61 protein-coding genes, 1 tRNA gene and 1 pseudogene (2 of these 63 only partly in view) are annotated in these 57,671 nt (G+C 53.2%); 60 read left to right on the top strand and 3 right to left on the bottom strand.

The window, feature by feature from the left end; all coding sequences use genetic code 11:
• The 5 genes from VXK30_RS14850 to VXK30_RS14830 form a co-directional block, all read left to right on the top strand.
• Positions 1-1,266 carry the 3' portion of a methyl-accepting chemotaxis protein gene (locus tag VXK30_RS14850; RefSeq protein ID WP_275713512.1) on the top strand. Its footprint begins 420 nt before the window's first position, so only the last 1,266 of its 1,686 coding nucleotides appear in the window; its start codon lies beyond the left edge, outside the window; its stop codon occupies positions 1,264-1,266.
• 541 nt (positions 1,267-1,807) lie between these two features.
• Positions 1,808-1,884: transfer RNA gene (locus VXK30_RS14845), tRNA-Met, on the top strand.
• Positions 1,885-2,236: 352 nt separating this feature from the next.
• A complete protein-coding gene (locus VXK30_RS14840; RefSeq protein WP_275713514.1) occupies positions 2,237-2,920 on the top strand; it encodes a hypothetical protein in 684 nt (227 codons plus the stop codon).
• 16 nt (positions 2,921-2,936) lie between these two features.
• On the top strand, positions 2,937-3,308 hold the full coding sequence (locus VXK30_RS14835) for a hypothetical protein (protein WP_275713516.1): 372 nt from the start codon (positions 2,937-2,939) through the stop codon (positions 3,306-3,308).
• 12 nt (positions 3,309-3,320) lie between these two features.
• Positions 3,321-4,502 (top strand): antirestriction protein ArdA, encoded by a 1,182-nt coding sequence (locus VXK30_RS14830; RefSeq protein WP_275713518.1) that lies wholly within the window; start codon positions 3,321-3,323, stop codon positions 4,500-4,502.
• Positions 4,503-4,527: 25 nt separating this feature from the next.
• On the opposite strand, the gene VXK30_RS14825 is transcribed toward VXK30_RS14830, so the two are convergent.
• Together VXK30_RS14825 and VXK30_RS14820 are read right to left on the bottom strand one after the other, a co-directional pair.
• Positions 4,528-4,701, bottom strand: coding sequence for a hypothetical protein (locus VXK30_RS14825; RefSeq protein WP_275713519.1), 174 nt, complete (start codon positions 4,699-4,701; stop codon positions 4,528-4,530).
• 49 nt (positions 4,702-4,750) lie between these two features.
• Positions 4,751-5,038: a hypothetical protein gene (locus VXK30_RS14820; RefSeq protein WP_275713521.1), complete on the bottom strand. Its 288-nt coding sequence runs from the start codon at positions 5,036-5,038 to the stop codon at positions 4,751-4,753.
• Between the two features lie 191 nt (positions 5,039-5,229).
• Here VXK30_RS14820 and VXK30_RS14815 point away from each other — a divergent pair, with 191 nt between their 5' ends.
• From VXK30_RS14815 to VXK30_RS14800, 4 genes are read left to right on the top strand one after another with little or no spacing between them, the layout of a single operon-like run.
• A complete protein-coding gene (locus tag VXK30_RS14815; protein WP_275713523.1) occupies positions 5,230-6,573 on the top strand; it encodes an LPD28 domain-containing protein in 1,344 nt (447 codons plus the stop codon).
• A gap of 1 nt (position 6,574) precedes the next feature.
• Entirely contained in the window at positions 6,575-7,558 is a 984-nt protein-coding gene (locus VXK30_RS14810; RefSeq protein ID WP_275713525.1) for a DUF4314 domain-containing protein, read from the top strand.
• A complete protein-coding gene (locus VXK30_RS14805) occupies positions 7,551-8,666 on the top strand; it encodes an antirestriction protein ArdA (RefSeq protein ID WP_275713526.1) in 1,116 nt (371 codons plus the stop codon). The genes VXK30_RS14810 and VXK30_RS14805 overlap by 8 nt, the downstream gene beginning before the upstream one ends.
• A complete protein-coding gene (locus VXK30_RS14800; protein ID WP_275713528.1) occupies positions 8,667-9,659 on the top strand; it encodes a hypothetical protein in 993 nt (330 codons plus the stop codon).
• A 27-nt stretch (positions 9,660-9,686) separates the two neighbouring features.
• Here the strand turns inward: VXK30_RS14800 and VXK30_RS14795 are convergent, their stop codons facing one another.
• Positions 9,687-9,929 carry a helix-turn-helix domain-containing protein gene (locus tag VXK30_RS14795; protein ID WP_275713530.1) on the bottom strand — a complete coding sequence of 81 codons (243 nt, stop codon included), beginning with the start codon at positions 9,927-9,929 and terminating at the stop codon, positions 9,687-9,689.
• Positions 9,930-10,076: 147 nt separating this feature from the next.
• Here VXK30_RS14795 and VXK30_RS14790 point away from each other — a divergent pair, with 147 nt between their 5' ends.
• The 51 genes and pseudogenes from VXK30_RS14790 to brxL all read left to right on the top strand — a co-directional run.
• Complete coding sequence (locus tag VXK30_RS14790) at positions 10,077-10,295, top strand: hypothetical protein (RefSeq protein ID WP_275713532.1); 219 nt, start codon at positions 10,077-10,079, stop codon at positions 10,293-10,295.
• 54 nt (positions 10,296-10,349) lie between these two features.
• Positions 10,350-10,532: a hypothetical protein gene (locus VXK30_RS14785; protein ID WP_275713534.1), complete on the top strand. Its 183-nt coding sequence runs from the start codon at positions 10,350-10,352 to the stop codon at positions 10,530-10,532.
• A 101-nt stretch (positions 10,533-10,633) separates the two neighbouring features.
• Complete coding sequence (locus VXK30_RS14780) at positions 10,634-10,966, top strand: hypothetical protein (RefSeq protein ID WP_275713536.1); 333 nt, start codon at positions 10,634-10,636, stop codon at positions 10,964-10,966.
• 8 nt (positions 10,967-10,974) lie between these two features.
• On the top strand, positions 10,975-11,829 hold the full coding sequence (locus VXK30_RS14775; RefSeq protein WP_275713537.1) for a DNA adenine methylase: 855 nt from the start codon (positions 10,975-10,977) through the stop codon (positions 11,827-11,829).
• Positions 11,826-12,335, top strand: coding sequence for a hypothetical protein (locus VXK30_RS14770; protein WP_275713539.1), 510 nt, complete (start codon positions 11,826-11,828; stop codon positions 12,333-12,335). The genes VXK30_RS14775 and VXK30_RS14770 overlap by 4 nt, the downstream gene beginning before the upstream one ends.
• On the top strand, positions 12,325-13,056 hold the full coding sequence (locus VXK30_RS14765; protein WP_275713540.1) for a DUF3849 domain-containing protein: 732 nt from the start codon (positions 12,325-12,327) through the stop codon (positions 13,054-13,056). The genes VXK30_RS14770 and VXK30_RS14765 overlap by 11 nt, the downstream gene beginning before the upstream one ends.
• A 13-nt stretch (positions 13,057-13,069) precedes the next feature.
• Positions 13,070-13,621, top strand: coding sequence for a YodL domain-containing protein (locus tag VXK30_RS14760; RefSeq protein ID WP_275713542.1), 552 nt, complete (start codon positions 13,070-13,072; stop codon positions 13,619-13,621).
• Positions 13,622-13,678: 57 nt separating this feature from the next.
• Complete coding sequence (locus VXK30_RS14755) at positions 13,679-14,062, top strand: SpoVG family protein (protein ID WP_275713544.1); 384 nt, start codon at positions 13,679-13,681, stop codon at positions 14,060-14,062.
• A gap of 36 nt (positions 14,063-14,098) precedes the next feature.
• The gene (locus tag VXK30_RS14750; protein WP_275713546.1) at positions 14,099-14,269 is read left to right on the top strand and encodes a hypothetical protein; all 171 of its coding nucleotides are present in this window, start codon (positions 14,099-14,101) and stop codon (positions 14,267-14,269) included.
• A gap of 143 nt (positions 14,270-14,412) precedes the next feature.
• The gene (locus VXK30_RS14745) at positions 14,413-14,643 is read left to right on the top strand and encodes a DUF6133 family protein (protein WP_066643549.1); all 231 of its coding nucleotides are present in this window, start codon (positions 14,413-14,415) and stop codon (positions 14,641-14,643) included.
• An 85-nt stretch (positions 14,644-14,728) separates the two neighbouring features.
• Positions 14,729-15,874: a tyrosine-type recombinase/integrase gene (locus tag VXK30_RS14740; RefSeq protein WP_275713549.1), complete on the top strand. Its 1,146-nt coding sequence runs from the start codon at positions 14,729-14,731 to the stop codon at positions 15,872-15,874.
• Positions 15,867-18,116 (top strand): site-specific integrase, encoded by a 2,250-nt coding sequence (locus VXK30_RS14735; RefSeq protein WP_275713550.1) that lies wholly within the window; start codon positions 15,867-15,869, stop codon positions 18,114-18,116. The genes VXK30_RS14740 and VXK30_RS14735 overlap by 8 nt, the downstream gene beginning before the upstream one ends.
• Complete coding sequence (locus VXK30_RS14730; RefSeq protein ID WP_275713551.1) at positions 18,116-19,642, top strand: tyrosine-type recombinase/integrase; 1,527 nt, start codon at positions 18,116-18,118, stop codon at positions 19,640-19,642. The genes VXK30_RS14735 and VXK30_RS14730 overlap by 1 nt, the downstream gene beginning before the upstream one ends.
• On the top strand, positions 19,635-20,039 hold the full coding sequence (locus VXK30_RS14725; protein ID WP_275713553.1) for a DUF6262 family protein: 405 nt from the start codon (positions 19,635-19,637) through the stop codon (positions 20,037-20,039). Before VXK30_RS14730 ends, VXK30_RS14725 begins: the two co-directional genes overlap by 8 nt.
• A 173-nt stretch (positions 20,040-20,212) precedes the next feature.
• Entirely contained in the window at positions 20,213-20,392 is a 180-nt protein-coding gene (locus VXK30_RS14720) for a DUF6133 family protein (protein WP_442867953.1), read from the top strand.
• Between the two features lie 3 nt (positions 20,393-20,395).
• Positions 20,396-20,809 carry a prepilin peptidase gene (locus VXK30_RS14715; protein WP_275713557.1) on the top strand — a complete coding sequence of 138 codons (414 nt, stop codon included), beginning with the start codon at positions 20,396-20,398 and terminating at the stop codon, positions 20,807-20,809.
• A gap of 13 nt (positions 20,810-20,822) precedes the next feature.
• Positions 20,823-21,635, top strand: a complete 813-nt coding sequence (gene cpaB, locus VXK30_RS14710) for a Flp pilus assembly protein CpaB (protein WP_275713559.1) — start codon at positions 20,823-20,825, stop codon at positions 21,633-21,635.
• Entirely contained in the window at positions 21,632-22,444 is an 813-nt protein-coding gene (locus VXK30_RS14705) for a nucleotide-binding protein (protein ID WP_275713561.1), read from the top strand. The genes cpaB and VXK30_RS14705 overlap by 4 nt, the downstream gene beginning before the upstream one ends.
• Positions 22,438-23,961 carry a CpaF/VirB11 family protein gene (locus tag VXK30_RS14700; RefSeq protein WP_275713563.1) on the top strand — a complete coding sequence of 508 codons (1,524 nt, stop codon included), beginning with the start codon at positions 22,438-22,440 and terminating at the stop codon, positions 23,959-23,961. Before VXK30_RS14705 ends, VXK30_RS14700 begins: the two co-directional genes overlap by 7 nt.
• On the top strand, positions 23,958-24,887 hold the full coding sequence (locus VXK30_RS14695) for a type II secretion system F family protein (RefSeq protein WP_275713565.1): 930 nt from the start codon (positions 23,958-23,960) through the stop codon (positions 24,885-24,887). Before VXK30_RS14700 ends, VXK30_RS14695 begins: the two co-directional genes overlap by 4 nt.
• 5 nt (positions 24,888-24,892) lie before the next feature.
• Positions 24,893-25,765: a secretion protein F gene (locus tag VXK30_RS14690; protein ID WP_275713567.1), complete on the top strand. Its 873-nt coding sequence runs from the start codon at positions 24,893-24,895 to the stop codon at positions 25,763-25,765.
• 13 nt (positions 25,766-25,778) lie between these two features.
• Complete coding sequence (locus VXK30_RS14685; protein WP_275713569.1) at positions 25,779-26,174, top strand: DUF4320 family protein; 396 nt, start codon at positions 25,779-25,781, stop codon at positions 26,172-26,174.
• Positions 26,171-26,800, top strand: coding sequence for a hypothetical protein (locus tag VXK30_RS14680; protein ID WP_275713571.1), 630 nt, complete (start codon positions 26,171-26,173; stop codon positions 26,798-26,800). The genes VXK30_RS14685 and VXK30_RS14680 overlap by 4 nt, the downstream gene beginning before the upstream one ends.
• 96 nt (positions 26,801-26,896) lie before the next feature.
• Positions 26,897-27,442, top strand: a complete 546-nt coding sequence (locus tag VXK30_RS14675; RefSeq protein ID WP_275713572.1) for a DUF6550 family protein — start codon at positions 26,897-26,899, stop codon at positions 27,440-27,442.
• 60 nt (positions 27,443-27,502) lie between these two features.
• Complete coding sequence (locus VXK30_RS14670) at positions 27,503-29,260, top strand: hypothetical protein (RefSeq protein ID WP_275713573.1); 1,758 nt, start codon at positions 27,503-27,505, stop codon at positions 29,258-29,260.
• A gap of 63 nt (positions 29,261-29,323) precedes the next feature.
• Positions 29,324-29,656 (top strand): DUF3852 domain-containing protein, encoded by a 333-nt coding sequence (locus tag VXK30_RS14665; RefSeq protein ID WP_275713574.1) that lies wholly within the window; start codon positions 29,324-29,326, stop codon positions 29,654-29,656.
• Between the two features lie 14 nt (positions 29,657-29,670).
• The gene (locus VXK30_RS14660; RefSeq protein WP_275713575.1) at positions 29,671-30,570 is read left to right on the top strand and encodes a hypothetical protein; all 900 of its coding nucleotides are present in this window, start codon (positions 29,671-29,673) and stop codon (positions 30,568-30,570) included.
• Between the two features lie 36 nt (positions 30,571-30,606).
• Entirely contained in the window at positions 30,607-31,509 is a 903-nt protein-coding gene (locus tag VXK30_RS14655; protein WP_275713662.1) for a conjugal transfer protein TrbL family protein, read from the top strand.
• Positions 31,510-31,520: 11 nt separating this feature from the next.
• Entirely contained in the window at positions 31,521-31,889 is a 369-nt protein-coding gene (locus VXK30_RS14650; RefSeq protein WP_275713576.1) for a DUF7768 domain-containing protein, read from the top strand.
• Between the two features lie 3 nt (positions 31,890-31,892).
• A pseudogene (locus tag VXK30_RS14645) lies at positions 31,893-33,414 on the top strand (DNA cytosine methyltransferase).
• A gap of 101 nt (positions 33,415-33,515) precedes the next feature.
• On the top strand, positions 33,516-33,827 hold the full coding sequence (locus VXK30_RS14640) for a 4-oxalocrotonate tautomerase (protein WP_275713577.1): 312 nt from the start codon (positions 33,516-33,518) through the stop codon (positions 33,825-33,827).
• Between the two features lie 60 nt (positions 33,828-33,887).
• On the top strand, positions 33,888-34,151 hold the full coding sequence (locus VXK30_RS14635) for a hypothetical protein (protein WP_275713578.1): 264 nt from the start codon (positions 33,888-33,890) through the stop codon (positions 34,149-34,151).
• A complete protein-coding gene (locus tag VXK30_RS14630) occupies positions 34,148-34,735 on the top strand; it encodes a hypothetical protein (protein ID WP_275713579.1) in 588 nt (195 codons plus the stop codon). Before VXK30_RS14635 ends, VXK30_RS14630 begins: the two co-directional genes overlap by 4 nt.
• An 85-nt stretch (positions 34,736-34,820) precedes the next feature.
• Positions 34,821-36,584, top strand: a complete 1,764-nt coding sequence (locus VXK30_RS14625) for a VirB4 family type IV secretion system protein (protein WP_275713663.1) — start codon at positions 34,821-34,823, stop codon at positions 36,582-36,584.
• A complete protein-coding gene (locus tag VXK30_RS14620) occupies positions 36,584-37,783 on the top strand; it encodes a hypothetical protein (RefSeq protein ID WP_275713580.1) in 1,200 nt (399 codons plus the stop codon). The genes VXK30_RS14625 and VXK30_RS14620 overlap by 1 nt, the downstream gene beginning before the upstream one ends.
• On the top strand, positions 37,780-38,157 hold the full coding sequence (locus tag VXK30_RS14615; RefSeq protein WP_275713581.1) for a DUF3846 domain-containing protein: 378 nt from the start codon (positions 37,780-37,782) through the stop codon (positions 38,155-38,157). The genes VXK30_RS14620 and VXK30_RS14615 overlap by 4 nt, the downstream gene beginning before the upstream one ends.
• 15 nt (positions 38,158-38,172) lie before the next feature.
• Complete coding sequence (locus VXK30_RS14610; protein WP_275713582.1) at positions 38,173-38,469, top strand: DUF6103 family protein; 297 nt, start codon at positions 38,173-38,175, stop codon at positions 38,467-38,469.
• 362 nt (positions 38,470-38,831) lie between these two features.
• Positions 38,832-39,272, top strand: coding sequence for a hypothetical protein (locus VXK30_RS14605; protein ID WP_275713583.1), 441 nt, complete (start codon positions 38,832-38,834; stop codon positions 39,270-39,272).
• 2 nt (positions 39,273-39,274) lie between these two features.
• The gene (mobP3, locus tag VXK30_RS14600; RefSeq protein WP_275713584.1) at positions 39,275-41,008 is read left to right on the top strand and encodes a MobP3 family relaxase; all 1,734 of its coding nucleotides are present in this window, start codon (positions 39,275-39,277) and stop codon (positions 41,006-41,008) included.
• 2 nt (positions 41,009-41,010) lie between these two features.
• The gene (locus tag VXK30_RS14595; protein WP_275713585.1) at positions 41,011-41,970 is read left to right on the top strand and encodes a DUF3991 and toprim domain-containing protein; all 960 of its coding nucleotides are present in this window, start codon (positions 41,011-41,013) and stop codon (positions 41,968-41,970) included.
• 4 nt (positions 41,971-41,974) lie between these two features.
• Positions 41,975-43,804, top strand: coding sequence for a VirD4-like conjugal transfer protein, CD1115 family (locus VXK30_RS14590; RefSeq protein ID WP_275713586.1), 1,830 nt, complete (start codon positions 41,975-41,977; stop codon positions 43,802-43,804).
• Positions 43,801-44,067, top strand: coding sequence for a helix-turn-helix domain-containing protein (locus VXK30_RS14585; protein WP_275713587.1), 267 nt, complete (start codon positions 43,801-43,803; stop codon positions 44,065-44,067). Before VXK30_RS14590 ends, VXK30_RS14585 begins: the two co-directional genes overlap by 4 nt.
• 360 nt (positions 44,068-44,427) lie before the next feature.
• The gene (locus VXK30_RS14580) at positions 44,428-44,664 is read left to right on the top strand and encodes a helix-turn-helix domain-containing protein (protein ID WP_275713588.1); all 237 of its coding nucleotides are present in this window, start codon (positions 44,428-44,430) and stop codon (positions 44,662-44,664) included.
• On the top strand, positions 44,661-45,272 hold the full coding sequence (locus VXK30_RS14575; RefSeq protein WP_275713589.1) for a DUF1819 family protein: 612 nt from the start codon (positions 44,661-44,663) through the stop codon (positions 45,270-45,272). Before VXK30_RS14580 ends, VXK30_RS14575 begins: the two co-directional genes overlap by 4 nt.
• A gap of 92 nt (positions 45,273-45,364) precedes the next feature.
• A complete protein-coding gene (locus VXK30_RS14570) occupies positions 45,365-45,850 on the top strand; it encodes a DUF1788 domain-containing protein (RefSeq protein WP_442867954.1) in 486 nt (161 codons plus the stop codon).
• Between the two features lie 14 nt (positions 45,851-45,864).
• Positions 45,865-49,392, top strand: a complete 3,528-nt coding sequence (gene brxC / locus VXK30_RS14565; RefSeq protein ID WP_275713591.1) for a BREX system P-loop protein BrxC — start codon at positions 45,865-45,867, stop codon at positions 49,390-49,392.
• A gap of 11 nt (positions 49,393-49,403) precedes the next feature.
• Positions 49,404-49,988, top strand: a complete 585-nt coding sequence (locus VXK30_RS14560; RefSeq protein ID WP_275713592.1) for a hypothetical protein — start codon at positions 49,404-49,406, stop codon at positions 49,986-49,988.
• A gap of 18 nt (positions 49,989-50,006) precedes the next feature.
• Positions 50,007-53,621: a BREX-1 system adenine-specific DNA-methyltransferase PglX gene (gene pglX, locus VXK30_RS14555; RefSeq protein ID WP_275713593.1), complete on the top strand. Its 3,615-nt coding sequence runs from the start codon at positions 50,007-50,009 to the stop codon at positions 53,619-53,621.
• Positions 53,622-53,633: 12 nt separating this feature from the next.
• A complete protein-coding gene (locus VXK30_RS14550) occupies positions 53,634-54,872 on the top strand; it encodes an AlbA family DNA-binding domain-containing protein (protein ID WP_275713594.1) in 1,239 nt (412 codons plus the stop codon).
• A 26-nt stretch (positions 54,873-54,898) separates the two neighbouring features.
• Positions 54,899-57,508 (top strand): BREX-1 system phosphatase PglZ type A, encoded by a 2,610-nt coding sequence (gene pglZ, locus VXK30_RS14545; protein WP_442867955.1) that lies wholly within the window; start codon positions 54,899-54,901, stop codon positions 57,506-57,508.
• A gap of 21 nt (positions 57,509-57,529) precedes the next feature.
• Positions 57,530-57,671, top strand: partial view of a protease Lon-related BREX system protein BrxL gene (gene brxL / locus VXK30_RS14540; RefSeq protein WP_275713595.1) — the beginning only. 1,922 nt of this gene lie beyond the right edge of the window; 142 of the gene's 2,064 nt are visible here — the first part of the coding sequence; the start codon lies at positions 57,530-57,532; its stop codon lies off the right edge, out of view.

The raw sequence follows: 57,671 nt of genomic DNA, 5'->3' as shown, positions 1-57,671 counted from the left end.
ACAGGCGCGGAGAAACTGCTTACGGATCAGTTGGGTCCCGTCGCGGAGAAGATCCAGGCGTCAACGGCCGCCCTTTTAACGGAAAAAAGCACGGCGGGAAAACAGATTTCGCAGGAGCTTGAGGAAGAAGGGTTCAGAACGAGTCTGCTGATGATCCTGATCATCCTGGGTTCTCTTGTCTTTTCCCTTCTGATCGCCCGCAGCACTTCCCGAAAGATCAGCAGACCGGTCAATGAAATGTCAGGTGCTTCTTTGAAGATGGCGAAGGGAAGCCTGGATGTCCGGGTAAACGGAAGCTCAATCAAGGAAATCAAACAGCTCGGCGATTCCATCAATCAGTCTGCGGAGTCGATTCGCGCATACATAGCGGATATAACCAACCTTCTTGATGAAGTGAAAGACGGGAATTTATGTGCGGATTCCAGTCTGGAATATATCGGAGATTACGCAGAACTGAAAAATGCCTATGAGGGCATCGTGTTTTCGCTGAACGACGCTCTGAGCCGGATCAACCGGGCTTCGGAGCAGGTTTCAACCGGAGCCGGCCGCGTCTCGCGCGGTTCGCAGATCCTTTCGCAGGGGGCCGCTCAGCAGGCGGGCTCCATTGAAGAACTTTCAGCCGCCGTTTCGGATATCTCGGAACATGCGAAAGATAATGCGTCCTATGCGGCGGAGGCCGGCAGTAAAGTCAGGAGCGTTCAGTCGGATTTGGAGCTGAGCGACAGAAGCATGGGTGAAATGGTCGCCGCGATGTCCCAGATCAACGGTTCCTCGCTGGAGATTGGGAAGATCAATAAAACGATCGATGAGATTGCGTTTCAGACCAACATTCTGGCGCTCAACGCAGCCGTCGAAGCGGCGCGGGCGGGATCGGCCGGAAAAGGCTTCGCCGTTGTGGCGGATGAAGTGAGAAATCTGGCCGGAAAGAGCGCTCAGGCGGCGAAAGATACAAGCAAGCTCATCGAAAATTCTCTGGAACAGGTGAGAAACGGTGCGAAAATCGCTGATGAAACTGCCGGTGCCCTTCGGAAGGTTGTCACCAGCACGCAGAGCGTTTTGAATGCGGTCGGTCGAATTTCCAAAGCGTCGGACCACCAGTCGGAGGCCATCAATCAGGTTCGGATGGGATTGGATCAAATCACGGGTGTGGTTCAGACAAATTCTTCAACAGCTGCGGAGAGTGCCGCGGCCAGCCGGGAACTTTTTCTGCAGTCCCAAAACCTGAAAGAACTTGTCGACCGATTTAAGCTTAAACCACTTAAATGAAGAATTAACAGCGGAAACGGAAGCCAGATTATAGAAACCGTTCCCGACAAAATGATCCCATTTGTGCAATTAGTCCCACAAGAGATTCGGGCGACTATCATCGCTAACTAAAAAAGCGCTGCGCAGCCCGAAAATACCAGTCAGGGCACCGATTACAATCGGTCCACGCGGTCATGACGGCCGCGTGGACCGACTGATAGAACCCATCACAGCCGAATCCTTTTTTCTGGGAATGTTTGTCATCGGCTCGGAGGGACCGGAAGAACTTTTCCTTTTATCCGTTCATATTTAAATGAAAATGACATATACTTGATAGGAATGTTTTGTTGGCCTATAAAAAGCTTAATGTAATTCAGGCACATGGGAGAAAACAAAGAATAGCTCCTTCTATGTGACCATGTGCCGATTGAGTTACACTTATCATATGAATAGCAACCTTTTATAAAAAGGTCTTGACATTCGCTATTTGGAATGGTATTATAGTTAAGCGCTCTAAACAAGGCATCACCGCTGAGTTTAGAGAAGATGCACAAATAGATATCGCGGAGTGGAGCAGTCCGGTAGCTCGTCGGGCTCATAACCCGAAGGTCGTAGGTTCAAATCCTGCCTCCGCAACCATATTGTGCAAGTAAAAAAGATAACTTGCCGGAAAGCCCAGAAACCGCAACGGTTTCTGGGCTTTTTCGTGTCCGCTTTTTCAAGTGCAAAAAAAAGATAACTCTGGCTATTCTCCCCTGTTGGTAGGGACTTGAACTAAATTCTGTGCTCTTTTGCCCCTTTGCAGAGGCTGAAATCCGTAACGCAGCCCCATATTCGCAAAAATAATTTGTTAACTTTTTGTGTCTAAAAAGGTCTGTATCACAAAATGATACAGACCAAAACATAGTGACTATATTTTCATTGAGGCCGGTATTCAGAAATGGATACCGGCCTTTTTTACGTTCTGTGAGAAAACGACTGGAGGTACATTATGAAATCAACCGACAACACAATACAAGGCAAATACTTTCAGGAAGCGAGCATCCTTCTCGCACACGAGGGTTTCGATACGCACGCCGGTGATGGCGAGTTGCTCCAAGTCTCCTTCCACGGCAACCCCCTCTGTGAGATCACCAAGAATGGAGGAACTCGGTATCGGCACGAGGATGTTTCCACAGATGTAATGTCCGACGCTCTTGAAAAAGCGACATCAGTTGCCGCAACCGCAGCCGAATACATGAAACTTATGGAAAACGCGCCTCCGTTGAAAGCGTCAAGCCTTGACGCGCCGTATAAGCTGCTGGCGGACTTCAACGGATATGTCCTCGGCGGCATGGAGAGCGGTCACGGCGTCCAGTTAACAACCTGGCAGTGGACATATGACAAGGACGGTCTTACCCTCGGACACTATTTCGGAAATGACTACGCTGCGGCAAAACACGATTTTGCGCTTCGCTCCGGGCTTGTGCAGGAGCAAGAGCAGTTCACGCCGGAGCAGCTCATCGAGATCTACCGCTGCTGTGCCGATACGATGACATCGGACATACCGCTCACCTGTGATCAAGAGGAGCGGATCGATGAAATCCAAACGCAGATCATGGAGATGGTGCCTGACTATGCTGAACGGATGAAGGCGGCCATGGAGCAGGGCGCCTCTCAGCAGCAGATGATGTGATAAGGATTGGTGAAACATGGATCAGCATGAATTTGAGTATTGGAAAGCTATCACCACCAACAACGCCCGCCGCTGGGTCGAGGACAGCATTACCCGACTCAATGGAAACGGTGCCTTGTACTACACGGGCGGCGAGGACGGTGTCTATATGAGACTGTCCCCGGTCGGCAAGTTGACGGTCGGCACATACGAGGGCGCATTTCCGCATATCGGCGAGGCAGTTTTCTCGCCCAAAATGGAGCGTCAATACGATGACATCAACGGGGCTTTTAAGGCGGCTTGTCAGATTGGCGGGAAGCAGCTTCTTGATATGCTCTCACTGGATGCCGTACCGCAGACAGAGGTTCACGATGATGAACCCGGAATAACCTTTGGAATGATGATGTAAGGAGGCACACATATGCAGTATCAAGCGGTTTTAAGCAATGCCCAGCACCCAGAATACGGCGTTCTTACCGTACCTTTCCCCATCCCGGCGGAGCAGTACGATGAGATCATCGAAATGCTGGAGGCGTTGGAGATTGGCGATCCATTAAAGCGTGACTGTCGAGTTGATGAGATTTCCGACCACTGGCCGGTTCTCAAGAACACGGAAAGGACAGTAACCAATATTGATGAGCTGGACTATCTCGCCAAACGGCTGGACAGTTTCGATAAATATGAGAAAACGCAGTTTCAGGGCATGGCCTCCCGGCTGGATCTCCACGGTATCGATGAGTTCATCAACCTGACCTTCTGTTGTCAGGAGGTCACCGTGGTCACGGACTTTAACAATCTGGAATCTCTTGGACGCAGGCACTACCTGACGCTGGGCGGCGGGGCGACCATAGAGGAAATGCAGGGCAAGGACTTCCGCTCGGTGGCGCTGGCATTGCTCGACGGCGAGGTCGGACGGGTCACACCTTACGGCTTGGTCTATGACAACGGATTTGAAATGTCGCAGCTCTATGACGGCCGTATTTTCCCGGAATATTGCTACGAAGATTGCATTATGGAGGTGGAGATGAGTTCACGATATACGTCGGCAGACAGTCCGGCAACTTATCTCTACCTGCCGATCACACAGATACAGCAGGCGCGTGCCTTAGCTCGAGCAGGGGGCAACTTTTATGAAGATATGTGCCTGCGTTTTTTGGAAAGCGAGCTTCCGGAAGAAGTTGACGCGGCGCTGAATTTTGACAACGAAAGGCTGACCGATCTCAATGAGATGTGCCGTGCCATCCAGCCGCTGAATCAGGCCGAGCGAGAGAAGCTGGGCGCGGTCGTCCTGTTCACCAGGCCGGAACAGGCCAGCCAAATCACCAATCTGGCGAAGGAGTTGGAGCAGTTCGACTACGTTCCCAAGGTACATACGCCGGAGGAATACGGCAAGTACATGATCATGGATTCCGGCCATTATGAGTACGATGAAAATCTCGCCGGTTACATCGACTTCGCCAAATACGGCAAGGAGTGCATGGAAAACGAGCAGGGACAATTCAATGATCGGGGCTATGTGGCCTATCAGGGCACGCTCCGTTTGGACGAGCTGATGCAGGGCGACCCTGCCGAGAATATGGGGCAGCAGATGAATATGGAGTAATACGGGCAAAGAAACAGCCGAAGGATCATTTCTTCGGCTGTAAATGCATTTTTCGAGTTAAGCCATCGGCACTGGTGCGGTACTGCTCCAGCGAGATGGCTCCGTGTTCGAGAAAGCTCTTTAGCATGGCCATCTGACGGCGATATAAGTCCCCGTTGGTCAGCGGCGCTTGTTTTATGGATTCTGGATCAGAATTCAAGGCGTATTTCCTCCCTTGGTGATCTGCTCGCAAAACGGGAATCTATACATTATGGGATATACGGAACATTGTCTTCATCAAATAATCCGTCATATATTATCTGATAATATTGTTTTCCGTATAGGTCACTGCAATATTGTGAACCCTGATATTCATGTGCAGTATAAGGATATTCGTTGTTATTTTTTTGTGTGTATTTAGTAACACTTACAAACAAGCCCATAATGTCACTTTGACTAAATTCATCTGCTGGAAATACAAAATAGTCATATGTTCCATCACCCAGATCACTTTCATACCCGAAATTTTTGGCACTAATAACATGGTATTGTTTCATTGGTATCATCTCCAATTTTAGTAAGTAGTCGGTACTATACCTATAACATTCAACTTTCTGTTCATCAAATCCCGATAAGTCTGTGGGTTCAGTATAACATCTGAGCCCTCCCCACGCAAGAAACAATAGCTATCGCCGCCACACTGTGGTATGTTGTATAGCTATAAAAAACATACAAGGAGATGAAGTCTATGCGCGTAAATGCCAGAAAAGAAGAATACGAACACATTGAGCTGTTCGGTAAACCTGCGCTGTTTACCAGCGCCCGCATTCAGACTAACAGCGTCCCGGACGGCTGGTACTGCTACGACCTGCGCGGCAGCGACGACGAACCGGGCGAGCCGGTCACCATTGAGCCGTATGTGGTGATTAACCACGCCGGCTCCGTCCTGACCCATGAAAAAATCAACATCCCCGGCGAGGGCTTCCTGCGACTGGGAAACAGTCTGGATTTCCTTGACGAGCACCTGACCTTTCAGGCGTTCTGTGAGGAACATGATATCCCTTACCCGGCGGACAATCAAACATTCAAGCTTCGACCCGCTTCTGTATCAGAGGCGGGCCTTTTTTATGCCATGACGCCGGAGAAGGACGCAGAGCTGGGCTGTATTGGCCATGTCCGAATGGATTTTGGCCATGGCGGCAAAGAATTCTGGCACACCTGGTGGCCGCGCGGCGACGAGGCGTTAAACTCCCCGGAGTTCAAAGTGGAGCTGAATGGCGTGGTGGATGAATTCCGGAAAACCGTGTTGAAGGACCTGCCCTCCATGTCCAACTACTGCTACGACAACGGCGGGGAGTTAAGCAAGAATTCCGGCCAGTACGGCTATGTGGCGGAAACCGAGAACTACCGCTACTGCCTGCGCTGCAATCCCAAGCCCGGAGACTATCAGGCGTACCTGACCTGCTTTGATAAGCGCCAGCAGGAGCTGCGGCAGGAGCCGCACGTCATCGGCAAGGTCAACTTTGCCAGCGGTGAAACGCTGGCCTACACCGATCCGGCCATCTTTTTGCAGGTCATCCGCGACGAGCTGCCATACAAGCCCACCTCCGGCTTTCAGTACGAGGTGCTGACGGACGATCCCGCCGTCCGAAAAGGCGCGGACGATATCCTCTACGATCTGTTCGGCGAGGAAAACCCGCGTCCGCTGGAGGATTACGGCCTGACGCAGCGTGGCCGCGAGACGCTTAAAAACGCGGAGAATCCGAATCTGCCCCACAGTTACCGCTGGTTTGTGGTGGAGAACTTCGCCTGCGAGGGTGAAACACGGCATGACACCGATTCCCTCACCGGGGCAATTGACCGCTTCAACGGCCTTGCCTGCGACAGTAAGCGCCTGTGCGTCACTAAGAATGACGTCGCCACCGTCTATCTGGCAATCGCCCAGGACGGGGAAACGCATCTGGACGAGGGTTGGCGGGACAATCCCCGATTCGCCGCAGACAGCACCGTACAGGAAGCGGACGCGCGATTGCAGCTCAGCATCGCGGGGCTGGAACCGATCGGTTCAGAAATGACTTTTGGAGGTATGTAAAATGGCGATTTCGAATGAATGGCTGTCATTCCTGCGGGATCAGTTCCCCGTAGGCAGCCGCATTAAACTTCGGGAAATGAAAGACCCGTACCACCCCATGGAGCCGGGGACGATGGGGACGCTGGACTGCATTGACGACGTCGGAACATTCCATGTGAAGTGGGACAACGGCAGCAGCCTTGGGCTGGTCATCGGCGAGGACAGCTTCACCGTCCTGCCGCCCGAAACGCATCTCCTCAAGCTGTATATGCCCATGACCGTGGATTGCTACGAGAAAAATGAATGGGGCGACACCGAGGACGAACCCACGGAGCTGGACAACCACACGGCGGCAGGCTATGTGGACCACATTGTCGCCGCGCTGATGCGGGAGCGGCTGTCCACCGAAACGGAACGCGGCCTCATGCACTATTACGATAAAAACGACAGCGTGGAGCAGAAGGTCAAGTCCTGTGATTTCACCGCCGAGGTGCGGGACGGCAGTCTCTGGGGTGTGGCGGAATGTCAGGTGACCGGCGAGCTGACGCCGAAGGAGCTGTACACGCTGAAGGAGTACATCTCTGGGCAGGCCAGCGATGGCTTCGGCGAGGGCTTTGAGCAAAGAGAAATCAAAGTCGGCGACCGCGAGCTCTACGCCCATTTCTGGAGCAGCGAGGGCAGCTGGAACATCCGAACCGAGCAGGAATGCTTCGTCCCAAAACTGGCGGAAGGGCTGCCGGAGCTGTGCTTCTCCACGCTGCCCGACACCGGCGCTCTCATCTGCATCAAGCGCGGTGAGAGCGGCTACTACAAAAGCGACTGGAGCACTGACAGCAGAGAGAAAAATAAGGAACTGGCCGACTACAACAACGAACGCCTCGGCGTGACGGCGGCCCAGCGGCAGGCTATGGAGTGCGGCAGCATGGCAGGCTGGTCAGTCCCCGGCGCGGACCCGAAAGCCTATGAACCGGAAGAACCGAAGATGGGAGGAATGACCCTTGCGTAAAATTCTTAATGTGTACCTTGCCAGAACCAACACGCCGTATAGCGAGGCGTATGCGGATCTGGATCTGCCCGCTTCGCCCTATGAGCTGCTGGACGCGCTGGACAAGCTGCGGCTGGACGAGGGCGAAGCGCCCTATCTGCAGATCAATGAATACTATGATTTCGAGGATCTGGCACCGCTGCTCTCTGGGAACGCCGGTCTCTACGAGCTCAACGCCCTGGCGCAGAAGCTCTCGGAGCTGGACGAGCGGCAGCAGGTTTCCTTCAAGGGCCTTGTGCAGATGGAGGTCAATAAAAAGCAGGGGCTCATTCCCATATTGCGGCTCATCGACCTTGCCTACAGCACGGACTGCTGTCATGTGGCGGATGCGCTGAACGACGCCCAGCTTGGCAGATTCTATGCCAAGAACGGCTTTGTGCCGGAGGTGGAGCAGCTCCCGGACAAGGTGTTCGAGCTGCTGGATTTTGAAAAGATTGGACGGGAGGCCCGCATTGGTGAGGGCGGCGTTTTCACGGAAAAGGGCTATGTGGTGCAGCACACAGAGCTGAACGAGGCGTTTTTCGCGCTTGACCTCACGCCCAACCAGCCGGACTATCAGATCCTGCTGGAGTCGGAGGATGGCAGTATGCTCAAATTGCCGCAGGCAAAGCTGCCCGATACGACGCTGTGCCGCTGTCTGGACTGCCGGATTCCGCAGCTGATGGGGTCAATCGAGGCATCCGGCAGCATTGCAGTCGTCAATGAATTCGCCGGGCGGCTGTCCGGCATGACGGACAGAGAGATGCTCCGCTATAAGGCGGTGCTGGCCGCAACGAAATGCAATAGCCTACAAAGCTCTGTCGCTCTGCTGGACAATCTGGATCATTACATGCTGGACGCCAAAATCTCCAGCCCGGAGGATGCCGCACTTTCAGAACTGAACTTTATCGCCGGTGACAACGATATGGAACGGCTTCAGCAGTATGTGAACCTGCCCGCATACGGTCGGGATCTGTTGGAGCGTGACAACGCCGTCATTACGCCCTACGGGCACATGGCACGTGACGATTTTCGGCCCATACTGGCACCCTTTGAAGAACCAACTCTGGACGGAATGGAGATGCTGTAAATGAAAACATTTGAAGCGTTGAACCGGCTTCCCTCTACGCCGCAGGAAATGATGTGGCTGCGGGAGCGGATGGAAACGCTATCGGTCAAGGAATCGCTCATTCTCAGCGCGGCTCTGATGGGTAAACCCGCTTGCGACGCCAGAGATGTCATCAACATTTTTCAGACCATGTCCGATTACGAGGTATGCTACCCGGCCGGAAGTTATGAGGCCTTGGGACGGTTCTGTCTCTATTATGACGCGCAGCTCCCACAGGAGCTTGGCGATTACATTGATCTGGAACAGCTGGGCAAGAATTATGAGGACGAGCATCCCGGCGTTTTTATCGGCAACTGCTATGTAGAGTATTCCTATCAGGGACCCGCAACCCGCTACGACGGCACAAATCTTGCCGCTTGCGTGGACGACGGCTGGAGTGTAAAGGTGAAACTGGCGTCGGAACGCTGTCCCGACGGCGTGTGGCTCCGGCTGCCGGACTATGAGGACGCAAACGATGGCAGGCCGGACGAAATGCGAATAACGCTGGACGAGTTGGGTGTCAAGGGCGTGGACGAATGCACGCTGCTGGAGGCACGGTGTATTTTGCCGGATGCCGGCGACCTGACGGAGCAGTATGACCGCGCTTCCGACCTCGTCTACGACGGGCAAAATCTGGGCTTTGTCTTGGACGAGCGTGGCCAGGGCATGCAGAATTTTATGGAGCTGTACGCCGGCGCGCTGGAGTACGAGGATTGCCGCACGCTGGCGGAGGCGCTGGACATCGCCGAAAGCCTAAATCGCTATGAGATCATCCCCGACGTTTCCCTGCGGGAATATGCGGAGCAGGAGCTAAAAAAGCAGGGCGTTGCCCTGCCTGAATCCGTTGCGGCCAGCTTTCACTATGAGGAATATGCCGCAGCTCTGCTGGAGCGGCGCGGTTTCCTGCTGACCCGCGATGACAGCGCCTATGTTGGAAAGGTGGGACAGACTTTTTTCGGAATGACTATGACATAAGAAAAGAGCCGTCTGACGGCAAGCTCTTTAGTCCAGTTCAACATCCATGCTATTAAATTCGGGCGTATCAAAAAACTCAGAAAGTGTAATGCCGAGTGCATCGCATAGCTTTTTAAGTGTGAAAACACGCGGATTCTTCGTTACCCCGGCCACAATATCATGGACAGTCGACGCCGTGGTCCCCGCTGTGCTGCACAACTTTCCAACCGTTATATTCCTCTCGCGGCACAGTTCCAAGATGCGCTGCGAGATCAGTGTGCTGTTATCCATGTTTTCACCTCCACCTACGGTATTCCGAATTTATTATCTGCTATACGCGCAAAAATTACATTCGGAATTCCGTAGACATTGCAAGAAAAGTGTGGTAGCATGTCGTTAATACGGTATTCCGTATTAACGACAGAGGTGTATCCAATAATGAATAACGATTTTGAAAAGGCGTTCAGTGATTTCATTGACCGTCGGGAATACGATCAGGCGGAAAACGCGCTGTTCGCCATGGTGCGCATCGCCTTTCTTGCCGGGTGGAAAGCGGCAGGCGGCAATCCGCCCCAGCCGCAAAAGATATTTCAGATCGTACACAAGAAGGACATCAGCGAGAGCGCCATTGAAACAGATATAAGCCTGAAAAAATAATGACTGCTGCCGTCTCTGTAAGCGGCATCAATCCGAAGGAAGAGTAATTGAACCATGAAAACGTTGAATGAATATCTTAACGCCATCTCCAAGCGCGGGGACCGTTACGGCAGCAATGGGGGCATCCTTGACCTGCTTCTCTGGTGTAATAAGCAAAATACGCAGCAGGTCACCATTGAGGAGGCACGCCAATTCTATGAACACCCAGATTCACCATATCAGAAAACGCATAAGTAAATAGTGTAATTACATAGCAGGGGCCGTTTTTCCGAAAGGGACAAAGGCCCCTGCTTTTTTATGCCCTTTTTCGGAAAAGCGCGCCGGAAAAGGAGGCAAAAATGCTCAAAAGTGAGCTCGCAGGGTACATGGAAATTTTTCATTGCGGCGAGCAATATGCGGCCGTCAGTCGGGAGCTTGAAATGGCGTTTGGCATCAAAGGAGCAGAACTGCGCGCACTTATCAATGCCTTGCGCAGGGACGGTGTTCCGATCTGCAGTAATGAAAAGGGTTATTTTTACGCGGAAACAGATGCGGAGCTGCTCCGAACCATCAGACACATGTCCAGCCGCATCGCCGGCATCAGCGGCGCGATCCGCGGGCTGAAAAAAGCGCGTACACGGTTCGATCCCGGTCAGACCTCCCTGCCCATGGGCGGAGGTGATGACCTCTGAACAGCTTCATGAGCTGGATCGGCGGGAAAAAAGCCCTGCGCGACACAATTCTCCCCATGTTCCCGCTGTACTATGAACGCTACATCGAGGTGTTCGGCGGCGGGGGCTGGATACTCTTCGCAAAACCGCCCGGCAACGATTTCGAGGTCTACAACGACTTCAACGGTCTGCTCGTCAACCTCTATCGCTGTGTGCGGGACAAACCGCGGGAGCTGATGGAAAAGCTCCAATACGTTCTGAATTCCAGAGAAGATTTTGAACTGGTCAGGGATAGTCTCGCCCGAGACAGCCCCGCGTCCGATGTGCAGAAAGCGGCGTGGTTTTACCAGCTTATCCGCTTTAGTTACGCCTCCAGTCTTGACAGCTTCGGTAGTCAGCCCCATGATATGCGGGCAAACTTCCCCCTCATCGAGCAGGCACATCGACGGCTGGCAAAGGTCGTGGTGGAGAATAAGGATTTTGAGAAGCTCATCCGGCAGTATGATCGCCCGGTGAGCTTTTTTTATTGCGACCCGCCCTATCACGCCACTGAAAGCTATTACAAAAACGTCGGAGAAGCAGGTTTCACCGAAGAAGACCATGTTCGTCTCCGGGACTTGCTTCTCGGCATACAGGGCAAGTTCCTGCTCTCCTATAACGACGACGAGTTCATCCGCGAGTTGTATGACGCGCCTGAAATTCAGATCCTCTCCACCACCCGCATCAACAATATCAAGCAGAGATATGACCCCAACAGCCAGTTCGCGGAGCTGCTCATCGGCAATTACGACCTCGGGGAACGGGCCCGCTGCGAACCGAGTCAGATGACCCTTTTCGATTATGGGCAGAAAACAGAAAATGATTATACGGAGGATGCACTATGAAAAACACTCAGAACACCACGAAAAGAACTGATCTCAGCATGACCATTCCTTCTCCGATTCTGGAGGGTTCTGGCATCGCGGAGGCAAAATGCGCGGAGCTGCACCAGCTCCGGCACTGCGTCGCCGTCCTGCAGGGAAAAATGACCACCTATGAACTGATCGAAGCCATCGAATCAATCTCAGGACTGGCGGAGTCCCTGACGACGCACCTTGCCGACGTCTGCGGCATCTGCGGTGGCTGCGACGCCTGCAATGAGACGCTGGAGGGCGAACAGGAGATCAAGATCCCGCCCGAGCTGCTGGACGAGTTGAATATTCCCCGCAGCGCCAAGCTGGAGGCTTACGCCGACCCGGACGAGGGTCTGATCCTCGTAGGTCGCGCCAATTATGAGCATGACATCTCCGACGTCCCCGACGACCTGCTCGAGATGCTGGTAACGGCGGGCGTCTGCGTCTGCGAACTGGAGGAACATCTGATGGAGGACGATGTCATCTATGGTGAATAACACCGGTCTCTACCCCTACTCTCTCGAGGAAGCGCGGCGGCAGAAGGAAATAAAGCTGTGGCGGGAGAGCAGAAAAGCCAACGCCGACTGCCGCGCGGTCATCGAAGAAACCATCAGCCGTGACTTAAATGGCAAGAATCTGAATCCGGGATGCGTGCAGAGCGTGCTTGCCGAGTTCGGATATAAGCGCGTCAACTGGGTGCTGGTCACAACCCTGCTGGTCAATGGCGCTGACGGCCGCTATTCTCCGGAAAACATGGCATGGGCGCGGCGGACTCCTGTTCGGGATCTCGGCTGGGAGAAAAAGCCGGAGACTATCTGCGTGGATGTCCGCCCTGAACTTCTGGAACAGTTCGTCAATCAATACCGTGAGGCGGTTCAGGACCTGGGTCTGTTCGATAGTACGAGTTGCGAGCAGGACACCAGTAAGCTGGATTTTACCGGCAAGGTGCTGGTACTCTCGCCGGATATTCTGAAGGAGGAATGCTGGAGGTCGGAGGATCAGCTCTGGTATGCCCACGACGGTTTCGGCTGCAGGCCAAACGACATTGGCCGTTCCGTCCGCTGCACCTGCCTTGGGGACGGAGAGGAAACCCGTTGGAACCGTCATGACTTTATCGGCGTACTCCGGGATGAATGTCTGCCGGATTGGGCGTGGGAAAGGCTGGCGGAGCTGACCGGGCAGACAGCGCCTGAGATCGGAGGAATGACCATGAACTAAGGAGGTGGATGCCGTGTCAGGCATTGAACAGAGAAGCGGCTGCGTCTGGTACTACGGCAACCCGGCCGGATATATCGACCGGGATACTGCCGTGGTGGACACCATGTTTCAAAACGATGAGCTGAATCGCTGGCTGTCAAAAAACAGCCTGTCGCCTCGTTGGACGGACGGCGTATACGAGCGGCTCTCCAGCGGTCATTCACCGTCTGTTGCGGAGGACGCCATGCCCGCCATCCTGAAAAGCTGCCGCATCTGGCAGCTCAAGCCCGGCGCGGCGGCATGGAAAGACATCGTCACCTTCGGAAGACCCCTACCAAAGCCGAAGATAGAGGATTACACCGTTGTCTACGACGGGCAGCTCGACACCAACGATCTGGAGGCAATCTATGACAAGTTTACCGAGCGCAGGCCACCCGGCTTTTCAGGCCGTCCGATGTCGGTCTCCGACCTCGTGGAACTCTACGACGGCGGCGGCAGCGATTTCTATTATCTCGACCGCACCTGCTTTCGGCCTGTTGAGTTTCCCGGCCTGGAGCAGGATTTCGGGATGAAGATGACCTTGTGACCCAGCGCCCGGACGGGCGCTTTTTGTTATCCAAAATTAAAAAGGAGGACATTTTCAATGGCAAAAACACAGACTCAAGCGGCGGAGCAGACCGCCCCGGAGAAAACCGCAGAGCAGACCCCCGTCAACTATGACGTCCGGATCTTCGGCGCAAAAAGCAGCGGCACGCAGAGAGCAACAGCCAGCGTCAACATCAACGGTGCCTTCGCCGTTCGCGGCGTGAAGGTGCTGGAGAGCAACAAGGGACTTTTCGTGGCGATGCCTCAGTACAAGGTCGGAAGCGAATACAAGGATATCTGTTTCCCCTGCACAAAGGAGTCCCGCGAACAGTTCAACGCCGCCGTCATGAAAGCTTATGAGCAGACGATTTCCCAGGCACACACGCAGGCGGAAGCATCCGCGCCCCAGCGGACCCAGGCCATGTCCTGCCAGTCCATGTAAGCCACGCACCATCGAATTATAGGAGGAAAACGATTTATGAAAAAGACCATCAATGCCATCATAACCACCGTTGAGAACGTCGCTTTCACCATCCGCACAAAGGCACAGAACGCCCTGTCCCGCAGCCGCGCGTTTACCTGCCGGGCCCTTTCCGGCAATTCCGGCGAGGGCTATATCGACACTGCCATCTTTTCTTTACTTCGTTGACACGATAGGAATTCACACGATTAAATCCGTTCCACAACTTTGAAAACGGGAGAGTGTCTGAGAGGGAGAAGCCTTTTTAAGGGGTTCTCCCTTGCTTGTTTAGAAGTAACTAAAATTTTTATCTTTACAGGAGGAATCAGTCCATGAAAAAGATCCGTAATTTTCTCAGGCGGAAGTCCACTGCCTTTGCAGTAAGGGCAAAACAGGTTCTGACCGACAGGAGAGGCCAAGGAGCGCTCGATACGGCGATAGCCATACTCATCAGTGTAGTTTTGGGCGCATTGCTTCTCGCCGGGCTCTACGCTCTGTTCGGCAATACGATCCTGCCTACCGTAACCCAGCGCATCAAGGACATGTTCAACTACAAGGGCTAATGCGGCTTACCCATTCCATGCAGCCGGGCATGGTATACTCTTTTCGCCCGTAAATGAAATATCACCGGGCGGAAAGAGGTTTGGCATGGAAACAAACAGCAAACGTTTTCGATTGGTCAGGTTCGCCTTTGAAACGGACGCGGGAGGGACGGTCTTCCGGCATTTTATCACGGATCGGCTCCTGCCCGCACCCGTTCTGAATGAGTGGCTTGAAACCAACTACATGAGGTCGGCGCGGACCGGCGAGGAATACGGCAAAAAAATTGTCACGTTTCTGAATTATCTCGATGACAGGGGGATTGAGTACGACGCGGCCACAAACAGGGACGTGAAAGCTTTCTTTCATCGGATGATCTATGGCGATCTCTCGAACCTAAAACTTTACTCCCCGCAGCGCCCCGTATCCTATTCAACCCTATCACAGTACCTCACGGTTATCACCGCGCTGTACCGATGGCTGGACGACAATTACGAAACCGGAATGTGCTTCAGAACCGACAGCAAAAAAGCAAGGGCTTCAAAATCCTTTCTGTACGGACAGATTTACAGCTACGACTACAAACATCTCGTCGGCATAAATCTTCCAAGGCTTGGCGGCCGGCGCGAATATGTCAAATGGTACACCGACAGTGAAATCAAGGCCCTGTCCGGTAATTTTCTCACACTGAGGGATGAGGTCGTTTTCAGAATCACACTGGAGGGTTTCCGCATTGACGAGGTGCTGAGCATGCGGCTCGAAGACTATGACCTGGCAGAACGCTGTATCCGTTCTTCCCGTTCCAAAGGACGGGAAGACGCCATATACGGAAGAGAAAACCCGCATCGGGTTATCGCCTTGCCTATCACAACCTGTGCGCTTTTGAACAGATATTTGCAGACCGAACGCATGCTGGCGGAGAATCAAAGCGGCAGAATTTCGGAGTACATCTTTATCAATCTGAACCGTGGCAGAAATCAGGGAGAGCCCTTACGGTATTTGAATTACTACAAGGTTTTTAAAGCCTGCGCCCGGCGGGCTGGGCTTGATCCAGTAAAAATCCGCACCCATAGCGGAAGAAGTACAAAAGTCATGCGGATGCTGGAGTGCGGTTCCTCCGATACGGATATCCTGCACCAGACCGGTTGGCGGCGTATCGACTCCATCACTTCCTACCGTGACGAGAACAATCCCATTGTCGCGCACCGGATTCTGCGGAAACTTCACCCGGAGGAGGGATTCTCTGATGATTGAACGGCTTTGGATCAAACGAGCGTCCGCCATGTGGAGCATCGACGGCGTCCGGCTCACCATGAGGCACCTAAAAGACATCAGCGATGATGAGATGATTTTGGCAATTGAAAAGTACCGGAATCTTTTGAAGCGTCAGTCCTACCGGGAAGAAAACGCCGGGCTTTGCGAGAGTTTCCGCTTCTTTGGCGGGATATCCTTTGTGAAGCTCGGAAGCATGGCCTTTACGGATGATTTCAATGAGATGTTCCGGTATTACGCGAGAGCTGCGGTAATCCGTTGGGCTGAAAGTGAATACATCATCCGTTCCAAGGAGCTCGGTGCTCATTTCGTCTTTGAGGAAATGCTGCGATGCGAAAACGATCCCATTCATTACGATTATACGTATATTTTTGACGAGGTGCCCGGCAGCCGCAGGTATCAGGAAATCCTGGAATCCGAGTTTTCGGCTTTCTGGTCTGAGAGAATCGAAAAACAAATGCTCGGAGGGTTAGACCTTAAGGACATCACTCGAAAAATCGGCCTGCTCCGATGTGCTGAATATGCGGCGCTTACAGACAGGCAAACGATGGAAGCTTATCTGCGCGGGATTGCACACACTTTCACAGACCGGCGCGAGCAAATCAGCCTGTCGAAACTGTTTGGAAATGTGTATGGCGGAACAAGGACCTCATCGAAACTGATTCCATGCAGTTTTGACCAAATGATGAGACGGGTTGCCAACGAAGAATTCCAGCTGCAGTATGAAAAATTTCCGGCTGAAAACCATTTGCAGCTGGATGTTCACAGCGATCAATGGGTATTGTACGCCCAACACGGCCCGACCCTGCGGTTTAACAAAATGGATTTTACCGTCATTCGCTCCGCGTCCCTGCGTATGGAGGTCAAATATTACCTGAAGCAGCGTTTTTCGGGTTTCATTCAGATCAAAGACAGGTTTTTGACTGCCGTGGCGTACGGCGTCAATTTCCTCAGCAGCCACAACAGACGGATTCATTTCTTTTCCGACATCTCCGAATGCGACGTGAAAGCCCTCCACATCGCGCTGGAAAACAGGAGTGACGAGCCGGGTGAGAAACAGTGGGCTTTCAGCAACACAATGAGCATTTTCAGCGCCATGCAAACTGTCACGGATTACCTGATGGGCGGCCTTCGGGATGAGAACATCAAAAGCCCGGTTCCCCAAAGCAACCCTTTCCGGGCATTCGTTTTTCACAATTCCAAGGACTATATCAAGAACACTCTCATTATTCCCGAGTCTGTAATGAACGAGATGGACCGGCACATGTATGAGCTCTGCGGCGAATACCGGCTCTTGTACCAGATTCTGTCCCAGACGGGTATACGGACGAAAGAGGCCGTTTTTCTGGAGGATAATTGCCTTGAAAAGACAAGTTATGACGGCATTTTTAATTTGCGCTACATTCCATACAAGGTAATCGCGGCCCGGAGGCGTCACGGCAGGGAGGATCATCGCCGGATCATGATCACCGGCGAACTTGCCGGTGAAATCGCTGCACAGGCCGCAAAGACGGAAGCGCTACGCAAGGAGTACGGCCTTCCTTATATTTTTATTGACAAGCGAAAAAACTTCAAGGCATCCATGATCAATCCAGAGTATTTTCTCGTAAAGCTGGATCAAATTGCAAAGCGCTACGACTTGAGGGATGAGAACGGTGCACTCTGGCATTTCACCGCGAGGCAATATCGGAAGACTTTGGCCGTGACGTTAATTGAAAACGGCGGCACAATGGAAGAACTCGCTTATCTTCTTGGGCATCTGTCCCCATCAACCTCCGCCGCCTATTACGCCGACGTCCGAAAGAAAAAGCTGGCTGAAATGAACACGGCGTTCTTCAAGACAAAGTTTGAACTGATGCTGTCGGACAAGCAGCTTTCACGGTTTTCCGAGGAGGAGCGCCGTGCCCTCTATGTGGACTTCTATCTTGAAAGCCGCAGGGTGGAGTTCGGGCATTGCCTTAAAAAGCTGAGCGAGGGCGGATGCACCAGCCGAAACAGTTTGGTAAACTGCGTCAATTGCAAAAATCTGTGCACAGGCGTCAGGTATCTGCCTTATTGGCGCCAGCTTCACACGGAACAGGCAGAACGGCTGAACGCTCTTCTCTCCGTTTACCATGCAAACGGCATTTCCGAATATGAGAATTTTCCAGAGTACAAACAGGAAAAGGCTCTGGCCACGGGATACGCGGGTATTGTCAGGGCGCTGGAAGGCGGTGAAGCCTGATGGGAATTCCAGTGACATCACTGCTCAGGTTTGACGCTGACGAAAAGGCACGCTACATCGGCTTCCTGCAGGAGCTTGGAAGCCGTATCCGTTTCGAGAATGACATCTGGATCTGCGACAACCGAACCCGCTACCCATACGGGGACAAGCACATGATTACCATTTATTTTGCACACATCCTGGAAGAGTTCCGGGATATCATGAAATACTATGTGATTCTGCGGCTGCTCAATGGTATCACGGTCAGGACGGTCAAAACCGATCTATTCGGACTTGCCGTCTTCTGCGCGTTTCTGTCGGGGCGCGGTATCCTGGAACTGTCAATGGTTAACACACATCTGGTCTACCTCTTCCGGCAGGAGCTTGACGGTCGCGGCTATACAAGCGGCTGCAAAAACCGCATCTGGGGCAACGTAAGCACTTTGTATGAAATTATGAAAGACTTTGATGGAGAAACACTGAAAAATCCCTTCCGAAAGAATCCCTATCCGGCTCATGAAAAAAGAGAAGAAAAATTTATTCCCGATTTTGTAACGGAGCAGCTTGACCGGGCATTCTACAAAGGTGAAATCCCGCTTGAAATCCGCGTGGTCTATTGGATTTTGCGCCTCATCCCATCCCGCATCAACGAAGTTTTATCCATGAAGATCGACTGCATGAAACGGTATATGGGCGATTACGTGCTGTTTATCCCCACATGGAAGCAGAACGGCGGTCACAAAGCACCGATTCTGCGCTCCATCCATATTCGGAACGAGGGTATGGGCGCGTTCCTCATTGATCTGATCCAGCAACAGCAAAGGGCCGCAGAAGCGTTACAGGAATTTATGCCGGAGAGTAAGCGCGGGGCGCTGCTTGCTTATCGGGAAAAGCTTGTCCAAAAGGACGGATCAGTTTACTGGCGAAACAATTATCCTGTGCTGCAATGGTACAGCGTCAGCTACCGCCTAAAAGAAATCTGTGAACGTTATGACATTCGGGACGAAAGCGGCGGGCGATATGTATTTACAAGCCATCAGCTGCGTCACAACGGAATCACCGACCGGCTTTTGGCGGGCTTTACCATTGAACAGGTTGCCGAAATGACCGGCCATCACGGGGATGCCATGCTTTGGGGCTCTTATGCCCACTTGGATCAAAATCCGGAACAGACGCTAAACAGGCAGCGCCAAGTCTTCAACGAACCTGCGGGAAACCCCTATGTCCTGTTTGGCGGCCGGATTCTCCACATGGATGAACAGAGTGAAGTACGGCTTCTGAAAAATCTGCGCGCCCATCGGGTACGCGGCGGGATCTGCTGCGACATCACCCACTGCAAAAGCGATATGTGGAACTGCCTGAGCTGTGAAAAATTTGTTCCCGACACGGAGCAGCTCCCGCTTTTTGAAGAGCAGGCTGCGGCATGGGATGAAAAAGCAGAACGTTTCGCACAGTTTCCGCTGCTTCGCCAAAACGCGCTCAGAAATGCCGACCTGTTTCGGAAGGTGATCGGCAAGGTCAGAATGGAGGTGGTGGAAAATGAATAGCCGACTGCCCGAAACACTGTCCGCGAAACAGGAACAGACAAGGCAGGAAACCATTAACAAGGTCCTGCACGCTCTTTCCGAATTACAGGCGCAGGGCTGCCGCCTCAGCATCAAAAATTTAATGGAGTACACGGGTTTGTCCCGTTCCGTATTTGCAAAGCCCCACGTCCGGGCTGTACTCACGGAGTATGTTGCCGCTTTTACCCGCCCGGAGACCCCAACCACGGATGAAAAGGTTCCAGTTCATCAGACGAAGGAGCAAAAACTTCGGGCGGAAATCAGGGAAAAGGACACGCAAATCAAACGGCTGCGGGAAGAAAAAGTTGCGCTGAAGGAGGAATGCGAATTGCTCAGGGGCAGGCTGTATCTGCTGATGCAGAGACAAAATCTGGAGTAGTCTTTCGGGGTATGCCGACTGGATTATACCCCAAAAACACATGCAAAAAATTGACACGATTGAACCCTGCGGTTTGATCGTGCCTTTTTGCTGCCAAATTTTCAGGAAAGGCGGAAAAATCAATGGTTTTATCAATGAAAAGATACGGATTTTTAAATCTCCTAGAGAGGTCGGTGCTCAATCGTGTAAATGAAAACGGAAGAAAAGCCATCAAAATTCTGATTGCCGTCGTTCTGGGCGCTCTGCTGCTGTTCACCCTGTATAAGCTGTTCGGCGACACCGTTCTCCCCAAACTGGAACAGTCCATCAACGACATGTTCGGTTATGGCGGCGCGGTCGACCAGCTCGGCTGATCTATGCCGCAACTGATCAGCGGCCTGCTGTTTGTTGGGCCACTGGTTTTCGCCGGTGTGTCCGACCTGCGCAGCAGGACGATCCCTTACAGCGCGTGCATCCTTCTCACTCTGGCGGGGCTGATTTCTTTCAGCCCCGCCAATCTTTTTGGACTACTCCTTGCGGTCCCGTTTTTCTTTGCGGCGGGCCGAGGCAGAGGCGGCGCAGGAGACACCATGCTCATCGCCGCCGCGGGCTTCGTGCTGGGACTTGGGCCGGGGCTGGCAGGTCTAACTCTCGCGCTTTTCATCTTCCTGCTGTTTGCCCTCGGCGATAAGCTCATCCGCCGAATTCGAAAACAAGGGGCCGCGCCGGAAAGCTACCCGTTGGCCCCGTTTCTCGCTGTCGGCTTTACCGCCGCATATTTCATGATTTAGGAGGCTCTATTTTATGAGTATTTTCAAAAACCGGACGGTCGTCGGCGTCATCTGCATCCTTGCGGCGCTGGTGATCTGTTTCGGCATCACGCCGCTTTTTAACAGAAGCATCAGCCAGAAAGAAGAAATCGTCCGCGTGACCAAGGCAATTGACGCTGGGGAGCAGGTCACAGCGGACATGGTGCAGACCGTGGAGGTCGGCGCGTACAACCTGCCGGACAACGTCCTGCACGACACTGCGTCCGTCGTGGGCAAGTACGCCGCGGCAGACCTTGCCGCGGGCGATTATATCCTGCCGTCCAAGCTCTCCGACGCGCCTGCCGCCGAAAACTCCTACCTTTACAATCTGGACGGGACCAAGCAGGCCATGAGTGTTACGATCAAGAGCTTCGCCACCGGCCTTTCCGGCAAGCTCAAATCCGGCGATATTGTCTCGATCCTTGTTGCGGATTATCAGGAGAGCGGTAAAACCGTCGTGCCGCCCGAATTGCAGTACGTGGAGGTTATCAGCGTGACCGCTTCCACCGGTTATGACGCCAACACTGGCGAAGCGACAAACGAGGATGAAAAAGATCTTCCCTCGACCGTGACCTTCCTCGTCCGTCCAGAGCAGGCGAAGGTGCTGGCCGAGCTGGAACAGGACGCGAAGATCCACCTGACGCTCGTCTATCGCGGCACGCAGGACGTCGCCAATGCGTTCATCACGGCCCAGGACGAGCTGATTGAAAAGCTCTATCCCACTCAGGAGGAAAAAACAGATGAAAGCGAGGTTACTGATCCAGCCGCTGAGAACTCGCTGGAAAGCGAGGCGGCTTCAAACCGATGAACTTTAAGAAAAGAAGCATATTTCACCGCGGCGCAAACGATGAACCGGAACAGGAGGTACAGGCCGAAAGCGGCGGAATGCTTGCGGTCTGGGGCAGCCCCGGCAGCGGGAAGACCGTTGCGGCTGTAAAGTTAGCGAAGGCTCTCGCCGACAAAAAGAAAAATGTTGCGCTTCTCCTGTGCGACATGACCGCGCCCATGCTGCCCTGCATCTGCCCGCCCTCGGAGCTGGAGTGTGAGCGCTCCCTCGGCGGCATCCTCGCCGTGCCCCATATGAGCGACGCGCTCATCAAAAACAACTGCGTTACCCATAAGCGGATGCCCTATCTGACGATACTCGGAATGAAAAAAGGAGAAAACGAATACACCTATCCTCCCTATACGGAGCAGCAGGCCATAGAACTGCTGGATGGGCTGCGGAAGCTTGCACCCTATGTCGTTGTGGACTGCGGCAGTTATATTTCCAACGACATCCTCTCTGCCGTGGCGCTGATGGAGGCGGACAGCGTCCTGAGACTCGCCAACTGCGACCTCAAATCCGTTGGATATTTCTCCAGCCAGCTCCCGCTCCTCAAGGATACCAAGTGGGACGCGGACAAGCAGTACAAGGTGGCGTCGAACGTGAAGCCCCAGCAGGCCGCCGAGCACATCGGAAAGGTGCTGGGCACGGTGGCCTTTAAGCTGCCTTATTCGCAGGAACTGGAGGAACAGTACCTTTCCGGGAATCTCCTCGCCGACCTCACCATGAAGGATAGCCGTCTGTTCCGAAAGGAACTGGATCGAATTCTGAAGGAGGTGTTAGGATGTTAGGGAAAAAACGAAGCGCCTCCGTATTCGTACCGGCAGCGCCGGCGACGCCTGTGCCAAATCTGGAGGAAAAGCACACGCAAAAAGCGGTGGAAACCATTGCCGCACCAGCAGCCCTCACCGCAATCCCCAGCGAAGAAGCACCCCCTGCCGAGGGTAAGCCTGTGTTGACCGGACGGGTGCATTCTCTTTTCTTCACGCCGGAGGATGACTCCCGCGAGTTCCCCGACGTGTGCCGTGAGGTACAGGGCTATATCGTGGCCAATTATTCCACCCTGATGACGGGAGAATCCGACAGCCGGGAACAAATCAAGCGATACGCGGCAAAATACATTCAGGACAAGCGCATCGCCGTCAAAGGCATGACTATGGACGAGCTGGTAGACACCATCTACTCCGAAATGGCGGAATACGGCTTCCTTACGAAATACATCTTCGGTTCCGGCATCGAAGAAATCGACGTCAACTCCTGGCGGGACGTGGAGATCCAGTATTCCAACGGCCTGTCGGAAAAGCTCAAAGAACACTTCGACTCTCCGGATCATGCGATCAACGTCATCCGGCGCATGCTGCACACTTCCGGCGTCATACTGGACAACGCCAGCCCCGTAGTCACCGGCACGCTCAGCCAGAATATCCGCATCGCCGCCCTGAAAACGCCGATAGTGGACGCGGACGTGGGCGTGGCCGCCTCCATCCGTATCGTCAATCCGCAGAACATGACCAAGGCCGACTTTGTGGACGGCGGGACGGCCACGGATGAAATGCTGGATTTTCTTGCCGCCTGCCTGCGTTACGGTATCTCCATCTGTGTGGCGGGAGCCACCAGCTCCGGCAAAACCACCATGGCAGGCTGGCTTCTGACCACCATACCGGATAACAAGCGTATTTTCACCATCGAGAACGGCTCCCGTGAGATAGAGCTGGTGCGGGAGAAGGATGGCCAAGTGGTCAACTCCGTCGTTCACACGCTCACCCGCGACAGCGAAAACGACCGTCAGCGCATCACGCAGATCAGCCTGCTGGACATTGCTCTCCGATTCAACCCCGACCTGATCTTTGTGGGTGAGATGCGCGGCGAGGAAGCAAACGCGGCACAGGAGGCGGCCCGAACCGGCGTGGGCGTGCTCACCACCATCCACTCCAGCTCCTGCGAGGCCACCTATCGCCGCATGGTCTCCCTGTGCAAGCGCGCCGTAGATATGTCCGACGCGACCCTCATGGACAACGTAACCGAGGCTTATCCGCTGGTGGTTTTTTGTAAACAGCTTGAGAACAAACAGCGCCGCCTCATGGAGATCATGGAGTGTGAGATCCTGCCAGATGGGACGCGGCGATACAATCCCATTTACCGCTATCACATCACCAAAAACTACTATGAAAATGGCAATTACACCATTGAGGGATACCATGAACGGGACATGGACATCTCACAGAGCCTGCAAAGACGGCTGGTCGACAACGGCATGCCGGATACGCAGCTGCAATCATTTCTAAGAAAGGAGGCGGCAACCGCTTGACCACATTACTCTTAGTCGCCTGTGCCGGCATGATCGCCGGCGCTTTTCTCACTTTCCGCATTTCGCCCATGGACTTCACCGAGGGCGTATTCAAGCGCCTGACCTCCGCGCCAAAGAGTATCCGCACAGAGATCAACGAGAGCACGCACCGCAGGAAAAAATCCTTTCTGCGTCGGGAAATTGAGGATACGCAAGTCATCCTGAAAGCCACCGGTAAAGAAACCCGGTTCCCGGTGATCTGCGCCGCATCCCTGCTGCTGTTCACAATCGGTGCGGCGGTTGCCATCATTATTGGCAATTTTTTCCTTGTGCCGGTGCTGGCGGTGGGCATGATGTTCGTCCCATTCTGGTATATCGAGCTGACCGCAGGACATTTCAAGAAGGACGTCGCCTCGGAGCTGGAAACGGCGCTTTCCATCATCACCACGGCATATCTCCGCAGCGAGGACTTTCTCACCGCCGTGGAGGAAAACATCAACTATCTCAACCAGCCGGTCCGCGGCGTGTTCCGGAACTTTCTGAACAGAGTCGAGCGCGTCGACCCGGATGTGGACGCCGCGCTCATGGAGCTTCGCGGCTCCATCGACAACGAGGTGTTCCGGGAATGGTGCGACGCGGTGATGGCCTGCCAGTACGACCGGGGGCTCAAGATCACGCTAACGCCTATCGTCGCAAAGCTCTCAGATATGCGGATCGTCAACGGCGAGCTGGAAAACCTCGTATTCGGTCCACGGAAGGAATTCATCACCATGGCGGCGCTGGTGGTATTGAACGTCCCGCTGCTCAAGTTCATCAATGCGGATTGGTACGCCGCGTTGATGCATACCGTCCCCGGCCAGATCGTCCTCGCCGTCTGCGCTGGCGCAATCTTCGTTTCCTTTGCTTTTGTTGTAAAGCTGACGCAACCCATCGAGTATAGGAGGTGACGGGCGTGACATTCTTATTGTTTTTATTCGGATGCGCCCTCGCCGCCGGTCTGTTCTTTATCGCAGCGGATATTCTGAAACTGCCCCGGCTCTCCACCGAGAAGGCCCTGCTGTCGGCAGGCAAGGCGGAGCATAAGCGGATGAAGTCGCTGGACGCGCTGTTTCTTGGCTGGGCTATCAAGCTCTCGAAGCATATCCGCATGGACGAGTATAAACGGGCGCATATGGCGCGGATACTGAACGCGGCGAGTATGGACATGACGCCGGAGGTCTACACGGCTTACACCATCGTCAAGCCCTGCGCCCTGCTCCTGCTGACGATCCCGTGCCTGCTCATCTTTCCTCTGCTGGCGCTGGTGGTCGTCGTGCTCACCATCCTCACGTATTTTAAGGAATCCCGCAAAGCGGACGAAAAGGTGGCGGAACGGAGGGACAAGATCGATTCGGAGCTGCCGCGCTTTGTGGCCACCATCGAGCAGGAGCTGGCTTCCAGCCGCGATGTGTTGACCATTCTGGAGAATTACAAGAACCACGCCGGGCCGGAGTTCACCGCGGAGCTCGACGTTCTCACGGCGGATATGCGCTCGTCCTCCTATGAGGCTGCGCTGGTGCGCTTCGAGGGAAGAATCGCTTCGCCCATGCTCTCGGATATCACGAGAGGACTCATCGGCGTATTGCGCGGCGACGACGGACGTCTGTATTTCCAAATGCTCAGCCATGACCTCAAGCAGCAGGAGCTCCAGCGACTCAAGGCAAAAGCGGCGAAGATCCCGCCCAAGATCCGCGTGTTCAGCTTTATCATGCTGGCCTGCTTCATGCTGACCTATATTGTTGTGCTTGCCATGGTGATCCTTAATTCCATGGCAATGCTGTTTTAAGGGGGGATCAACTATGTTGAAAAGGCTGAAAGCCGGAAAACCCGGCGAGGGCTACATCGATGTGGTCGTGCTGATCCTCTGCGCCATGCTGGTGATCGGTTTTGCCGTGAAGGTGCTGCCTGTTTTCATCGCCAAGCACAATCTGGATACTTACGCCACTGAGTTGGTGCGGGAAGCCGAGATCACAGGGCAGGTCGGCAACGCCACCAGTACCCGAGCCGAGATCCTGTCGGAGCGCCTGGGCATCTCGCCGAAAGTGAGCTGGTCAAGAACCGGGCAAATCCAGCTCAATGAGGAAGTGACGGTCACGGCAACACTGAAGATGGACATCGGCTTCGGGGGGCTTGGCTCCTTCCCGGTGAATCTGACAGCGCAGGCGACAGGCAAATCGGAGGTGTACTGGAAATGAGCAAGATCACCCCATACCCCCTCCGCATTGTCAAGTGCGCCAAAGATGCGATCCATAAACCGGTAAAAAGGCAGGTAGTTCAGAACGGAAAACGGCATCCTCTGCTGAAGGGCAAGCGCGGCGACGGATTTCCGATGACCATCGCCGTGACGCTCTGCCTGCTGCTCATTTTCTGCGGCATTTCGGAGTATTTCCGTGTGACCATCATCGTCCAGGGCGTCCGGGACGCTGTGCAGCAGTCGGTCATCAGCACGATCAACGACAATTTCGACGACGTCTATCACGCCGTCCGCGAGGGCTATGCGGCGGGATACGCACCGACTGATGATGAATCCTGGGCGGAAAGCCTCGATACCGGCAATATATACGGTCAGTTGGCCGCCACCCTCGGTCTGACCTCCACCGGTACGGATTCCTATTCGAGCTATGCCGGGGATAAACTGGAGTACACGGTTTCAGGCCTTTCCGTGACCCTTTCCAACAACGGTCTGGCCAGCGGCGAGAGCGAAGGTTATCTGGCGGACGCGGCGCTGGTGCTGGAAGTGCCGACAAGCTTCGCGTGGTCCGTACTGCCGCCCCTGCGAATGCAGCTTCGGGTTCAGGCAAAATATATTCCGAAGTTTTGAAAAACTTCGGAATATTAATAGACTTTCGCATTCTTCTATGGTAGGGTGCGAATTAGAGGGATAACCAAAGAGAGCAGAAAAAGGAGGCAAAACTCTATGAAAGATAAGACAAAACGCACATGGTTGATCGTTCTGGGATCGCTGGCCTGCGTGGTACTGGTTGTAGTGATCGCGGGACAATTCGGCAGCAAGTGCGCCGTCGATCCCGCGCCGGGAACGCCGTTGTCTTCTGAAACCTCGCCGCAGATGACCATTGAAACGGAAACGCCCAGCGTCCAGATCTCGGAGAGCTCAGCAAGCGAGACGTCCGATCCCAGCACGGGCGCGGACAGCGAAGGCACGGAGCAGACAATCCAGGCAGACCCCGTGAAGCCGGAAACGCCGGAAAAACCCACAACCGTCGCGGACGACCACACCGGCGAGGATGTGCCGCAGGAGGAACGGAACGCGGAAACGCCGCCAACTTATACAAAGGAACAGACCACGGTGACAGAGCCGTCCGAGCCAGAGGCCGGGAGCACGAATTCAGGCGGGCAGGTTTATGTGCCGGGATTTGGATATGTGGATAATGACGGCGGCAATCAGGTGGTTGAGGACAACAGCATCTATGAAAACGGAAACAAAATCGGAAGCATGGGCTAAAAGCCCCGCTTCTCAGGCGCAGCCGAAAGGCTGCGCTTTTTCTTCGAAAAAGGAGGCGCCATGAAAAGAATCTTCACGATCTTTCTCTCCGTGTTGCTCCTGCTATCCGTCGCTGTACCAGCCTTCGCAACAGGAGATCCGAACATCGACGGCGGAGGTGGCGGCATGGGCGAAGGCAGTTCCTCAAGCTATTGGAACCCAGGTATGGACGGCGTCCGCGTTTCCGTGGTAAACGCGGAGACACACGCTGTCGTCGGAAGCGTTATTGATCTGACCAACCAGAATCCCGGTACTTCTCTTGTCCATTTTGGAAAAGTATGCAAGCTCTCCTATAACGGGGGACGCTCGCTTTCGCCGAAAGTCGGTGGATACAGTTGCATTCACCCCTCGCAATCACTTCCGCGAATTATTTCATCCGGCTCTTTTCCTGCGAGCATCAACGCCATCCGTAGTTATTTCACAGACGAGCAGACGATACGAGGGATCTCCGGATATGTTGGGATTGATTTTGAAACACTTGTTGGCGGCAAGTATAAAATCGTCATTGAGCCAATCGCGTATTTCTTTTTCAACGGCTTGCAATACGCCATGACCGCCACGGAAGCCGCTCTCTACGATCAGCAGGTCAACGGCGGCCTGCGGGCCAAAATGCTCTCGCTGACGCACAAAAACCTTCCGCTGGCTATTTTCCTGGAAAAGGCCGACCTCGGATATCCGGCTTGGAGCGGCAGTACAACGCAGAAGGTCAGTAATTCCGATATCATTTCAGCCCTCGGCATCGGTGTTGTGCGTTTTAACGACATGACGGAGTCACCTGTGACGAATTCCTTTGATTACGAGTATCGCATAGACACCGACGTCATAACTTCGGTGGAGGTCAGCGGCGGGCAGTCCGATCCGGATAATCCCGTCAGTGTCCGGTTCAACATTCAGGGGACGACCTATACTGTGAGCAATGTCTACTATCCGGACGGTGACAGCCAACTGGTTTGGGTGCGGTGGCACACGCCGACCGAACCCTGCGTCATCACAATTGATGTGTCCGTGACGGGAGGCGGTTCGGCGCAGAGCACCGTCGTCTGCAACATCACCGATTTTGCCGGTAAAGATCCGCCTAATCCCATTGCCACGGACAGAAACGACGCCTACGCAGCCAGCCCCGTGCCGACCAACGTGGAAGCAACCTCGGCAAGCTGGGGCATTTGGTCTCCGCGTTGGCACGAAAATTGGGAATGGGTGCCCAACTGGGAAAAATGCTGGCACACGGATCACTGGACCGACGCGGACGGAAAGAGTCATACGGATCATTGGTATCACTGGGTGGATCGCGGTTGGTGGGAAGATCACGGCTGGTGGGAGTTTGACTGGAACAGCTATACGGCAACGCTGACCGCGCAGATGGACGTCACACCGGACGACAAATCGCCCACTGCAGCCAGCAATACCACCAAGAGCGGCTACGGCATTCAGGAAAGCGTGACCGCCCATGTTCGCACCAACCAGTCTGCTGCGGTCACCGCCGCACAAAACGCCGTGACCTATTTCCCGGAGTTTGGCTATCAGACCTACTGGCGGCTGCTGGATCCGACGATCATCGGAAAAGGCTCCTCGTTCGCATTCAGACAGAACCGGTATTCCACCTATAACCGTCGCACCCATTTCACGCCAATCTGGTTCCCGGACGGCGCATATACGCCCTACACCTGGCTCCTCGACTGCTGGACGCCCGCGGGGATGCTCAGCATGAATCTCACGGACAGCATCACGATTCGAGGCAACCTGTGGGAGGAATGGCATATCGCCCCGGCAAATCCGTAAGCAAACACACAAGGCCCCCGAGAATCCTCGGCGGCCATTTTATAACGAAAGGGTTAAAAGTTTATGAAAAAGAAAAGACTGATTGCCATGCTCTGCCTCGTTCTCATCGTCTGCATCCTCATGGCGACGCCCGCCTTCGCCGCCGGAGATGTGGCCGGGGCGATTGAAGGCACCTGGAACGACGCTTCCGGCCAGATCAAACAGGTGGTCAACAATGTCGTGTTCCCCGCGATTGATCTCATCCTGGCCGTGTTCTTCTTTGCGAAGCTGGGTATGGCGTATTTCGACTATCGGAAGCACGGCCAGTTCGAATGGAGCGGCCCCGCGATCCTGTTTGTGTGCCTCGTGTTCACGCTGACTGCACCGCTCTACGTTTGGAGCATCCTTGGAATGTGAGAAAGGACGCGTTTATGCTTAATCTGACATTGACCACCCAGAGCGGCAAAACGCAGGGCTTGATTTTGCCTATCCGTGTGGAGGACATCGTGCAGAGGCCGATGCCGTATTATCTGGCGTATGGCAAAGTGTCCGTGACCTTCGAGACGCCGGACACCGAATTGAATGAAAAGCTGGGCAGTCTCATGCCGAACGCCGTCGAGGGCGGCGTTCAGGAGTTGAACCTTTTAGTATATATCCTCGATCACATGGACGAAAAGCGGCTGGCTCTGCTGCGGGACAACCTGCCGGACGAACCCTGTGACGTCGAGGAACTGACGCGCCGTGCAAGCTACTTCTGCGACCGCTATCTTGACCGGGACGGCAATCCAGATTCCTATGTCGTACCCTTGGAGAGATACCGCGAAAGCTCCAATTTGAGTGAAAAGCTCCAGCGGGAGTTCCGGATGAATCTTGAAAAGCAGCGAATGACCGGCGGGCAGCTCTTCGACAGGATCATCAAGCAGGCCAGGGAAAATGGCGATCTCGCCCGTTTTGATGCCATCGACGAATACATTCTCGACGATACGAGCGACAAGGGTAAGCTGTGCAGTTATGAATTCGACCTGCTCCCCGCCATGAACTTCGGCGGCTCCGAGGGGATATACATCGACTGCTATCTCAAGGGGAAGTTCGATGAAAGCGGCAGGAATTCGCTCCATATCGGGACGATCAAGACGGTCGACACGAACCTCGACGCCTGCAAGGTCATGGGCGAGCTCTGCGGTGCGCTGATGTACCATGAAAACCGGTTTGTCAATGAAAATCTGTATCTGTTTGACTCCACTGAGTCCATTGAACGCATGATCACAAAAAGCATGGAAATTGAGCAGCAGATCACAGACCCGGAAATGCAGATGGGACAGCAAATGTAAGTGGCCGCGCCGCTGTGAAGGGAGGTGATTTTGCAATTGTTTATATGGGACTTTTTACTCGGCGACGTGATGGATCAGATCATCGACTGGGTGTACGGCCAGGTGGTCGGATTTCTGGGCGACTTTTTCTCTCAAATGGGCAGCATGGGCGTGGAGCTTTTCGATATGCCGTGGGTGCAGTCCATCGTCCTCTTTTTCAACTACCTTGGCTGGACGCTCTTCGCTGTCGGCCTCGTGGTAGCCGCGTTTGAAACCGGCATCGACTATCAGAACGGACGCGGCAGCGTGAAAGAATCATTGCTCAACGCGCTTAAGGGCTTCCTTGCCGTCAGCCTGTTCACGACGGTGCCGGTGGAGCTGTTCAAGCTCTCCGTCAACCTGCAGGCCAGTCTGACCTCTGGAATCACCGGTTACGGCAGCGGCATCGACACGCTGGCGACGCAGATCATTGACGGGCTCAACGCGGCCGGGACGGCGAAGGAAGCGGCCAGTTCCGGCATATTCGGCGGGCTGGGCAGCATCACCAGCCCAATCATGGTGCTGTTCATCATCATTATGATGGGCTACGCCGTAATCAAAGTTTTCTTTTCCAACCTCAAGCGAGGCGGCATCCTGCTCATTCAGATTTCTGTGGGCTCCCTGTATATGTTCAGCGTCCCGCGAGGGTATATGGACGGCTTTGTGCAGTGGTGCAAGCAGATCATCGGTCTGTGCCTGACCACCTTTCTGCAGGCGACCATTCTTGTGGCCGGGCTTATGGTCATTCCGGATCACTGCCTGCTGGGGCTCGGCCTGATGCTGGCGGCCGGAGAGGTGCCGAGAATCTGCGGCGCGTTCGGTCTGGACACCAGCACGCGCGCCAATATCATGAGCGCTGTCTATACGGCGCAGGCGGCAGTCAACACGACGAGGACCATTGTTCAGGCCGCGCCGAAATAAATGGAGGAAACATGAAGCTCATTTATGTAGCGTCCCCCTATGCCGGGGACATTGAACGAAATACGGAATTTGCAAAGGATGCGTGCCGGTTCGTGATGAACGAAGGGCACGCTTTTTTTGCACCTCATTTGCTGTATCCGCAGGTGCTGAACGAACATGACTCCGACGACAGACGGCTCGGTCTCGACATGGGTAAAGAGGCGCTGGCTCACTGTGACGAGCTGTGGGTTTTCAGCGATACGGTATCCCGCGGTATGCAGAGTGAGATCGATGCCGCCCGGAAACTCGGCATACCCATAAAATATGTGGCGGCACAGAAAATGGCAGAAAGAGAAAGGCCGTTTGCGGAAAGGCATCCATTCTGCTCAATGCGGCTGTAAGCCATGCTGAAGATGGGAAGCCTTTTCGATGAAATCGGAGGCTTCCCTCTGGCGGCAGTCCACAATGGCGTCATGCCCGTCTGGGCCAGCGAGATCGAAGCCTTTCCCATCGAGGTAACAAAGCTGCGGTTCCCGGATATGGTCCACGTCGGAGATATCACGAAGCTCAATGGAGCGGCGCTGCCGCCTGTGGACATCATCTGCGGCGGCAGCCCGTGCCAGGATCTCTCCGTGGCCGGAGCGAGAGCCGGGTTGGCCGGCGTCCGTTCCGGCCTTTTTATGGAACAAACCCGTGTCGTAAAGGAGATGAGAGATGCAGACAGATTGCGAGGCCGAACAGCTCACCTTGTTCGGCCCAGATTTATGGTGTGGGAAAATGTCCCCGGAGCCTTCTCCTCGGCAGACGGCGAGGACTTCCGGGCGGTCCTCGAAGAAACCATCCGAATTGCGGACGACAGACTTTCAATTCCTCGACCTGCGTCCGGGCGGTGGGAATCTGCTGGGGCCGTGCTGGGAAACCAATGCTCCCTTGCTTGGCGAGTACTGGACGCTCAATACTGGGGCGTCGCCCAAAGACGCCGTCGAATCTTCCTTGTCGCGGATTTTACAGGCGACAGTGCCCCGTCGATACTATTTGAGCAGGACAGCTTGCCTGGGAATCCTCCGCAGGGCTGAGGAGCGCGGCAAAAATCTGCCGGCACAGCTTGAAGCGGCGCTGGAACGGCAGGCGGGTATAGCAAAAAACGCCACGTCCTCATTGCCAAGTCTAATTGACTCCCATAATGTAGCCGGATTCTGCGCCGGGGCCGGGCCGTCTGCCGGGACCATCGGGTATCAGGAGGAACGCGCGCCCACGCTGAAAGCCTCAGCCAGCGGAAGCATGATGCCGTCCATTTTGTGCCTGAACGACCAGGGCGGGCAGCGCATGGATCTGTCTCTCGATTACACCGGCACGCTCCGTGCCGATGAGAAAGGGCATCAGCCGCTGGTATACGAAAACCACGGAATCGACGCCAGATACTCCGGCCCGCACAAAGTCGCGCCCACCATGTCGGCCCGGTATGGGACCGGCGGCAACAACGTCCCTCTGGTTTCACGCGAACCGGATACCATCTGCATCACTGGCAACGCCATTGACCGGCAGCCGCAAAACGGCGGCAACGGTCTCGGCTGGCAGGCGGATATTTCCTATACCCTTACCGCCACGGATCATCACGCAGTCTTCAATCGGCAGCGCGTGGATCAGTTCGTGGAGCAGGACGTCGCCAGTACGGAAAGCGCGCGCCAGCACAAGGACGCCACCGATCTCATCTGCCAGCCGGATACCGAACAGCGGCAGCTCATCCGCCGCCTGACGCCTCTGGAGTGTGAACGCCTCCAGGGCTTCCCGGACGGCTGGACGGAGATCTCCGGCGCGTCGGACAGCGCCCGTTACAAGTCGCTGGGCAACAGCGTTGCGATCCCGTGCGTAACATTCGTGCTGCACGGCATCGCCGCCGTACTGAGAGCGGCGGGCAGTAGGTAATATGCTTCACTTAGCCCATATTCTTCGTTGGTTCTGGTCATAGCTATTGCGCCGCGCTCCCGCTATACTTGGCTTGCAAATCAGGAAAGGAGCCGAAATCTATGGAGAACTATAAGAACCTGTGCGCGCAGATACCGGCGTCCCTGCACGCCAGAGTACGGACGGAGCAGGAGCAGTCGGGCCAGACGCTCAGCCAATACGTCACCGCGCTCATCACCGAATACTACAATCTGAAAGAAGGACGAAAAATGGAAGGCACCAGAACCATGGCGTTTCAGATCCCAGAGGAACTGTTCCAGCGGATCAAGTGTTACCTCGACAGCGAGTCGGAGCGTACCGGCAAGAAGGTAAGCCAGCGGGAGTTCGTGCTGGGACTGATCCAAAAAGCGCTGGACGACGCGAACATCGCATAATCAAAAATGACCGCGCGGGGTTGCCGGGAGGCGGCCCCAAAACTTTTGGAGGTGAAATATTTGTATCTATACCCTGACAACCTGAAGGCCAAGGCAACGCTGTTCCTGTGGGAACTGCGGGATGTGGGCATCATCGGCGTAGGGCTTCTGCTTTCTGTCTTTGCGCTGGCCCAACTCCGCTTCTTCCTTCCCATTGTGGCAACGGCGGTATATGCTTTTCTCACCATCCGCTTTGACGGGACCAGCATCCGCGATTTTATCGTGAACGCCTTCGCTTTCTTTTTCGGGAAGCAGCAGATCTACTACTGGAGGATAAAAACGTGAGCAGAAAAAAGAAGAACGCCGAGCGTGAGCGGCAGTCCACACGCCAGCTCATCGGCATCGACGGGATCTCCGAATACAGCCTTCTGACCAGTCATGGAGAGCTGGTCTTTTTTTTGATCAAGCCGACCAACATTAGCGTTCTGTCCGACGCCAGTGTGGCGGCGCGGATCTACGCTCTGATGACCGTCCTCAAAGGCCAGACGGAGGTGGAGATGCTCTGCATCAACAGCCGGGAGAACTTCGAGGAAAACAAGACCTTTCTGAAAGAGCGAACGAACGCAGAGAACCTGCCAGCCGTCCGGAAGCTGCTGGAACTGGACGCTGTCAGCCTCGACCGCCTGCAGGTGCAGATGGCGACCGCCCGCGAGTTCCTCATCATCGTGCGCCTGAAAAGAGAAAAGGAAACGGATGTGCACTCTCACCTGATGACGATAGAAAAATCTCTCAAAGATCAGGGATTCACCGTGCGTCTGTGCAAGAGCGAGGGCATCAAACGGCTCCTCGGCGTTTACTACGAGCAGAATGTCACAACGGAAAAATACGAGGACAATGACGGAGATCGCTGGATCATCCTCGGTGAATAAGAATCAGGAGGTAACCCAATTGGGTAAACACAGTAAAAAAAGCGCGACCCCAACGCAGGAAACTCAGATCAAGGAGTTCCTCGACATGATCGCGCCGGGGATCATCAAATTCAATGTGGATCATTTCATCTGCGGAAACACTTATCGGTGCGTGTGGGCGTTGCGAGAGTATCCCACGGCGACGGACGAGCAGGCGATCCTGCGGCATCTGGGTGAGAAGGACGGCGTGACGCTCCGCATCTACACCCGGCAGGTTACGCCGAGTGAGGAAAAAACGATTATTCACAACGCAGCCAACAAAAACCGCATGGCAGGTTCCAACACCAACGACCTCCAGCAGACGGTCACCGCCGAGAGCAATCTGCAGGATGTGACCGCGCTGGTATCTGCCATGCACCGCAACCGCGAGCCACTCCTCCACTGCGCGGTTTATATTGAGCTCATCGCACACGAATATGATGAACTGAAGCTGCTCCAGACCGACGTGCTGACGGAACTGGTACGGAGCAAGCTCAATGTGGACAGGCTCCTGCTCCGTCAGCAGCAGGGCTTCCTCTGCGTCGGCCCCAGTGGATGGAACGTGTTCGGGGCTCAGTTCGAGCGCGTTCTGCCCGCCAGCTCGGTCGCCAACCTCTATCCCTTCAACTACTCCGGCAAGACCGACGCCCATGGCTTCTACATCGGGCGCGATAAGTTCGGCAGTAATATCCTCGTCGACCTTGATAAGCGGGACGACGACAAGACCAACCCATGCTGCCTCATTCTCGGCAACAGCGGCCAGGGCAAAAGCTATCTGCTCAAATTGCTCCTGTGCAACATCTTGGAAAGCGGCAAGAATGTCCTGTGCCTGGACCCGGAGCATGAATACGTCGATCTCACGGAAAATCTCGGTGGATGCTTCGTCGACCTCATGAGCGGCCAGTACATGATCAATCCGCTGGAAGCCAAGACATGGGACGACGGCAGCGGCGCGGACGATAAGGACGCGCCGCAGACCTTTCGGCAGACCACCAAGCTCTCGCAGCACATCTCTTTCCTCAAGGATTTTTTCAGGTGTTACAAGGATTTCGATGATAAGCATATTGATGTGATCGAACTGATGTTGGGAAAGCTGTATGAAAAATGGGGCATCAGCGATCGAACCGACTTCTCAAAGCTGACGCCGGAGGACTATCCCATCCTCTCCGATCTCTATGAGCTGATCGAGGCGGAATACAAAGCCTACGACGCGCAGAAGTTTCAGCTCTACACAGCGGAATTGCTTCAGGACATCCTGCTGGGGCTCCACTCCATGTGTCAGGGCGCGGAAAGCCAGTTCTTCAACGGCTACACCAACGTAACCAGCTCCCGCTTCGTAGTATTCGGCGTGAAAGGACTCTTGCAGGCCAGTAAAAACGTGAAGAACGCCCTGCTGTTCAACGTGCTGTCCTTCATGTCGGATAAGCTGCTGACCGAGGGCAACACCGCCGCCAGCATCGACGAGCTGTACCTGTTCCTGACGAACCTGACCGCAATTGAGTACATCCGTAATTTCATGAAGCGTGTTCGCAAAAAGGAATCCAGCGTCATCCTCGCCAGCCAGAACCTCGAGGACTTCGCCATCCCCGGCATCGCTGAGCTGACAAAGCCGCTGTTCAGCATCCCGACCCACACCTTCCTGTTCAACGCCGGCAACATCGACAAGAAGTTTTATATGGATACGCTCCAGCTCGAAGAATCCGAGTACAATCTCATCCGCTTCCCCCAGCGGGGCGTCTGCCTCTACAAATGCGGCAACGAGCGGTACAACCTCGTAATTCATGCCCCGGCGTATAAGGAAAAACTGTTCGGCAAGGCAGGTGGTCGCTGATGGCGCTCTCTGCGGCAGCGGCGGCGAAGATCGCCGCCAGCGTCCTCACCAGCGAAAAGCTCCGCAAAACCGTGGGCTGGATCATCGCCGCCATCCTCTCGCCGCTCATTCTCCTGCTGGTCGTTGTGTGCAGCTTTATGTCGGGCGGCGCGGATCACAACGCGGCGGTGCTCGACCTCTGCTACTACGGCGGCATGATCGCAGGCTCCGTTCCGGAAGCATACCGGCAGCACATCACGGATATGCAAAACAGCCTCGCCATCGTGGACAGCAATGTGGCGTCTGTCAACGCCATGGCGGAAGACGGAAGCGGCCTTGACTCCAATCGGGTCAAGGCCGTTTTCTATTCTCTGTATTTCGGCGAGGAAAACCCCGGCACCGTTGGCATTGAGCAGTTCGTGGACTGCTTCGCGAGCTATGAGGAACGAACCCACACCTGGACCGATGACAACGGCACGGAACATTCGGAAACCTATACCGTCGCCGTGCCGGTTTCGCTGGAAACGGCATACGCCAACATCCATTCCAAGATGGGCGTAGAGATTACCGACGCGGTGCGGAGGAATGCGGATGAGGTATACTCCCGGACGCACAGCGGCGGAGATACCTTCTCCGGTGGGTATGCCCGAGGCGACGGCGTGAGCATCGAGTTGGACGTCTCCGCCTTCGCCGATCCCACTATGAAGAACAATCTCGACCTCGTGACCTATGCGGAGAACGCATGGGAAAACGGCTGGGGCTATGTCTGGGGCACCTATGGCTCCGTCCTTACGGATTCGCTCTTCGCGTCCAAACTGGCACAGTATCCTGACGGCGTGGGTAACTATGAGGATTTCATCCGGCAGAACTGGCTGGGACGCAGAACAACCGACTGCGTAGGACTCATCAAGGGCTATGGATGGCTGGACACGTCCACCATGAGCATCAGCTATGGCATCAACGGGATGCCGGATGTTGGCGCGGACGGGATGTACAACAACGCCACAGTCAAGGGAGATATGTCCACCATGCCGGATACGCCGGGCCTCGCCGTATGGCACAGCGGCCATATCGGCGTGTACATCGGGAACGGCGAGGTCATTGAAGCAATGGGCACCAAATACGGCGTGGTCAAGACGCAGCTCTCTGAGAGGAGTTGGACGGCATGGCTGCAGATTCCATACATCAACTACATTTCAGAAGCGGAGGCAACACCATGAAAAAATCAGAAAATAAAACCTTGCACATCCTGCGAGTCGAGCCAGGAAAGGCTCCCGAGGAAATAGATATCGGTTCGGATCTCAACAGCCTGCAGGCAGAGGTGGACGGCCTCATAGAATGCGTTTATATGGATGACGGTTCCATCATCGTAGTAAACGAAGAAGGAAAGCTGAACGGCATGGAAATGAACAGGCGGCTCGGAGATGATATCCTCTGCGGGCCGTTTTTCGTTGTCCGGGACAATGGTGAAGGTGACTTCGCATCCCTCACCAATTCACAGATTGAATATTACAAAAATCGCTTCGCACTGCCCGAGCAGTTTGCAGAACACGAACCCGATGCACAACCATTTATGCGATTCATTACATTTTGATTGGAGGAAACGAATATGAGCAAAACCAATATTACAATTCCTTTTGATGAGGAAAAGCTGTCGGCACTGGATTTCTCTTTACAAAAGGAAAACACCACCGCACAGCAGCGCATGGAAAAAGATCTTGCCGAGCTGTATGAAAAAACAGTACCGGAACCTCTTCGTGAGTATCTCGACAGCAAGAGCACTCCCGCTGTCAAGTCCAAACGTCCAACAAAATCACTCGCTCCAAAAATGCCTGCGGCGAAACCAGTTCACTCGCCTGTTCCGCCCAGCGGAGAAGATACGACGAAAATGGAACCGATCAAGTGACCGCACGTTGCCGCCTGTGTCGCCCTGTGAGCGGCTTTTGGACAGGGTGGCGAGAAAGGATACCCCCGGCAGGGCTTGACCACCCTGTTGGGGCTGTGTTAGGGAGATTCGGGAGCGGGCTCAAGCTCACGATTTTAGTACAGGATAAAGCGGTGACATCATCACCGCCTGTCACACCGTCCCGCAGAGCGGGCCGGGGCGCAGTTTTACAGGGCTTTGCGTGGTGTTGAAAAGAGCGGCCAGACGCACCAGATTTGAGAGTTTGCACCGCATTTCGCACTATGCCGCCCCGTAAACCTGCGTTGCGTCAGGCTTTCCCCATGCACTAAAGCCATCACTACACCCGGTTTCAGGAGGAAAATATGTCAGAAGAAAAATACAGATATACCGTTCGGCTTGGGGCAGATACGGAACGCATTGTCAGAGAGGCGATGCCGAAAGACAACTGCCAGTCGCTCAATGAGTTCACTGAAAACGCCCTGCGGTTCTACGCCGGGTATCTCAATACAAAGGATGCGTCGGAATATCTTGCACCGGTTTTATCGCAGGTACTTCACGGCACACTGGACAGCTTCGGCGCGCATGTCAACCGCAATCTCTTTCGCCTCTCGGTGGAGGAAGCGAAAACATGGAATATCATCGCGGGTATGTTCAAGGTCAGTCCTGAACAGTTGAAATATGTACATGGCAAGGCGGTGGGCGAAGTCAAACAGCTCGGCGACAGGCTCACCTATGAGAAAGTCTACGCCGATCCGTGCCCGCTGGAGTACAGTCTCGATCTGCTCACCGGGGAGGATGAGTAATAATGCCGCGCATTATTTTCATCTCACCGCATTTTAAAAGCGGGCACAGCAGCGCGGCGCACCTCTCGTATCTCATCCGCTACATCGCAACCCGAGAGGGCGTCGCGCCGGTAGTGGATGCCGACAGGCTGAAACCGGCGACGGAAAAGCAGGACCGGCTCATCCGCCAGCTGGTCAAAGATTTTCCTTCAGCGAAAAAGCGGTTCGAGTATGAGGATTACCTCGCCCGACCGACGCGGGAAAACGCTTCGGACTTTATCCAGACCGCGCTGGAACAGAATCTCAATCAGATCGGCAAACGTGAAAACTATGTGGACTACATCGGTATGCGCCCCGGCGTTGCCAAGCTGGATGCCAACGGCCTCTTCGACGGTACGGGTAAAAAGCTGGTAATCTCCCAGGTGCAGAAGGAGATCGCGGAGCATCCCGGCGTTGTATGGACGCCGGTGATTTCGCTGCGGCGCGAGGACGCACACGCTATGGGCTTCGAGTCGCCGGAGAGCTGGCGCGCCATGCTCTGCTCCTGCACCGCCGAGCTTGCGAAGGGATACAAGATAAGGCCCGAGCATCTGCGCTGGTACGCGGCCTTCCACGACAAGAGCCACCATCCGCATATCCATATGATCATTTATTCCACCGATCCGACCGAAGGTTTCCTCACCGAGCATGGCATCACGCAGATCAAATCCTCGCTGGCACAGAATATCTTCCCGGAGCAGCTCCGGGAGCTGTATGCTGCCGACACCCAGCGCCGCGACGCGCTCAAGACAAACGCGCGAAAGCTGTATCAGGAGCTCATCGCGCAGATGGCGAGCGGCACGATCCGAAGCGAGCGCATCGAGAAGCTGACGGGGCAACTCGCCGCAAAGCTGTCCGCACACAAGGGTAAGATGCAGTATGGCTATCTGCAGGCACCGGTCAGGGCCATGGTGGATGAGATCGTGGACGAACTGGCGCGGGACGCGCGCGTAGCGGAAGCCTACCGGCTCTGGTATGACATCCGCACGGATATCGTCAGCACCTATCAGGACGAGATGCCGGAACTGCCGCCGCTTTCGCGGCAGAAGGAATTCAAGCCCATCAGCAATATGGTTGTCACGGAAGCAGCAAAGCTGCTCGGCCACGAGTCCACCTTCGAGGAAGCCCCATCGGACAAGCAAAAAGCCCCAGAGAATGTACGGAAGCTGGTCAAAATTATTCACGCGCGCGAGTCAACGCCGGATGCGGTTCGTGATGCGGCGGCGATGCTGCTTCGGCTCGCCAACAGTGGAAACCAAGATGCGGAATATGCCTTCGGCAAACTGCTCCTTCAAGGGGATATCGTGAGGAAAGACATCCCGGAGGCGGTTCGGTATTTCACCGACGCGGCAGAATCGGGAAATGCAAACGCCATGTATACGCTCGGCAAGCTGTATCTCGTCGGCGAAGATGTACCGCAGGACAAGAAAGCCGCTCTGAGGTGGTTTACCCAGTCAGCGGAACAGGACAACACGTATGCGCAGTTCTACACAGAGCATTGGGCGGTGGCTGCACAGAACCCGTCTGTTTTTCTTTCCGCCACCAGACTGCTCCATCACATGAGCCGAGTCTTTCAGAATAGTACGCCGCCGCAGCGAGGAGGCGTTGGTTATGGCATCGACAAGAAGCTCCGCAGAAAGATGAAGGAGAAGAAGATTGCCCAGGGTCACAAGGAGGACGATCAGGAGCAGCGGCAGGACTACATCATTCCCTACTGAGATTGGAGGCGAGTATCATCGCACAGTATATTCATTTTACCGAGGAACAAAAGCGCCGGGCCAACTCCGTCGACCTGCCGGAGTTTCTCCGCAGGCGGGGTGAAAAGCTTCTTCCCTCCGGACGGGACAAGCGCCTCGCCTCGGATCACAGCGTCACCGTCCGGGGCAACCAGTGGTTCGATCACGCCACAGAGCAGGGCGGTCTTGCCATCGATTTTGTTCAGAAGTTCTATGGTCTGTCTTTCCCTGACGCAGTGACCGCACTTCTCGGCGGGGAGAGTGGGATCGGGTATCTCCCGGCGAGGAAAGAACCCGCAGAGCAGCGGAAACCTTTCGCACTCCCGCCCGCGCACACGGATATGCGGCGGGTCTACGCCTACCTCCTGCAGAGCCGCTGCATCAACCGGGATGTGCTGACAGAGTTCGCCCGCGCCGGACTCATCTTTGAGAGCGCGGAGCCATCCGCAGATAAAACGAAGATCTACCACAACGCCGTGTTCGTCGGAAATGATGAACACGGCGTTGCCCGTCACGGGCACAAGCGGAGCATCTATACCTCCGGAAAAAGCTATCGCGGCAACATTGAGAGCAGTGATCCGAGGTACAGCTTCCACTGGGTCGGCGTATCCGATCAGCTCTATGTGTTTGAAGCGCCCATCGATCTTCTGTCGTACATCAGCCTTCATCAGGAGGACTGGCGGAAGCACAGCTATGTGTCCCTCTGCGGAACCTCCGAGCATGCCATGCTCTGGATGCTGGAGCAATATACGCTGCTCGGCGAAATCGTTCTGTGTCTTGACAACGACAACGCCGGCGTCAAAGCGTCAAAGCGGCTGACGGGAATTCTCTCTGAATACGGCTATGAAAACATCCGGATCGACCGCTCCGAAGAAAAGGACTGGAACGATGAGCTGGTGCGTGCCTGTGAGACGGAAGAAAAAATGACTATGGAAATGGAGTGAGATCATGCAGGACAAAATCTATATCCTGATTGCCGCAGGCGCGATCATGTTCGCCGTCATCGGCGGACTGTCGCTGCTGGCACATTATTATACTCTCAACGGCATCAAGAGCCGCACGGTGGGCGACGGTCAGCACGGCACCGCACGGTTCGCCACAAAAAAGGAAATTGAGCGCACCTACAAGCGCATCCCGTTTCGCCCAAAGATGTGGCGCAAGGGAGAAGAGCAGCCGAAGGAACAGGGCATCATCCTCGGCAGCGTCGGCAGGAAGAACGAGGTCACGGCGCTGGTGGACACCGACGACGTCCACACGTTGATGATCGGCGCGTCCGGAGTTGGCAAGACTGCATTCTTCCTCTATCCCAACCTGGAATACGCCTGCGCCACCGGCATGAGCTTTCTCTGCACCGACACCAAGGGCGACCTGTTCCGCAACTACGGAGCCGTGGCACGGGACTACTACGGCTACAATATCTCCGTCATTGATCTGCGCAATCCCACCCGCTCGGACGGAAACAACCTTCTGCATCTCGTCAACAAATACATGGACGAATATCGCAAGGATGAGCGCAACCTTGCCGCCAAAGCCAAGGCGGAGAAATATGCCAAAATCATCTCTAAGACCATTATTAACTCCTCCGGCGACAGCGCCAACTACGGACAAAACGCCTTCTTCTATGACGCGGCGGAAGGTCTGCTGACCTCGGTGATCCTGCTTCTGGCGGAGTTCCTGCCGCCCGACGACGAGCACCCGGAGGAACGCCGTCACATCATCTCCGTGTTCAAAATGGTGCAGGAGCTTTTGGAGCCGTCAAATGTCAGAGGCAAAAGCCAGTTCCAGCTTCTGATGGCGAAGCTCCCTCCCGACCACAAGGCAAAATGGTTTGCCGGCGCGGCGCTCAATTCTTCCGATCAGGCGATGGCCTCCGTCATGAGTACGGTGCTGTCGCGCCTGAACGCCTTCCTCGATAGCGAGATGGAGCAGATCCTCTGCTTCGATACCGCCATCGACGCAGAGAAGTTCTGCAATACCAAGAGCGCCATCTTTATCGTACTGCCGGAAGAAGACCTGACGAAATACTTCATGGTGTCCCTCATGATCCAACAACTCTACAGGGAGATTCTTTCGGTAGCCGACGAGCATGGCGGGAAGCTGCCGAACCGCGTGGTGTTCTACTGCGACGAGTTGGGCACCATCCCGACTATCGAATCCCTGCAGCTTATCTTCTCCGCCTCCCGTTCCCGCCGCCTGCTCATGGTGCCGATCATACAGAGCTTCGGGCAGCTCCAGAAAAACTACGGCAAGGAGGGCTCGGAGATCATCGTCGACAACTGTCAATGCACGATCTTCGGCGGCTTCGCGCCCAACAGCCAGACCGCCGAGGTGCTCTCGAAGGCGCTGGGCAGCCGCACCGTCATGAGCGGCAGTATTAGCCGCAGCAAGAATGATCCCAGCCAGTCCCTTCAGATGATGGAGCGTCCCTTGATGATGCCGGACGAACTCAAGAGCCTGCCGAAGGGACAGTTCATCGTGATGAAAACCGGGACCCATCCCATGCAGACGCGCCTGCGGCTATTCCTCGACTGGGGTATCACCTTTGATAATGTGTACGAGGTTCCGGAGAAGGCGGAGCGCAAGGTGGCCTACGCTGACAAGGACGAACTGGAGCGGCGAATCGTGACGCGCTACCATTCTGACAAAGCCGTTGAGAATGTGCCTGTCTCCGACAAGCGCACGCAGGCCAGCATGAGCCAGCAGCAGTCCAACTACAGCCTCCGGGATTCAAAAGCGCGTCAGAGACAGAGGTCACAGTCGCAGGAGGATAAGGTATGAGTTATTTCGGAACCATTTACGCTGAGGACATCCCGCACCGCGCGAAGGCGGTCTACATGTACCTGAAAGACCGAGCGAACCGGAGCGGCACTTGCTGGCCCGGTATCAACACCATCGCCAAAGACCTGCATCTCTCTCGCAGCACGGTCAAGCGGGCGTTGGGCGATCTCACCATGCGCGGCTTCATAAAAAAGGAGCCGTGCTACCGTGAGAACGGCAGCAACAGCTCCAATTTGTATTCAGTACAAAAGATCAAGCCGTAAAACAGTGAAAAAACATGTCCTTCCGCCAGGGGGTCTTTATCGCCATTCTCTGGACCGAGGAGCGGTTCACGATGGCCCCCCTTGAAGGACCAACCTGAAGGAAACGATTATAGGCAGAGAAAGAACAAACCACCTAAACACAGGTATTGTATGCTAAGTTCGTTTAGCACTTTCAACACTAAACCGAAGTATGGTTTCTATGATTGTGAGACGCTTCGGCCCTAAAGCACGAAAAAGTCATCTTTTAAAAAATAAATATTTGCAAACAAAAAGATAAGTTGCTCGTCTACTCGTTTTTATGTGTTATAATATAAATATTTCTACCACTGCTTCTAAACCTGTGACATGGAGGGCATCGAGATGGACGTATGCTACAACAATCTATTCAAAATGTTAATCGATAAGGGACTTAAGAAAACTGAGTTTGCCAAGAAGGTTGGAATCAGTGCAAATACCCTTGCAAAACTGTCGCGCAATGAAACGGTTTCCATGGATGTGATTGTGCGGATTTGCAGAAAGATGAACTGCTCATTCGATGATATTGCAGAGATTCTTCCTGAGCCTTCTCAAAAGGGTGAGGAGGTTCAGGAACAATGAAGTTGGATTCGCCGTATAACGGATCAGGCTCACTCACGCGAGAGCAATTCCTCTTTTATGAAATGAGAACTACTGCGAAGCTCATGTCTGAAGGCATGAGCGACGGAGAAACAATTCAAAAAATAGAGTGTGAAAATCTCTTCCAATATCCTACTGAGAAATCTGTTAAGGGTATGGCGAGGACTTGTATTGCCCGTATCCACGCAATGAAAAACAGTTCTTTAACGCAGGCGCTGGCAACACAGCCTTCCGAAGTTGCAAAGCAAATCTGTCTGTATGCAATTATGAAACAACGCCGTCTTGTTTGGGACTTCATGGTCACGGTCATCGGTGAAAAGTACCGTTTAATGGACACATCCTTTGGTAAAATAGATTTGAATACATTTTTCATGCGGCTTCAGGAGCAGGATGATTCGGTGGCGGCGTGGAGTGCTTCGACTGTAGCCAAGATCAAGCAGGTGCTTGTTAAAATCCTCGTTGAAAATGAGTATCTTGACAGCATAAAGGCGAACCACATCAATCCGGTATGGTTAAACCAGATGCTGGAAAACGAAATCCGAAGCAACGGCGATGAATTAGCGCTGCCTGCTTTTAATTGTTTTAACTAAGGGAGAGATGCAACCTTATGAGCAATATTAAAGAGCGATTAGACAAGCTGCGGAAACTCGTGCAGGATCAAGATTTTCTTGAAGGGAAAGGCTTGAGCAACGAGGTTAATATCCGCATTTTCTGCTATGAAGCAGCGGAAGAAATGATTGCAAGGCACTTTATTGAACAGATTACGACGGATCAGACGCTGGGCTGCCACCTGATCGAATGCAACCTTTATGAGACGTTCCTCGGCATCTGCTCTGATATGGACATTCTGGACACGATTCCTGAGATGGAAAATACCGACGGAAGCGTCTTTCTGCTTGACCAGCTTCATTCGGCGATCAGCGAATCGGAGTTTATAGAAAAGATTCAGGAAAAGGGCTCCTGTAAGAAAGGCGATGTTTTGCTTCTGACTGGAGTTGGAGATGTTTTTCCATTTATGAGAGTTCATAAAATGCTGGAAGCGTTGCAGCCGTATTATTCCGATATTCCAATTCTTGTTATGTATCCGGGAGCCTATGACGGGAATTACATGAAGCTGTTTGACCGGCTTACGCCGAACCCGTATTACCGGGCATTCAATGTCATATAAGGAGGACAAGCACTATGATGATCCGCGATATGTTTCAAGACAACATCAACCGTCCGATAAACGGCGTTATCAAGGTTGATCAGGATGCTGCTAACGTCGTCGAACAAGAGGTGCATGAGTATGTCATTACAAAAGAACTGAAAAAGCACTTCATTACCTTCTTCAATTATTACGATGACGCTTTTAATACACCGACCTTCGATATGGGCGTTTGGATTTCCGGCTTTTTTGGAAGTGGTAAATCTCACTTTCTGAAGATTCTCTCGTATCTTCTTGAAAACCGGCCTGTGGGCAATACCACTACGGTCGAGCTGTTCCGTCAAAAGTTTTCCGATGACCCCGGAACCTTTATGCTGATCGATAAAGCTACGCACGGTCCAACAGAAGCTATCCTTTTCAACATTGACATCGAGGGCTCCATCAACAAGGACAAAACTGCCGTTTTGCGGGTTTTTGCAAAGATGTTCTACAACCATCTCGGATTCTACGGTGAAAATCTGAAGGTGGCTATGCTGGAAAAATATATTGAGCACAGCGGTAAGACCGAGGAATTCCGCCGCGTCTTTGAACAGAAAAAAGGAAAATCATGGATCGACCAACGCAAGGCGTTTGCGTTCAACGGAAAATACATTATCCCCACGCTGATGGAAGTCATGGACATGAGCGAGGAAGATGCCCGGAACTGGTTTAATGACAAAACCTCTGTCGAGTTCAGCATTGCCAGATTGGTCGAGGACATCAAGGAATATACAGACAGCAAGCCCAAGAATTTCAGGCTGCTGTTTATGGTCGATGAAGTCGGCCAGTACGTCGGAACCGATACGGATATGCTGCTGAATCTGCAATCGCTTACGGAAAAGATCGGCAGTGAGTGCGGCGGAAAGGTGTGGGTCGTATGCACCGGTCAGGAAGCGATAGACGAGATCATCAAAGTTCGCTCGGATGAATTTTCCCGCATTCAGGCTCGTTTCAAAACCCGCCTTTCACTGTCTTCTTCATCGGTTGATGAAGTCATTCAGAAACGTATCCTGAAGAAAAAAACCGAGGTCGCTCCCCGACTGGAGACACTTTATAACGAGAATGATTCTGTGCTGCGCAACCTGTTCAGCTTTTCCGATTCAAGACTGGATATTAAAGGGTTCAGCGGTGCAGCGGAATTTGCAACGGATTATCCGTTTGTGCCTTATCAATTTATCATTATCCAAAAGGTTTTTGCGGAGATCCGCAAGCACGGCAATTCCGGCAAGCATCTGTCAGGCGGCGAGCGTTCTATGCTCTCCGGTTTCCAGGAGTGCGCCCAGAAGGTGCAGGAATGTGACGAGTACACGCTTGTCCCGTTCTTCCGTTTCTACGACACTGTACATACCTTTCTTGACGGTTCGATCCGCCGGGTTATTGAGCGTTGCCAGAGAGCAGCCGATTCCGACGCGGGCATCGAGCAGTACGACGTGGACGTTCTCAAACTGCTGTATCTGATTCGCTATGTGGACGACATCCCCGCCAACCTGGATAATATCATCATTCTGATGGCCGACGACATCCGCACCGATAAGATTACGCTGCGGGCAGCCGTAAGCGCGTCTCTGGACAGGCTACACAGCCAGAACTACATTGGCCGCACCGGTGACACATATAATTTCCTCACGGACGAGGAACAGGATATTCAGCGCGAGGTCAAGAACACGCCTGTCGATACCTCCTCCATTGTGGAGCGGATCGCTCAGATGATTTACGGTGATATTTACACAACAAAGAAATTCCGGTTTGGGAAATACGATTTTGACTTTGACAAGATGGTAGACGGCGTGATCGTCGGTGCGGCCACAGGCGGTATGCGCCTGCGGTTCCTGACGGTCGCAACGGACGCCGTTGATAAATCCGAGCTGCGGCTCATGAGCGAATCTTCCGGCCAAGCGATTGTGGTGCTCGGTGAGACCGATTACTACGAAGCGCTGGAAAGCGCCATGAAGATACGCAAATATGTGAAGCAGCGGAACGTCGCGCAGCTTCCGAAATCTGTGCAGGATATTATCCGCGACCAGCAGGACGAGGCGACTGCCTATGAGCAGACTGCCATGGAGGAGCTGCGCAAAGCGATTGATTCCGCCGAATCTTATGTGGACGGAGAACGTCTGACCTTTAAGGGCGGAGATACCAAAGCAAAGATTGACAGTGCGCTCGAATACCTCGTCTCCCATGTTTACAGCGGCCTTGACCTGATAGAAGAAAACGCGGAATCTGATGAAGACATTGTAAAGATATTAACCGGCCAGGTACAGCAGACGATGGGCGTTCCCAAGAACAGCGGAGCTGCCGCGAAAATAGAAGAACATCTGGAAATGCAGTTCCGCAAGAATCTTCCCACTTCCATGGCCGATATTCAGAGCCGCTATCAGGCAATTCCATACGGCTGGAAAGAAATCGACATTGCCGCAGTCATGGCGCAGTTGATCTACGACCAGAAAGTCACCGTCAAATATGCAGGTACGACGATTCAGCCCAACAACCCGAAGCTGCCGGATATGCTTCGGAAAAAGAGCGAGATCGGCAAAACGATTGTCTCCACAAGGCAGATCGTCACAGCGGCAAAAATGAAGGCCGTCAAAGAGTTCCTCCGCAGCTATTTTGATGTGATGGACGTCCCTGCCGATGAGGACGGTCTGATAGCCTTTATCATCGACAGGTTCACAAAGCAGAAAGAGCATGATGCGGAACTGGAAAAGCGGTACGAAGGTCACAAATACCCCGACCATGCGCTGGTTCAAAACGCCATTACGCTGATCGACGATGTGCTCTCCCAGCAGAAGGATAATATTGCGCTCATTGATCGTGTTCTGAAAAAGGCGGATGACCTGCTCGACAACAAGGATGATATGGCGCAGGTCGAAGGTTTCTTCAAAAATCAGGTTACTGTATTTGATTCTGCGGTGAAGCTGGAACGGGATTTGGCAAACGAACTGGACTACCTTTCCAAAGAGCCAGAAGCCAATACCGCACTGAATCAGATTCGCCTGTTTATCGTCGTGAACGTCGGCGATTCAAAATATGTTTACAAGCGCATTCCCGAACTGAACGACCTGATGCGTACCGTCCACGAGGGACATGACCGCCTGCTCGCCGCTAAGCGCGATGAACTGGTGGAGATTGTCCGTCAGTGTATGGAAGCGATCCACCGCGCGGCGGGAAGCAATCCCGATTGCAAAACTGTTATTACAACGGCAGACACTTTCTATGACCAGCGCAAGCAGAGGATCAAGGAGCTTCAGAGCCTCGCGCTGCTGGACGGCCTTGTTCCCTCCATGCTGGAGCAAAAGGATGAGGCTTGCAGTAAACTGGAGATTCTGAACAAACCGGCTCCGACTCCCGCCCCGACTCCCGCGGGGAAACCGGCGCCAAAAAAAATCATCCGGGCTTATAACCGTCAGATCGTTTTTCCCGCCAAACAGCTTGAAAGTGAAGCGGACATTGACGACTATGTGGAGAAAATGCGCGCACAGCTCAAAGCGTTGATGAAAAACTGCGATGGAATTAAGCTCAACTAAGGGAGCTCAATATGAGTGTTATTTTTGGCATTGAGGAATCTGATGTCATCATCTTATGCGGTGACAAGCGCAGTTCCACAAAAGAGGGAGCATTCATTGACGACAACATGCAAAAAGTGACAGTTATCAACGAGCATCTCGCATTCGCCGCTGCAGGTAATGCTGCCATTGAAAAAGCTGTTACTATTGACAGCGAAAAAATAGGGATGGACGGATTGAATGTAGATTCCTTTCTCAAGGTTATTACTGATTTTTACGCAAGGATAGAAAGCCTACAGTTGGATGTGATAGCGGCGATGCCATTTTGCGCTATTATCGCAGGAAAAGGTAGCAATGGTACATCAAAGCTAATCAGCTTGAGTTATATGCATGGGAAACTCTCGTATAATACCGTTCCGATGGCACTCTACCCACCTTTTGATGTGAGTATGGAAGATTGTGCGCAGATATTTGTCCGGAACTATAAGTTGAACAGGCCAAACTTCTGCGAAAAAACAGCTGCTGAAATTTCTGCTTTGAGTAAGGTTGTTAGTCCTACCGGGCATAAATGGGAATTCCACAAGAAAACCGGCAGGGGTATTCTAACCGAGTTTTAAACACATGGAGGTAAACCCATGGATAAGAACGCAATTAAAAAATACGCTGTCTGGGCGCGGCGGGAACTCATCTCTCGCGTCAGTCAGAAAGCGCAGCAGTTCGGAATAACCGAAAAAGAGATCGTTGACGCCAATGCCGACAGCGTAAACGGGCGTCTGCTCTCTCCAGATGAAAAGAAACAGCGGCAGGCGCTGATCGCAAAGATTAAACGCGAGGACTATGAACAGGTCATGGAAGAAGTGGCCTACACATGGTTCAACCGCTTCTCCGCCCTGCGGTTCATGGAGGTCAATGGCTATCTGCCGTCCCACGTCCGCGTATTCACGGACGACGAAGGGAGCTTCAAACCGCAGATTCTGGCCGAGGCCATTCATCTTGATCTTGACGGGCTGGACATGGACAAGGTCTACGCGCTGAAAGAGAAGAACGACGACGAAGCCCTTTTCAAGTATCTGATTATCACCCAATGCAACGCGCTCTCCGACATTCTGCCCGGTATGTTCCAGCGTATCAGCGACTATACGGAGTTGCTTTTCCCGGACAACCTGCTCCGCGAGGGCAGCGTTCTGGAACAGATGATTATGCTCATCCCCGAAGAAGATTGGAAAGACCAGGTGCAGATCATCGGCTGGCTGTATCAGTACTACAACACCGAGCCCAAGGACAAGGTGTTTGCCGACCTGAAAAAGAACATCAAGATCACAAAGGAGAACATTCCCGCCGCTACCCAGCTTTTCACGCCGGACTGGATCGTCCGCTATATGGTAGAGAACAGCTTGGGCAGACTGTGGCTGGAGCATTTGAAGGCAGAAAATAAACCTGGTTTCTCTTTTGAAAAAGTTGATTTCAGCCATTTCTCATTTGATTCCAGCTCAGCTAAAAAGGCAGAGACCTTGAAAGCAAACTGGAAATATTATCTTGACGAAGCAGAGCAGGAGCCGGAAGTCCAGGCGGAGCTTACGAAGATTCGGGAAAGCTATAAAAGCCTGAAGCCTGAAGACATCAAGTGCATCGACCCCTGTATGGGCAGCGGCCATATCCTCGTCTACATGTTCGACGTACTCATGCAAATTTACAGCTCCTACGGCTATAACAACCGAGACGCGGTGAAAAGCATCATTGAAAATAACCTCTATGGTCTCGATATCGATGACCGGGCGGCGCAGCTCGCTTATTTTTCCGTCATAATGAAGGCTCGGCAGTATGACAGCCGCTTCTTCAGCCGCGAGCTCCAGCCGCACGTCTACGCTATCCGCGAGAGCAACGGGCTTGACCCCGCCATGGTGGAATACTTCGTCCACGGAGACCCGACGCTGAAAGAGGCTATGAACACACTCATCCCCGAAATGCGTGACGCCAAGGAATATGGTTCTATCCTCGATATCACGCTGGTTGATTTTGACGCACTGTATGCCCGCTTTGACGCCATCAGGAATGAGATCAGCATGTTTAACTTACCGATTAACAATGACCTATTGCCCTTTGTTCAGGTGGCGCAGGCTATGACGCAGAAGTATAGCGTCGTCTGCACAAATCCGCCGTATATGGGGTCAAACGGTATGAGTGTTAAGCTTTCCGACTATGTAAAGGGCAATTACCCTGATACTAAGTCAGATATGAGTACAGTTTGCATGGAAAAGACTATTTCCATGTGCAAGTCTTATGGATACATGGCAATGATCAATATTCCTGTATGGATGTTTTTATCCAGCTATGAAAAATTGCGAAAGAGCATTATCAACAATAATACAATAACAAGCATGGTCCATCCAGGTCGAGGTATTTTTGGTTCGGATTTTGGAACCACATCATTTGTAATAGGAAAAGCACACATATCTGGGTATAGAGGTAGTTACCGCCGCTTGTTTGAAAAACTCGTCGAGGTCGAATCAATAGAAGTCAGAGAACAGCGTTTTTTTGAGAACCGTGGTTGTTATACCGCAGCACAAGAAAACTACACAAAAATTCCCGGCTCACCGATTGCATACTGGGTTAGCCAAAGCGTTTATACGGCATATGATAATCAGGCTATTGGTAACACGGTAGTTCCAAGGCATGGGTTGGCAACATCTGACAATGACCGTTTTCTTAAGCTATGGTTTGAAATTAATGTAACAGCAGGAAGTCTTATACAAAGATGCAATTTTAGCAAAAAATGGTTTCCCATAAATAAAGGTGGGGCATACCGAAAATGGTATGGAAATTTGGAATGGGTCATCAATTACAAAGATGACGGGAAGGAAATTAAAGCATATGCCACAAAGCTATATCGAAGTGCATCACGTACAATTCAGAACACACAGTTTTATTTCAGACAGGGGATTACATGGTCTGCGCTAACAAGCGGTTCTTTATCATTTAGATGGACTGATATTGGAGCAATTTTTGGATCAGGTGCACATTGCGCGTTCACCGATGACGATAATACCTTGCTATATGCGTTAGGATTGATGAATAGCAAAGTAAATACAATGTTTCTAAATATTGTATCAGCCACAATGAACAAAAACGTAGATGATATACGAGCTACTCCATTTATTATGGATGCTCAAGCTTTAAAAACAGGGGATAGTCTTGTAAGGCAATGTATCGGTATCTCAAAATCCGATTGGGATTCTTTTGAAACCTCATGGGATTTCAAAACGCACCCGCTTATCGCTGCCTGTGGAAATTATGAAGAAGCGCAGCCGTTGATGGTTTCAGATGATATTGCCGAGGGTACGGTGGTAACTGAATGGAGTAAGACAAGCGCGCCTATCGTTCAAGCCTTTAATGCGTGGGAACGAGAGACTGACAGGCGCTTTAGTACCCTCAAAGCCAACGAGGAAGAGCTGAACCGTATCTTCATCGACATCTACGGTTTGCAGGATGAGCTGACGCCGGAGGAAGATGACAAGGATGTTACCGTCCGCAAGGCTGACCTGAAACGAGACATCAAGAGTCTCCTTTCCTATGCTGTGGGCTGTATGTTCGGGCGGTATTCACTGGATGTGGAGGGCCTTGCCTATGCGGGCGGCGAGTGGGACGCTTCCAAGTACAAGACCTTCATTCCGGACAAGGACAACATCATCCCCATCTGCGACGACGAATACTTTGAGGATGACATCACCGGACGGTTCTTGAAATTCATCGAAACGGTCTACGGCAAAGACACACTGGATGAAAACCTGCGCTTTATCGCCGACGCGCTGGGCGGCAGCGGTCAGCCGAAGAATGTGATCCGCAATTACTTCCTGAACGACTTCTACGCCGATCATCTGAAGATCTATCAGAAGCGTCCCATCTACTGGCTCTTTGACAGCGGCAAGAAAAATGGCTTTAAGGCGCTTATTTATATGCACCGCTACGCCCCGGACACCCTCGCCCGGATGCGCACCGACTATGTGCATGAGCAGCAGGCGCGCTACCACACCGCCATTGCCGATGTGGAGCATCGGATGGAAAACGCCTCCGCTTCCGAGCGGGTGAAGCTGAACAAACAGCTTGCCAAGCTGCAGGATCAGGCGGAGGAAATCCGGCTCTACGAAGAAAAGATACACCACCTGGCCGACCAGATGATCCGCATCGACCTGGACGACGGCGTCAATCACAATTACGCCATCTTTGAAGACGTGCTGGCAAAGATAAAGTGAGGAGATATTACAATGGCGCTATTTGAAGAAATACAAAACCTCGTGGCGCTTCAAACCGAGGGGGACTATTGGGACTTCAAGGAAATGTGGCATAGTAATAAAGCAGATCTTCTTCATGATATTATTTGCATGGCAAATAATCAAATTGGAAGAGATGCCTATATTATCATTGGAGTAAGCGATAGCAAAAGTATCGATGGTGTAAAGGTTAAAGGCGTACCAGATGTCAATAGAAAAGACCAGCAGCATTTAATTGATTTTTTGCGCGGCAAAAAATTTGCAGGTGGTATTCGCCCGACAGTCTATCTCCAAACGCTTAAGCTTTTCAATGAAGATGGGACGGAACATCTTGTTGATGTAATCATAATAAAAAGCACTGCAAATACGCCGTATTTTCTTACTGAAAGCTTCAGGGATAGAGACAGAGAAGTCAAAGCTGGATATATCTACACAAGAATTGGCGATACAAACACAGCAATAGACTCTTTTGCCGATTTGGACAAGATTGAATATTTGTGGAGAAAGAGATTCGGAATTGATCTGTCTGTAAATGAGAAGTTACTGCGCTTATTAGATAATCCAGATGACTGGATAGGCGATTTCAATAATGGCGAGTGTAGGTATCATTCTCTATACCCTGAATTTCAGATTCACATAAGTGATTGTGAAGATGACGATGATTACGGTGAAAACAGCATTGTTAGGAACATCGCCGACCATAATCCCGATAAGAGTTTTGCAGTGAAAGATGTCACTATTACATATCATACAACTATCCTTTATGCAGAGAAGGTGTTGTATCTGGATGGATACAGGCATCTGATACCTTTCCCAGCCACGGACACTGTTTATTTGGGCGGGTATCATGAACTGGAATCAAGCTTGACCTATTTATACTTTGATCTGTCTACAGTAATGGGAAAACTATTTAATTGCTTCGCTGTAACTGAACATAACTGGTATAACGAAAAATGGGATATGAGACCGGGTGTTGCATTTCTTGTGTTTGAGGATGCAACAGACCAAAAAGAATTTAACGAGTTTACCCTATGTCATTTACATGATGTGCTCGATGAATACAATGCGGCGTTAGCTGATAAGGGCTATGTCAATACGACCGAAATGCAGGAATATTTTTGCTTTGGCTGGTCGAAGGCAAATGAAATAAAAGCAAGGTATATGTATGAAAAATACCGAGGTCTCTCATTCCGAAGCCTCGCGGACTATTTACCTACTATAGCCGAAAGGTAAAACACCTTGCAGACGGAGGAAAACAAATGGCAAGCATGGATTTAGATTCCATCATACAGGACTTGAACCGACGCTTTGCGGCTCCGCTGTCGGAGTTTTACCGCCGCCGCATCATTTTCTGGTACGACGAGGACAAGGAGTTCGAGGACAAGATCGACGAGATCGAACTTTCCGACGCGAAGGTCGTGAAGCTCACCGGCGGCAACACCTTTGAAGTGAAAAAGTTGCTGTCCCATGACGACACGGCGGGCAACTATCTTGTCTACCGTCCTTTCGGCATTGAGAAAGAGGACGATGACTGGCTCATCAACATTGAGCTTTACAGCGAGGATTTCCGCGCCGATCTCGGCTCCATCTGGTTGGATGAGATGGGACTTTCCACCTCTCCCATTCTGCACCGGCAGGTGCGGCAGTATAAGAGCTTCTTCTCCGCGAAAGACCGCCGCGCAAAGGTGGCGGCGTTTGCGAAGAATATCGCCACCGCTCCACAGTTCCATCTGGCGGTCATGGCCGCTGCCTGCGGCTTAAAAGATATGCAGCCCAACAGCATCATCCGCGCGGTTCTGAAGGGCGGGCTGGACAAGGACGCAAACACGGTCTATCAGTCTCTGGCGGGCTACAAAGCGCAGAATCCGTTCTGGGCTATGGTCTCGCAAGCCACCGGTTACAAAGACGGCGACGACGTCAACCTCGGCAGACTGGCAATACATATCCTGCTCACCGCCGCGACCCGCACCATGCGGCAGGAATACCTGATGGGGCTGGACAATTTCATTTCCATCCCGCATCAGGCGTATTGCTATGATTTCGTTTCCGAATGGCTGCACAGCGAAGACGCCGCGCGGCTTTATCCGGTTGCCCGTTTCGTGGAGAATGAAACCCGCCTGCCACAGCGCTTCGCAAAGCTCTCGGTCAGCGATCTTGCCGACGCCGAGTGCTTCCCCTGCGTCAATGAGATCATTCTCACCAAGATCATGACGGAGATCGGCAATCAGATCATTCAGGTCGATGCCGTCACCGCTGTGATCGAAAAGCGGCGCACAATGGCATGGTACGATGAAGTCTCCTGCTATTATGACGGTATCATGCAGATGATGAAGATGCAGTCGTTCTTCCATGACCATTCCGCTGGCTTCCATACCGTGGAGCCGCAAAAGATATGGAGAGATTATACCGAAGATTATTACCGGATGGACACCTGTTACCGCAAGTTTCATCTGTGCTATATCCGCTGCCTGAAAGCCTCCAATACTCAGCTTGACGACCTGTTCAAACAGGTGGTTGATCAGGTGGAAGGGCTCTATTCGGTTTGGTTCCTGGGCGGCCTCGCCGGGAACTGGACAAACGCCGCGGGCGACGAACTCGCCCTGAAAGGTCATATTGACAACGTGCCTTTGCAAGAGAGCTTCTATTCCGCAAAGGTAAAATCTGCCGACAGCAAGGTCTATGTGATCGTTTCCGACGCCCTACGCTATGAAGTCGCGGCGGAAATCGCGCAGCTTCTTCGGCAGGAAACGCAGAGCAAAGTCGAGCTTTCCGGCATGATGGGGATCTTCCCGACCATCACACCGTTTGGCATGGCGGCGCTACTGCCTCACAGAAAACTGACGGTTCAGGAGCGCCCCAACGGAACTCTCGCGGTCCTGGCGGATGAAATGTCCACGGATATGACGAACCGGGATAAGGTTCTGAAGGCGGCAAACCCAAACAGCGTGGCATTGCAGTATAAAAACATCATCGGCTTAAAGCGTGCTGACCGACAGGCACTTGTCAAGGGCATGGACGTTGTTTATATCTATCACGACAAGATCGACGAAGCGGCGCACACGTCGGACACTTCTGTCTTCCCGGCCTGTGAGGACGCGGCACAGGAGATCATGAATCTCGTCCGCATCATCGTCAATGAATTCGGCGGAACCAATATCCTGATCACCGCCGACCACGGATTCCTCTATACTTACAGCCCCCTCTCCGAAGACAGCAAAGTCGGCAAGGACAGTTGGAACGGCAGTGATGTGGAATACGGCAGGCGTTATGCGATCCTCCGCGAAGGAACGACGCCGGAATATCTGATGCCGGTAAAATTCATCGGCCAGCCGGCAGGCTATGAAGCCTATGCGCCGAGCGAGAATATCCGCATTAAGATGAACGGCGGCGGCATGAACTTTGTGCATGGCGGCATCAGCCTGCAGGAGATGGTAGTGCCGGTCATTGATTATCACTTCCTGCGGAATGATTACAAGGGCTACCAGCGAGATAAGGCCAGCATCGACACGAAGCCGGTGACGGTCAGCCTTGTTTCCGCAAACCGGAAAATCAGCAACATGATCTTCTCACTGAATTTTTATCAGAAGGAAGCGGTGGGAACCAACAGGACGGCAGCTACTTATCTGCTGTATTTTACTGATGCGGGCGGAAAGATCGTCAGTGACACGGTGAAGATCATCGCCGACAAAACAAGCGGCAACGCCCAGGACAGGAGCTTCCGGTGTACGTTCAACCTGAAGCCTCTCAAGTATGACAATAAAGACAGTTACTATCTGATGATTACAGATGAAACTGGTTTGCAGATGCCGGCGCGCGAAGAATTCCAGATCGATATAGCGTTTGCAGTAGATGAATTCAACTTCTTCTAATGCAGGACAGGGAGGATTGCAATGGAACCGATGGATGATGACCGCAGTACGCGGGAAATAATCAGGGAAAAGCTGCGGCAGAACTTTGACGGCAAGATTGTCCGCAAGGATTTGACCAAGCACATCAAGGAGGGCGCGAATGTGCCCGTCTATGTGCTTGAAT

Source organism: Caproiciproducens sp. CPB-2 (assembly GCF_036287215.1).
Lineage (GTDB): Bacteria > Bacillota > Clostridia > Oscillospirales > Acutalibacteraceae > Caproiciproducens.
The sequence above is the reverse complement of the archived record's forward strand: the minus strand, read 5'-3'. Positions and strand labels throughout refer to the sequence as shown.

What these genes read in the sequence shown, in the direction of transcription:
- VXK30_RS14840 (WP_275713514.1), top strand. Translation starts at nt 2,237, where the DNA reads ATGAAATCAACCGACAACACAATACAAGGCAAATACTTTCAGGAAGCG.
- VXK30_RS14835 (WP_275713516.1), top strand. Translation starts at nt 2,937, where the DNA reads ATGGATCAGCATGAATTTGAGTATTGGAAAGCTATCACCACCAACAAC.
- VXK30_RS14830 (WP_275713518.1), top strand. Translation starts at nt 3,321, where the DNA reads ATGCAGTATCAAGCGGTTTTAAGCAATGCCCAGCACCCAGAATACGGC.
- VXK30_RS14820 (WP_275713521.1), bottom strand. Translation starts at nt 5,038, where the DNA reads ATGAAACAATACCATGTTATTAGTGCCAAAAATTTCGGGTATGAAAGT.
- VXK30_RS14815 (WP_275713523.1), top strand. Translation starts at nt 5,230, where the DNA reads ATGCGCGTAAATGCCAGAAAAGAAGAATACGAACACATTGAGCTGTTC.
- VXK30_RS14810 (WP_275713525.1), top strand. Translation starts at nt 6,575, where the DNA reads ATGGCGATTTCGAATGAATGGCTGTCATTCCTGCGGGATCAGTTCCCC.
- VXK30_RS14800 (WP_275713528.1), top strand. Translation starts at nt 8,667, where the DNA reads ATGAAAACATTTGAAGCGTTGAACCGGCTTCCCTCTACGCCGCAGGAA.
- VXK30_RS14795 (WP_275713530.1), bottom strand. Translation starts at nt 9,929, where the DNA reads ATGGATAACAGCACACTGATCTCGCAGCGCATCTTGGAACTGTGCCGC.
- VXK30_RS14790 (WP_275713532.1), top strand. Translation starts at nt 10,077, where the DNA reads ATGAATAACGATTTTGAAAAGGCGTTCAGTGATTTCATTGACCGTCGG.
- VXK30_RS14785 (WP_275713534.1), top strand. Translation starts at nt 10,350, where the DNA reads ATGAAAACGTTGAATGAATATCTTAACGCCATCTCCAAGCGCGGGGAC.
- VXK30_RS14780 (WP_275713536.1), top strand. Translation starts at nt 10,634, where the DNA reads ATGCTCAAAAGTGAGCTCGCAGGGTACATGGAAATTTTTCATTGCGGC.
- VXK30_RS14775 (WP_275713537.1), top strand. Translation starts at nt 10,975, where the DNA reads ATGAGCTGGATCGGCGGGAAAAAAGCCCTGCGCGACACAATTCTCCCC.
- VXK30_RS14770 (WP_275713539.1), top strand. Translation starts at nt 11,826, where the DNA reads ATGAAAAACACTCAGAACACCACGAAAAGAACTGATCTCAGCATGACC.
- VXK30_RS14765 (WP_275713540.1), top strand. Translation starts at nt 12,325, where the DNA reads ATGGTGAATAACACCGGTCTCTACCCCTACTCTCTCGAGGAAGCGCGG.
- VXK30_RS14755 (WP_275713544.1), top strand. Translation starts at nt 13,679, where the DNA reads ATGGCAAAAACACAGACTCAAGCGGCGGAGCAGACCGCCCCGGAGAAA.
- VXK30_RS14750 (WP_275713546.1), top strand. Translation starts at nt 14,099, where the DNA reads ATGAAAAAGACCATCAATGCCATCATAACCACCGTTGAGAACGTCGCT.
- VXK30_RS14745 (WP_066643549.1), top strand. Translation starts at nt 14,413, where the DNA reads ATGAAAAAGATCCGTAATTTTCTCAGGCGGAAGTCCACTGCCTTTGCA.
- VXK30_RS14740 (WP_275713549.1), top strand. Translation starts at nt 14,729, where the DNA reads ATGGAAACAAACAGCAAACGTTTTCGATTGGTCAGGTTCGCCTTTGAA.
- VXK30_RS14735 (WP_275713550.1), top strand. Translation starts at nt 15,867, where the DNA reads ATGATTGAACGGCTTTGGATCAAACGAGCGTCCGCCATGTGGAGCATC.
- VXK30_RS14730 (WP_275713551.1), top strand. Translation starts at nt 18,116, where the DNA reads ATGGGAATTCCAGTGACATCACTGCTCAGGTTTGACGCTGACGAAAAG.
- VXK30_RS14725 (WP_275713553.1), top strand. Translation starts at nt 19,635, where the DNA reads ATGAATAGCCGACTGCCCGAAACACTGTCCGCGAAACAGGAACAGACA.
- VXK30_RS14715 (WP_275713557.1), top strand. Translation starts at nt 20,396, where the DNA reads ATGCCGCAACTGATCAGCGGCCTGCTGTTTGTTGGGCCACTGGTTTTC.
- cpaB (WP_275713559.1), top strand. Translation starts at nt 20,823, where the DNA reads ATGAGTATTTTCAAAAACCGGACGGTCGTCGGCGTCATCTGCATCCTT.
- VXK30_RS14705 (WP_275713561.1), top strand. Translation starts at nt 21,632, where the DNA reads ATGAACTTTAAGAAAAGAAGCATATTTCACCGCGGCGCAAACGATGAA.
- VXK30_RS14700 (WP_275713563.1), top strand. Translation starts at nt 22,438, where the DNA reads ATGTTAGGGAAAAAACGAAGCGCCTCCGTATTCGTACCGGCAGCGCCG.
- VXK30_RS14685 (WP_275713569.1), top strand. Translation starts at nt 25,779, where the DNA reads ATGTTGAAAAGGCTGAAAGCCGGAAAACCCGGCGAGGGCTACATCGAT.
- VXK30_RS14680 (WP_275713571.1), top strand. Translation starts at nt 26,171, where the DNA reads ATGAGCAAGATCACCCCATACCCCCTCCGCATTGTCAAGTGCGCCAAA.
- VXK30_RS14675 (WP_275713572.1), top strand. Translation starts at nt 26,897, where the DNA reads ATGAAAGATAAGACAAAACGCACATGGTTGATCGTTCTGGGATCGCTG.
- VXK30_RS14670 (WP_275713573.1), top strand. Translation starts at nt 27,503, where the DNA reads ATGAAAAGAATCTTCACGATCTTTCTCTCCGTGTTGCTCCTGCTATCC.
- VXK30_RS14665 (WP_275713574.1), top strand. Translation starts at nt 29,324, where the DNA reads ATGAAAAAGAAAAGACTGATTGCCATGCTCTGCCTCGTTCTCATCGTC.
- VXK30_RS14660 (WP_275713575.1), top strand. Translation starts at nt 29,671, where the DNA reads ATGCTTAATCTGACATTGACCACCCAGAGCGGCAAAACGCAGGGCTTG.
- VXK30_RS14650 (WP_275713576.1), top strand. Translation starts at nt 31,521, where the DNA reads ATGAAGCTCATTTATGTAGCGTCCCCCTATGCCGGGGACATTGAACGA.
- VXK30_RS14640 (WP_275713577.1), top strand. Translation starts at nt 33,516, where the DNA reads ATGGAGAACTATAAGAACCTGTGCGCGCAGATACCGGCGTCCCTGCAC.
- VXK30_RS14625 (WP_275713663.1), top strand. Translation starts at nt 34,821, where the DNA reads ATGATCGCGCCGGGGATCATCAAATTCAATGTGGATCATTTCATCTGC.
- VXK30_RS14620 (WP_275713580.1), top strand. Translation starts at nt 36,584, where the DNA reads ATGGCGCTCTCTGCGGCAGCGGCGGCGAAGATCGCCGCCAGCGTCCTC.
- VXK30_RS14615 (WP_275713581.1), top strand. Translation starts at nt 37,780, where the DNA reads ATGAAAAAATCAGAAAATAAAACCTTGCACATCCTGCGAGTCGAGCCA.
- VXK30_RS14610 (WP_275713582.1), top strand. Translation starts at nt 38,173, where the DNA reads ATGAGCAAAACCAATATTACAATTCCTTTTGATGAGGAAAAGCTGTCG.
- VXK30_RS14605 (WP_275713583.1), top strand. Translation starts at nt 38,832, where the DNA reads ATGTCAGAAGAAAAATACAGATATACCGTTCGGCTTGGGGCAGATACG.
- mobP3 (WP_275713584.1), top strand. Translation starts at nt 39,275, where the DNA reads ATGCCGCGCATTATTTTCATCTCACCGCATTTTAAAAGCGGGCACAGC.
- VXK30_RS14590 (WP_275713586.1), top strand. Translation starts at nt 41,975, where the DNA reads ATGCAGGACAAAATCTATATCCTGATTGCCGCAGGCGCGATCATGTTC.
- VXK30_RS14585 (WP_275713587.1), top strand. Translation starts at nt 43,801, where the DNA reads ATGAGTTATTTCGGAACCATTTACGCTGAGGACATCCCGCACCGCGCG.
- VXK30_RS14580 (WP_275713588.1), top strand. Translation starts at nt 44,428, where the DNA reads ATGGACGTATGCTACAACAATCTATTCAAAATGTTAATCGATAAGGGA.
- VXK30_RS14575 (WP_275713589.1), top strand. Translation starts at nt 44,661, where the DNA reads ATGAAGTTGGATTCGCCGTATAACGGATCAGGCTCACTCACGCGAGAG.
- brxC (WP_275713591.1), top strand. Translation starts at nt 45,865, where the DNA reads ATGATGATCCGCGATATGTTTCAAGACAACATCAACCGTCCGATAAAC.
- VXK30_RS14560 (WP_275713592.1), top strand. Translation starts at nt 49,404, where the DNA reads ATGAGTGTTATTTTTGGCATTGAGGAATCTGATGTCATCATCTTATGC.
- pglX (WP_275713593.1), top strand. Translation starts at nt 50,007, where the DNA reads ATGGATAAGAACGCAATTAAAAAATACGCTGTCTGGGCGCGGCGGGAA.
- VXK30_RS14550 (WP_275713594.1), top strand. Translation starts at nt 53,634, where the DNA reads ATGGCGCTATTTGAAGAAATACAAAACCTCGTGGCGCTTCAAACCGAG.
- pglZ (WP_442867955.1), top strand. Translation starts at nt 54,899, where the DNA reads ATGGCAAGCATGGATTTAGATTCCATCATACAGGACTTGAACCGACGC.